Source organism: Huijunlia imazamoxiresistens, from assembly GCF_037132455.1.
Lineage (GTDB): Bacteria > Bacteroidota > Bacteroidia > Chitinophagales > Chitinophagaceae > Flavisolibacter > Flavisolibacter imazamoxiresistens.
The window spans coordinates 1-42435 of sequence record NZ_JBBBEI010000038.1; the positions used below are offsets into that span (position 1 = coordinate 1).

General features: G+C 57.4%; 25 protein-coding genes. 9 read left to right on the top strand and 16 right to left on the bottom strand.

All coding sequences use genetic code 11. The annotated features are described in order from the left end of the window. Together V9K67_RS24765 and V9K67_RS24770 are read right to left on the bottom strand one after the other, a co-directional pair. The coding region (locus V9K67_RS24765; protein WP_336727416.1) for an MBG domain-containing protein at window positions 1-8063 on the bottom strand (8063 nt) is incomplete at its 3' end. Between the two features lie 233 nt (window positions 8064-8296). Next, entirely contained in the window at window positions 8297-9352 is a 1056-nt protein-coding gene (locus V9K67_RS24770; protein ID WP_336727419.1) for a hypothetical protein, read from the bottom strand. A 334-nt stretch (window positions 9353-9686) separates the two neighbouring features. On the opposite strand from V9K67_RS24770, the gene V9K67_RS24775 reads away from it, so the two are divergent. Then, window positions 9687-10433: a response regulator transcription factor gene (locus V9K67_RS24775; RefSeq protein WP_336727420.1), complete on the top strand. Its 747-nt coding sequence runs from the start codon at window positions 9687-9689 to the stop codon at window positions 10431-10433. A 218-nt stretch (window positions 10434-10651) separates the two neighbouring features. On the opposite strand, the gene carB is transcribed toward V9K67_RS24775, so the two are convergent. Both carB and V9K67_RS24785 read right to left on the bottom strand, forming a co-directional pair. Then, a complete protein-coding gene (carB, locus tag V9K67_RS24780; protein ID WP_336727421.1) occupies window positions 10652-13474 on the bottom strand; it encodes a carbamoyl-phosphate synthase large subunit in 2823 nt (940 codons plus the stop codon). A gap of 338 nt (window positions 13475-13812) precedes the next feature. Next, complete coding sequence (locus tag V9K67_RS24785; protein ID WP_336727424.1) at window positions 13813-14046, bottom strand: hypothetical protein; 234 nt, start codon at window positions 14044-14046, stop codon at window positions 13813-13815. A gap of 178 nt (window positions 14047-14224) precedes the next feature. Here V9K67_RS24785 and V9K67_RS24790 point away from each other — a divergent pair, with 178 nt between their 5' ends. Continuing rightward, entirely contained in the window at window positions 14225-15931 is a 1707-nt protein-coding gene (locus V9K67_RS24790) for a M23 family metallopeptidase (protein WP_336727426.1), read from the top strand. Between the two features lie 56 nt (window positions 15932-15987). Then, window positions 15988-16443, top strand: coding sequence for a thioredoxin-dependent thiol peroxidase (bcp, locus tag V9K67_RS24795; RefSeq protein WP_336727428.1), 456 nt, complete (start codon window positions 15988-15990; stop codon window positions 16441-16443). Between the two features lie 93 nt (window positions 16444-16536). Here the strand turns inward: bcp and V9K67_RS24800 are convergent, their stop codons facing one another. From V9K67_RS24800 to recO, 4 genes are all read right to left on the bottom strand, one after another. Then, window positions 16537-17037, bottom strand: a complete 501-nt coding sequence (locus tag V9K67_RS24800; RefSeq protein WP_336727431.1) for a hypothetical protein — start codon at window positions 17035-17037, stop codon at window positions 16537-16539. Window positions 17038-17065: 28 nt separating this feature from the next. Beyond that, window positions 17066-18511, bottom strand: a complete 1446-nt coding sequence (locus V9K67_RS24805) for a SusD/RagB family nutrient-binding outer membrane lipoprotein (RefSeq protein ID WP_336727433.1) — start codon at window positions 18509-18511, stop codon at window positions 17066-17068. Window positions 18512-18531: 20 nt separating this feature from the next. Further along, window positions 18532-21657 carry a SusC/RagA family TonB-linked outer membrane protein gene (locus V9K67_RS24810; RefSeq protein WP_336727435.1) on the bottom strand — a complete coding sequence of 1042 codons (3126 nt, stop codon included), beginning with the start codon at window positions 21655-21657 and terminating at the stop codon, window positions 18532-18534. A gap of 322 nt (window positions 21658-21979) precedes the next feature. After that, window positions 21980-22717, bottom strand: coding sequence for a DNA repair protein RecO (gene recO / locus V9K67_RS24815; RefSeq protein WP_336727438.1), 738 nt, complete (start codon window positions 22715-22717; stop codon window positions 21980-21982). Between the two features lie 215 nt (window positions 22718-22932). Here recO and V9K67_RS24820 point away from each other — a divergent pair, with 215 nt between their 5' ends. Next, window positions 22933-25290, top strand: coding sequence for an efflux RND transporter permease subunit (locus V9K67_RS24820; RefSeq protein WP_336727441.1), 2358 nt, complete (start codon window positions 22933-22935; stop codon window positions 25288-25290). A gap of 482 nt (window positions 25291-25772) precedes the next feature. On the opposite strand, the gene V9K67_RS24825 is transcribed toward V9K67_RS24820, so the two are convergent. The 4 genes from V9K67_RS24825 to alaS all read right to left on the bottom strand — a co-directional run bounded on the left by V9K67_RS24825 (window position 25773) and on the right by alaS (window position 32438). Beyond that, complete coding sequence (locus V9K67_RS24825; protein ID WP_336727443.1) at window positions 25773-26945, bottom strand: redoxin domain-containing protein; 1173 nt, start codon at window positions 26943-26945, stop codon at window positions 25773-25775. Window positions 26946-26953: 8 nt separating this feature from the next. Continuing rightward, window positions 26954-28402 (bottom strand): Asp-tRNA(Asn)/Glu-tRNA(Gln) amidotransferase subunit GatB, encoded by a 1449-nt coding sequence (gene gatB, locus V9K67_RS24830; RefSeq protein ID WP_336727445.1) that lies wholly within the window; start codon window positions 28400-28402, stop codon window positions 26954-26956. A gap of 141 nt (window positions 28403-28543) precedes the next feature. Next, window positions 28544-29545, bottom strand: coding sequence for a PDZ domain-containing protein (locus V9K67_RS24835; protein WP_336727446.1), 1002 nt, complete (start codon window positions 29543-29545; stop codon window positions 28544-28546). Window positions 29546-29792: 247 nt separating this feature from the next. Then, on the bottom strand, window positions 29793-32438 hold the full coding sequence (gene alaS / locus V9K67_RS24840; protein WP_336727447.1) for an alanine--tRNA ligase: 2646 nt from the start codon (window positions 32436-32438) through the stop codon (window positions 29793-29795). Window positions 32439-32586: 148 nt separating this feature from the next. On the opposite strand from alaS, the gene V9K67_RS24845 reads away from it, so the two are divergent. Next, window positions 32587-33555, top strand: coding sequence for a M23 family metallopeptidase (locus V9K67_RS24845; protein ID WP_336727448.1), 969 nt, complete (start codon window positions 32587-32589; stop codon window positions 33553-33555). A 62-nt stretch (window positions 33556-33617) separates the two neighbouring features. Here the strand turns inward: V9K67_RS24845 and V9K67_RS24850 are convergent, their stop codons facing one another. Beyond that, on the bottom strand, window positions 33618-34694 hold the full coding sequence (locus V9K67_RS24850) for a PKD domain-containing protein (protein WP_336727449.1): 1077 nt from the start codon (window positions 34692-34694) through the stop codon (window positions 33618-33620). A 92-nt stretch (window positions 34695-34786) separates the two neighbouring features. Here V9K67_RS24850 and V9K67_RS24855 point away from each other — a divergent pair, with 92 nt between their 5' ends. Both V9K67_RS24855 and V9K67_RS24860 read left to right on the top strand, forming a co-directional pair. Further along, entirely contained in the window at window positions 34787-35305 is a 519-nt protein-coding gene (locus V9K67_RS24855; RefSeq protein ID WP_336727450.1) for a MerR family transcriptional regulator, read from the top strand. A gap of 96 nt (window positions 35306-35401) precedes the next feature. Next, entirely contained in the window at window positions 35402-35929 is a 528-nt protein-coding gene (locus tag V9K67_RS24860) for a thioredoxin family protein (protein WP_336727453.1), read from the top strand. Between the two features lie 125 nt (window positions 35930-36054). Here V9K67_RS24860 and V9K67_RS24865 read toward each other — a convergent pair whose 3' ends face one another. The 3 genes from V9K67_RS24865 to msrB all read right to left on the bottom strand — a co-directional run bounded on the left by V9K67_RS24865 (window position 36055) and on the right by msrB (window position 40768). Beyond that, the gene (locus V9K67_RS24865) at window positions 36055-37122 is read right to left on the bottom strand and encodes a mechanosensitive ion channel family protein (protein WP_336727455.1); all 1068 of its coding nucleotides are present in this window, start codon (window positions 37120-37122) and stop codon (window positions 36055-36057) included. Between the two features lie 152 nt (window positions 37123-37274). Further along, on the bottom strand, window positions 37275-40124 hold the full coding sequence (locus tag V9K67_RS24870; protein ID WP_336727457.1) for a M16 family metallopeptidase: 2850 nt from the start codon (window positions 40122-40124) through the stop codon (window positions 37275-37277). 173 nt (window positions 40125-40297) lie between these two features. Next, window positions 40298-40768 carry a peptide-methionine (R)-S-oxide reductase MsrB gene (gene msrB / locus V9K67_RS24875; protein ID WP_336727459.1) on the bottom strand — a complete coding sequence of 157 codons (471 nt, stop codon included), beginning with the start codon at window positions 40766-40768 and terminating at the stop codon, window positions 40298-40300. 208 nt (window positions 40769-40976) lie between these two features. Here msrB and V9K67_RS24880 point away from each other — a divergent pair, with 208 nt between their 5' ends. Next, entirely contained in the window at window positions 40977-41576 is a 600-nt protein-coding gene (locus tag V9K67_RS24880) for an adenylate kinase (RefSeq protein WP_336727462.1), read from the top strand. 192 nt (window positions 41577-41768) lie between these two features. Next, window positions 41769-42278, top strand: coding sequence for a hypothetical protein (locus V9K67_RS24885; protein ID WP_336727464.1), 510 nt, complete (start codon window positions 41769-41771; stop codon window positions 42276-42278). The last annotated feature ends 157 nt before the right edge of the window (window positions 42279-42435 follow it).

Below are 42435 nucleotides of genomic sequence, written 5' to 3' on the forward strand. Positions count from 1 at the left end.
GAAGCGAGCATACCGGTACCGGTCACATCGCCCAGGTTGGTCAGGCTCTTGGTATTGATCTGGAACAGGCCGTTGGAGGGAACACCGTTGGCATCGGTGATCTGTATATGTACGCTCAGCGAATCCATGGCTTCGGTGGGGTGGCCGTTACCGATCTCCAGGGTACCCTCGAAGGCTTCGCGGGTCATGGTCAGCCGCTGGCTGAACTGCACCTTCACCGTAGCGCACACGGCATCCTTCTCTTTACCCAGCAGCGAATCCAGCTGGTTGTAGGTCCGCTCGTGCAGGTCGTCTACCGATGTAAAGCCTTTGGCAACAGCCCTGGCGGTTGCCTGGGCAATGGAATCCATCAGCAGGCCCACCCGGTTCCAATTAACAATGTCCGGGTACTGGGCATTCGGTGCCAGCACACCCTGGCTGCGGGCATAGACAGAGGTATTCCAGCGGGTAAAGAACGACTGGATCGCCGACGGCTGGATCTCGTAGCCGGCCATGGCATTCAGCACGGAAGTTTGCGCTGCCGGCTGGATGGAATCGGGCACGCTGGTATACAGGCGCACCAGGGAATCCAGGTCGGCAAAGGCTTCGCTTTGCGCAATAGCGTCGCCGAAGTATTCTTTCGCCAGGCTTTCCTGGGCCCCGTAACCGTCCACCGCGATCTGCAGGGTAGCAGCGATCTCCTGGAACACCGCTCCCAGTTCATCTTCAGAAGCATTCTGGATAAACTGCGCGTTAACGCCTGCCGGAAGCGCCATGGCCATCGGCATATCGGCGGTTTCGGTATTGGCGCATACCCAGATGGCGTTGACAATGGCGCCCACACAGGCCAGCTTCTTCGGCCCGATGCACTTGGTCACCACCTTGATGAGTTTTTTGATACACTCCTTGCAGCTCTTCTTCTCCGTCTCGTACTGCGGAGTGGCGCCGCCACTTCCCTGGGGAATGGTGGGGCAAATAGCACAGTCGGGGAAGCCGCCGCCACCGCCAATACCGCCGCCACCGATCAGGATGGGATCGCCACCCCCGGTACCCGGGTCACCGGTACAGGAACGGCCGGAATAGCTGAACAGCACACCGCCTTTCTGCCAGAGGCCGCTGGTGAGGTTACATTTATACCAGTATACCACTCCGGCAAAGTCCTGGCAGTTGCCGCCGCCGGTGGTCAGGGCGCTTACCTGGGGCGTCTCGATGCCCAGGAACTGCGATACGGCCATTACAGAAGCGGAGCCGGTCACCAGGGAGGCGGCCACCGCCATGCGGCGGCGCATCAGCACCGGTACCTGTATGCTTTGCTGGGCCAGCAGGCGCGTGGGCACATAGTTGGTCACGAACTCGTATTCGGGATCGTTCTGGGGCAGGTTCAGGGCCACGTCCTCGGCCGCGATCAGGCCGTGGTTGGTCAGCGTGGCCTGGAAGACATAGGTTTCGCTTCCCGACAGCTGCGGCATGGACTTCGGCATTTCGATGGTCACCACCGGCATGGGCACGTGGGTCTCGAACTTGGTGGTCAGGGTAATGTCATACACATCCTGAATGGCGGTGGGCACCACGTTCCAGTTGAAGGTAATGGCCTGGTAGTTCAGGAACACCGAAGCCTCGGTGGTATCGGCCGGGTTGATGGTCACCGTGCCGCTGTACGACTCGTGTTTTTCCTTATCCACCAGGATGCGGTGCTTGCCTTCCGGGATGCCGGCCGCCACAAACAGGCCGGTGGCATCGGTGTAGCCGTCGGCATAAAGGGCGCCGGTGAAGTAGTTTTTCACCTGCACGCGGGCGCCGGCTACTTTCGGGCTGCCTTCGGTATAATAAGTAAACTGGTCGGTGACCTCTACTTTCACCACCCCGTTGCTTTCGGCTTTCTTTTCAAAAGTGAACGGAATGCTGAAGGAATTGCCGTTCGCAACGCCGATACCGATGTTGCCGGAGATCGGGTAGTTGAAGGGCACTTCGTCCAGGGCCAGGAATTTCACTACCACCACGGCCGTATCGCCGCTGCCCAGCGAGGGCAGGACGGTGGGGGTAACGCTCTTCAGCCAGGCCGCCTGCGGCAGGTTGACCGACAGGTTGCCGGTGGCGCCCACGCCTTTGTTCACCAGGCGGAATTCCATCTGGCGTTCGCCCTTGCTTTGCGAGGCCGCTACGTCCAGGCGGGTCACGTCCGCTACCACGTAGGCGTTGGGCGCCTGGCAGAAGTAGAAGACATCAGCCGTTTGCAAGCTGCCTTCTGTCGCTACGGCTGCCAGCTGGGCCACCTCGAATTTCGTTCCGGGCGACAGGGCGGTACCGCGGACGCTATAACCCAGGTTGACGGATGTATTACCGGCAAAGGAGGCCAGGGTATCGAACCGGATCACAGCGCCGTTGGGCAGGACCGTCGGTTGCAGGGTAAAGCGGGTCAGGGTTCTGCTGCTGAGGTTCTGCACGCTCAGCGTTCCTTTCAGGGTATCACCCAACACCACGCGGAACTGGGGCACCTGGCCGTTGTGAATGCGCACACCCAGGAGGTCGAAGGCATCCTGTTCGGCGGTGGCGCCGATGCCGGGGAAGGAAGCGCCCACGCTGTAGTGACCGGCTTCGTTGGCCAGCGGAATGAACTGGGTCGTATAAGTGCCGGCGGCATTAGTAGTTGCCGTAACCGTACGGCGCAGGCCGTTGGTAATAATATATACCTCCACCTTCTCGTTGGCGGCGGCACTGCCGTCGCTTTTCACGGCCGCACCGGTTACCGGAACGGGCGTACCCTTCAGGTAATAGGGAGCCGCCACGCTGGCGGTAGCCGTGTAATCCGGAAGGATTTCCAGGCTTACCGGCGTGGATTTATTGTTGGTCACCAGCAGCTCGGTCAGCAGCAGGTCGGGGTTCACCCAGAACAGCAGCTTGTACTGGCCGGGCAGGTTGGGCGCCTTCGCGGCGTTCAGCACCGGCAGGGTTTGACCGGCCGGGAGGGCAGTCGCCAGCACGTCTTCCGAGATCAGGCTGTCGTCATCGCTGAGGACATCGTCCTTCGACAGGTAGCCGCGCACCACCACACCCGTGGGAGCGGTAGCGGCGCCGGTATTCTTCACGGAGAACCCGTAATTAAAGATGCTCATGGCCTGCACACGGGTCTTGCCCAGGGTGACCGAAGGCAGTTGCAGGTCGGGTTTGTTCAGGTCCGACACCATCAGCCAGAGCGAACCGGTGGAGAAGCCGCCGGCAGTGGCGTGGAAATACACCTGCTGGTTGCCGTCGGTAATGCCGTCGTTGATGGTGGTCACCGGCACGTCCACGAAGGACTTGCCCGCGGGGATCACGGCCGTAACCGGAACGGTCGCCTCCGTTGTATCCGAAGAAGTGAGGCTTACGGTCAGGGCCCCGGTGGTGGCGGTGTTGCGGGCAACACGGATGGAGCCGGCATTGGCGCTGCCTTCGGGCAGGGTCAGTTGGGCAGCCGTTACCTGCAGGGAGGGGCCGTCGTTATCGCTGATGCGCAGCGGGGCCGATACCCAGCCCGAAGAAGCCGGGGGCGCGCTGCAGCCGCAGGAGTTTACGAACAGGGCCGCGGTGATGGATACGTCGCGCTGGCCGTCGACCAGGTTGTTGTCCACCACGCCGATGGTAAAGGTTTTTTCGTTCTCGCCTTCCTCCAGCGAAATGGAAGTGGGCAGCAGCAGGGTGTTCGCCCAGTCGGCCGACAGGTTAGCCGTAAAAGCCGTGTTGTTGCTGCCCGCTTTGCGGCGCAGGGTCGCCTGGGTGGCAAAGGCGCCACCCGACTCGGACACCACCGGTGTCTGAACGATCAGCTCCAGGCCGGGCAGGTCGTCGTCTTTCACCTGCACCAGGCCACTGGCGGCATGGTGGTTGGCCGCCCCTGCTACCAGGTTTACGGACAGGTCCACTTCGGGCGTATTGTCCGCTTCCAGGGCTACCGTCACATCGGTGTACAGGGAGCCGGCCGGGATGGTCACTGAAGCCGGTACCGGGAAGCGGGCCTGGCTGCCGGAGGTCAGGAACACCTGCAGTGGCTGGGCCGGCAACAGGTTGGTGCTCACCCGGAAGGTCACGGAGGAGCCTTCCATCGCTTCGGCCGGCAGGTTGCTGATGGTTAACGTAGGTTTGTCGTTGTCCAGCAGCGACAGCGGGGCCTTCGCCGCGGTAAAGCCGGCGGCGGACAGGCGCAGAGTGTCGTTGAGGGTTCCTTCCACCGCACTGTTGTCGGGAGCGGAAAGGTTAAAGGAAACGCCTGCCTGCCCGGCCGGGATGGTCGCGGAGGCCGGGACGGAGAAGTGGCCGCTGTTGGCCAGGCTGATGGCGACGGTCAGCGGGGCGGAAAGCGATCCACTGCGTTTCACCAGGACCGATACGGCCCCGGTGCCTTCGGTGAGCTGGGCCGAAGACAATTCCACCGCCAGCTGCCTGCTGATGGTCCAGGCGGTTTGCTGCACGGCGGTGTTGTTGGCCGCGCCGCCGGGCACTTCCTGGACGCCGGCGCCGGGCACCACTTCCACCACGAATACGGCCTCGTCGCCGATGTTCAGTTGCGCCGGCAGCACTACCGCGGCACGGCGGGGCAGGTCGGCGCCCACGGACAGCGCATTGTCGTTGGCATAAACGCTTTGCTGCAGCAGGGTGCGGCTGCCGCCGGCGGGGGTCTGCATGTAAATACGTTCCGTCCAGTTGGTCGCGGAGGCGGCCGACCCGGTATTGGAGATGGTCCAGAATACGTTTACGGAATCAGCCGGGGCCACTACGGGCTTGGCGGAGGTTACATTTTTCACCACCAGGTCCGGGCTGGCCACCACGTTAAAGGTATCGGCCACGTCCGGTGCCGCCAGGTAATTGCCATTCCCTCCCTGGGAGGCACGTACCACGATGGTTCCCGCCGCCGATACGGCGATGCTGTCCCCGACAAGGGTGGCAATGCCCGAAGGAGCCGTCACCAGGCTGTAGGCAAGGGGCAGGCCCGAAGAGGCAGCTCCCGTGACCTTTACTTTGAACGGGGCGTTTCCAAAAAGCTTATCCGGGATGGACGTCAGCGAAATGGTTTGCGACGCCTTATATATATGGAAGCTGTCGGTAACCGTACCGCTGTAGTTGCCACTGCTGATGGTGGCCACCACCTGGTAGTCGCCCACGTTGACCGGTGCGGCGCTGCTGCCGTTGAAGGTAAAGCTTACCGGCTGGCCGGCAGGCGTGGTAGTGGCGGTCGGCACGCGGCCCGACCCGTTATACGGTACCGACAGGTTGCCCAGGGCCACCGTTGCGGAAGCCCTGGCCACGGTTACGGTGATATCGGAAGTGGCCGGGTTGTAATAATCATTACCAGCCTGGCTGGCCCGTACCGTTATGGTGCCCGCACCATTTATATATAAGGTATCGTTGCGCACCTGTCCGGGTCCGCCGATGACGGCATAGGTTACCGGCAGGGACGTATTGACGGTAGCCGACAACAGTACGGGGTCGTTCCCGTACACCTTGGGTGCCACGGGGGTAAAGGTGATCACCTGGTCCTGTTTGGTGATGACGTTCACCGGCGAGGCCGTCGGGCCGTCACCGCAGGGGTTGGTGTAGCGGACGGTATAGGTGCCGTCTTCCATCGCCGTGAAATAGTAGTTGGTAGCGCCGCTGATGGCCGACCCGTTTTTCAGCCACTGGCAGGCCAGCACTTTGTCGCCGGGTGCCGGGGAGGAAGCGTACAGGGTCCTTCCGCTCATCGAAATGGTCGGTGTCGCCACCGGCTGGCTGTTGAAGGGCCGCACCTGGATGGTTTGGGAATTGCCGGCCCCGCAAGCGTTCGCGGTTTGCAGGGTCAGGGCATATTGTCCTGCCGCGGTCCAGTTTACCGTTGCGGTAGCGCCGGTGGTATCGATGGTACCGCCACCGGACAACGTCCAGGTATAAACGGTACCGGCATCGGTAACGCTGGCGGAATAGACTTCGGTACCCAGGCACAGCTCTTTCTTACCGTTGATGGTAAAATACTGCTCGGGCTTCCGGCTGATGGTCAGCGGCGTATCGTTAAAGTCGGTAGTGTCGTTGGGCTCCGTGGAAATGATCCGGATCCGGTAGCCGGTTCCAGCAGGCGTACCGGCCGGGATGGTGGCATGGATGGTATCGGAGCTATTACCGGTGAGGGTACCAATGGTAACGGGGTTGGCAAACGAGCCGTAGATATTGGAAAGCTGGGCGGTGAAGACGTTGCCCGCGCCGAAGGCGGCATTGACGGTAAAGGGAACGGCTACAGTTCCGCCGGCGCACAGGTTGCCCTTGATGGTGCCTATTTCGGCGCCCAGGGGTGCCAGCGAATCCACGCGGAAGGCCCACTGGTTGGTCATGCTCCAACTGCCGGCCGAATCCTTCGCCCGTACATACACTTTATGGTCGCCCAGGGTCAGGCGGCGCACGGTCAGGGGGATGACCAGCTCACTGATGTCGGTGCCGGGGGCAATGCTCACCGCCGTACCTTTTCCGTATCCCGGGTCGGTATCGATGTAGTATTCCAGCAGTGCGATGTTGCCGGCAGCGGCCGGGGGCGGCACGCTGGTGGTAGTATACGGCTTGTAGAACAGCAGGGTGTTGCCCATGCCCCAGTGGCCGGCGGCCGTACGGGCACGGGTGTGCATCCGGTGTACGCCCTGGCCCAGGTTGGTGGGGTCGATGGAAATGACCAGGTCGGACAGGTCCGTACCGGGCGTAATGGGCACGGCGGTAGGGTTGCCGTAGCCGGGGTCGGTATCGATATAATACTCCAGCCGGGTGATCTCCGGGGCGGGGGCGGGCGGGGGCACCGCATCGCCTGCGTAGGGCTTGTAAAAAAGCAGTGTATTGGTCAGGCTCCACTGTCCGGCAGCATTGCGGGCACGCGTATACAGGCGGTGCACGCCCGAGCCCAGGCCTGCAGGATCGATGGAGACCACCAGGTTGGAAAGGTCGGTGCCGGCAGTGATGGGTACTGCCGTGGCATTGCCGTAGCCGGGATCGGCATCGATATAATATTCCAGGCGCTGGATGCTGGCCGCAGCGGCCGGCGGCGGCGGCACGTCCAGGTTACCGTAAGGTTTGTAAAACAGCAGCGACTCGGTAAAGCTCCAGTTGCCCGCTGCATTTTTGGCGCGGGCATACAGGCGGTGCACACCGGCACCGATGGCGGCGGGATCAATGGAAATGACCAGGTTGGACAGGTCGGTGCCGGCCGTAGCGGCCACCGCGGTACCATTGCCGTAGCCGGGGTCCTTGTCCAGGAAATATTCTACCCGTTCAATCGTGGAGGGGGCCGAAACGCCGGTGCCGCCGGTAACCGGCGGCGCGGAAGGAAGAAAAGCAGGGCCGTTGATCAGCGTTCCCGTCTTCCCGTTGCCCGAAGCATCGCTGAGGGTGGTGGCGCCCGAACTTTCGTTCATCTGGTAGCGGGCCAACAGGCCGGTGGAGGTGCCTCCGGCCATGCCTGCCTGTACCTGGGCTTCCGTCAGTGCGGTATTGTAGATCTTTACCTCGTCCAGGGCGCCATTCCAGAACCGGCCGCCACCGCCCCAGTTGGCCAGGCGCAGGAACTCTGTACCGTCATACGTAATATTGGTGGGACCGCCGGTTTTGGAATCCACCAGCACCCCGTTCACGTATACGCCCATGTAGGTGGGGGTGGCTACCAGCGCCAGGTGCTGCCAGGTGTTGGCCGCCAAAGTAAAGCTGACACCGCCGAAACCCGATTTTCCAAAACCATACTGGTTGGTGTTCCAGCCATTCTGCTGCACCACCCAGGAGCGGGAATCGGTGTGGTTGTTGTCGATGATATCGGCATAGCCTGTCTGCGTGCTGCCGGGCCTTACCCACATTTCCAGGGTAAAATTCTGGTAGTTGAACCAGGTGCCGAGGTCGGCCTGCTGGCTGCTGCCGTTGAAGTCGATGTAGTTGCCGGTAACGCCGGCAAACCGCCCGGCGCCCCGCTCCTTGCGGACCGCTGCGGCAGGGCCGGCTTTCTTTCCGGGATCCCCAGCTGTAGCTGAAAGACCCAGGATCAGCACCAACATCAGGAAACATATCTTTCTCACTGTTACCAGGCAACTGCCGGCAGTAGCTGTTTTCATCATCCGATAGTTTTGGATAAAGCAAATTGAGCCGCATCTTCCCGGCAGGCACTGCCGGCAAAGACGTCCATTTGTTTAGTAAGGGGAAAGGGCAGGCAGGTTTCCGGAAACACCGTTTCCCTGCCTGCTCCCGTTTCAGGTGCAGCCGCACCTGGCAGGGTTCGCCGGTGAAGCGCCTTTACTGCCGTTGCCGGCAGCCCATCGCATTCGCCGGCACCTTAGGGCGTTAATTATTAATTATTGCTGCGAACGCTTATGGTAATGTTATAAGGGTTGGAGCTGGCGGAAGAACCCGGGGCCGTCAGTTTGTACACGGCAGGCACCGGCGGAACGCCGCTGATCTTGTAGCGGTAGGCTGCTTCGCCGCCAAAGATGCCGCAGTCGGTGGGGTTGTTGCTGCCATCGAAGCCGCCATTCAGCGCCGGGGAAGTAGCACTCAGCAGGAAGTAATTTTCATCGAATTCGCCGTAGCCATACCAGCTGGGGTTATCGCTGGTACCGTCCAGGCGTTTGAAAAGGTCGGAGAAGGACACGCCCCAACGGTTGTTGCTGCCCTGGGGCAGGGGATTGGGAGCCGCCTGCATGAAGTAGTTGTTGTCGTAAACCGTGTTGATATTGCCGGTATTGTGGTACCCGAGGATGCAGTTTTTTACCAGGAAGGCTGCGTTGTTGAGGCTTAAGGGACTGGCGCCGTAAATATTGGGGCTGCCCGATACGCAGTTGACGAAAGCGCCGCTGCTTTCGGGTAAATAAAAACCGATGCCGTACTGAAGGATACAGTTGTACGCCTGGAAGTTGGTGACGGGGTTGTAACCGTTATACGCCATACCGCCACCGGTGATCACGCTGCTGATGACTTTAACATTGTTGATCACCCGCTGGTCATTGTACAGGGTGACATTGCCGAAGCACCTGCGTACGGTAATATTGGAAGTATAGATATATGCGTCCATGTTGCAGCCTTCGAGGATGGAGTTTTCGGAACCGGCCTGGAAATAAATGTATCCGTCGCTGGGCGCATCGGTGCCGATCACCTGCAGGCCCGGGTGAACGTCGAAATTATAACCAAAGCCCTGGACCACGAGCTGTTTGCTGATGGAACCGCCCTGGTAGCCGTAGATCTGGATCGTATCGCCGGCATTGGCCGCATTATTGGCATTATCGATACTGGAATAATCCACACCTGCCAGTGCCGCACCATTGTACCCTACACGGAGAATTTTTGCATCCGCAACAAAACTGGAAGCAAGAAGCACTGCCAGTACCAGACAAGAGTAAAATTTTCCCATAAGTAACGTTTAAATTGAGTTGGTTTTTTTATTTCGAACAGCATTGCTGCCGTGTCATCCGGGTTTGTAGGGGCAACGGGTACGCTGGCTTTAGGTCAGGATAATGGAGGAAGACGTGATTGTACCGGCAGAACAGGAGACCATATGGCAATCGGTAACTGCGGCAAGCCGAACACGATGACAAATGTATCCCGGCCCAAACTCTGCAGCAATACTCAAATTGAGTATTTTTTGGAAGGAAAGGGATTTTACGTAGGTACGTAATTTTACGCGGGAATATAAATTCCTATACGTATATTTACGAGACCTATTTTTAACCGAAACGCCTAACTGCATGTTTACCAGCTTTCTCTGGCACTACCGCCAGGACCCTGCCGCTGTGGAAACACCTCTTGCCTCCTGGGAACACCCCTACCAGCAAAAGTGGATCAGCCATGCCACGCTTTTGAACCAGGTGTCGGGCCACCAGCATGATGCCTTGTATCTGTGGGACGCCCTTTACGGTCATTCTATTTTTGTCGGCAACCGCACCAAGGCGCCGGCCTGGGCGGCTTTTTCGGAAAGCAGGGTGCACCCGCTGCACCTCGAGGCCGCCCAGACCCTGCAGCAGGCCGGCATCCGGCACTGCCTGCAAAGCCCCGCCCACCTGAAACAAACCCTGATCAGCGTGAACTTCCTGTACCGGACGGGGGAGCATGCCTATGCGCAACTGCTGCAGCAGTCCATGGTAGTGGAAACCGACGCGGCCGGCCGTCCCCTGCTGCTGCTGGTCTACCTGCACGACGTTACCCACCTGAAGAAGGAACAGTCGGCCGACCTGGTGATTACCGGTCCCGGCCAGCCGCGGGTATGGAAATACGATTTCGAGCACCGGAAGCCGGCGCAGGCAAAGCCGTTATCGGAACAGGAAAAGCGGGTGCTTTTCTATTTAAGCCAGGGCCGGGACAGCAAGGAGCTGGCCGCCCTGCTGAATATCAGTCCCCATACGGCTGATACCCACCGGCGCAACCTGCTGCAAAAGACCAACTGCACCGATACCACGGCCCTGGTGACCTATGCCCGCATGACGGGACTGGCCTAGGCAGCCTCACCCCCGGCCCCTCTCCACATGGAGAGGGGTGCCCAAACTACAGTCATTTCCTACTGGTTTAAGACAATAAACAGCCTAAAAACAGAAAAGCCTTTTCCAAATTGGAAAAGGCTTTTCTATTATAGTTAAGCTCTACTCCTCCCCTACCCGTAGGAAATCTTTCTGGTTAGGGCACCCCTCTCCATGTGGAGAGGGGCCGGGGGTGAGGCCTATTTGCTCAGGTACATGCTGCGGTCTTTATACAGCTGGCGGAAGTAAGGATCGCGAAGGTCCTTGATGAAGCGGATGGCCTCACCGGTGGACTTCATTTCGGGGCCTAACTCCTTGTTCACACCCGGGAACTTGTTGAAGCTGAATACCGGCTCCTTGATGGCAAAGCCATTGAGCTTCTTCTCGAAGGAGAAGTCTTTCAGCTTGTTGGCTTCGAGCATCACCTTGGTGGCCACGTTCAGGTACGGGATACCGTAAGCCTTGGCGATGAACGGGGTGGTACGCGAAGCGCGGGGGTTGGCTTCGATCACGTACACCTTGCCGTCCTTGATGGCGAACTGGATGTTGATCAGGCCTTTGATGTTCAGGGCACGGGCGATCTTCTCGGCATAGTACTCCATGGTGGTTACCACCAGGGGGGCCAGGTTGAAGGCCGGCAGTACCGCGTTGCTGTCGCCGCTGTGGATACCGGCAGGCTCGATGTGCTCCATCACGCCCATTACATGGAAATCTTCGCCGTCGAAGATGGCGTCGATCTCGGCCTCCTGGCAGCGATCCAGGAAGTGGTCGATCAGGATCTTGTTGCCGGGGATGTGTTTCAGCAGGCTTACCACCGCTTTTTCCACTTCCTCGTCGTTGATTACGATCCGCATGCGTTGGCCACCCAGCACGTAGCTCGGGCGCACCAGCACGGGATAACCCACGCGGTTGGCTACTTCTACCGCTTCGTCCACGGTGTAGGCGGTGCCGTAGTCGGGGTACGGGATGTTCAGCTCTTTCAGCATGTCGCTGAAGCGGCCGCGGTCCTCGGCAATGTCCATGCTGTCGTAGGAGGTACCCAGGATGCGTACGCCTTTATTGTGCAGGCGCTCGGCCAGCTTCAGGGCCGTTTGACCGCCCAGCTGCACGATCACGCCTTCGGGTTTTTCGTGTTCTACAATCTCCCACAGGTGCTCCCAGTATACCGGCTCGAAGTACAGCTTATCGGCGATGTCGAAGTCGGTGGAAACGGTTTCGGGGTTGCAGTTGACCATGATGGCTTCGTAGCCGGCCTCTTTGATGGCCAGCAGGCCGTGCACGCAGCAGTAGTCGAACTCGATGCCCTGGCCGATGCGGTTGGGGCCGCTGCCCAGCACGATCACCTTCTTTTTATCGGTCACCTTGCTTTCGTTGGCATGGCCTTCCTCAAACGTAGAGTAGAAATAAGGAGTTTTCGCCTCGAACTCGGCGCTGCAGGTATCCACCATCTTGTAGACGCGGGTGATGCCGGCGGCCTTTCTTTTTTCGTACAGCTCGTCTTCGGTGCCGTCGTTCATGATGCGGCAGATCTGCTCGTCGCTGAAGCCGTGGATCTTGGCGTCGCGCAGCAGGTCGGCGGGCAGGGTGGCCAGCTTGTACTTGGCGATGCGGTTCTCGATGTTGCAGATCTTTTGAATTTCGTAGATGAACCAGCGGTCGATACCGGTAGCCTTGGCAATGGTATTGACGCTGACACCCAGCATCAGGGCGTCCTTGATGCGGAAGATGCGGTCCCATTTCGGAACCTTGATGTATTCGATCAGCTCTTCGGCGTGCATCTGGCTTTTGCCGTAGTAGCCCAGGCCGATGGCGTTGTTTTCCAGGCTCTGGCAGGCTTTCTGGATGGCTTCGGTAAAGCTGCGGCCGATGCTCATCACCTCGCCTACGCTCTTCATCTGCAGGCCCAGGGTGTCGTCGGCGCCCTTGAATTTATCGAAGTTCCAGCGGGGGATCTTTACGATCACGTAGTCCAGGGCGGGCTCGAAGTAAGCCGAAGTGGTTTTGGTGATCTGGTTTTCCAGTTCGTCCAGCGAGTAGCCGATGGCCAGCTTGGCGGCGATCTTGGCAATGGGGTAACCGGTTGCCTTGGACGCCAGGGCCGAGGAGCGGCTTACGCGGGGGTTGATTTCGATGGCGATGATCTCTTCGGTGGCGGGGTTCAGCGAGAACTGCACGTTACAGCCGCCGGCGAAGTTGCCCAGGTCACGCATGATCATGATGGCGGTGTTGCGCATCAGCTGGAAGGCGCTATCGCTCAGGGTCATGGCCGGGGCCACGGTAATGGAGTCGCCGGTATGCACGCCCATGGGGTCGAAGTTCTCCACGGTACAGATGATCACGACGTTGTCGTTGGCATCGCGCAGCAGTTCCAGCTCAAACTCTTTCCAGCCCAGCACGGCCTTTTCCACCAGCACTTCGTGGATGGGAGAAGCCTGCAGGCCGCGGGTGAGGGCCTCGTCCAGGTCGTCCTTGCCGTGAACAAAGCCGCCGCCGGTACCGCCCAGGGTAAAGGAGGGACGGATCACCAGGGGAAAGCCGATCTCCTGGGCAAACTCTTTTCCTTCGAGGAAGGAGTTGGCGGTTTTGGCAGGAGCTACGGGCACACCCAGGCGGATCATCCACTGGCGGAACAGCTCGCGGTCTTCCGCCTTGTCGATGGCTTTGATGTCCACACCGATCAGGCGTACGTTGTGCCGCTCCCAAACGCCCAGGTCCTCGGCTTCCTTGGCCAGGTTGAGGGCGGTTTGTCCGCCCATGGTGGGCAGCACGGCATCGATATTATTTTCTTCGAGAATCTGTTCAATGCTTTCCACGGTCAAGGGCAGCAGGTACACCTTGTCGGCCATCATGGGGTCCGTCATGATGGTGGCGGGGTTGCTGTTAATGAGGATGACCTCGATGCCCTCTTCGCGCAAGCTTCGGGCAGCTTGGGTTCCGGAATAGTCAAACTCGCAGGCCTGACCGATAACTATTGGTCCTGAACCAATAATAAGTACTGATTTAATTGAAGGATCCTTTGGCATATTTTTTCAGAAGAAAATTTTTAATATCCGGCCTTTCGGATAAGAGGGAGCTCACTCAGGGCGAGGCGCTTCACAGCTGTAGGAACATCTTCAACCCTTCATTCGCGTTCTTACACAAAAAACCCGGACGTCTTTTTGTCCGGGGTGCAAAAGTAGTGTAAAATAAGGCTCCATATGTGAAAGGTTTTTTAAGGAATGAAAAAAAACGGCCGCCGGGCACGAAGTACAGGGCTTGAAGGAGGGCGGAAGGGAGGAACCCGTTGTAAAAATTACTTATATATAAAGAAATAAAAAGGAGGCGACCGTTGGTGCCTCCTTTTTATTATTACAAAAAATACCTATGCCTGGGAATGGGTATAGCCATTCATGGCCGGTGCTTTTTTGTGGAACATGTTCTTGAGGCTGCTAGGCACTTTTTCGTCGTAGAACTTCTTGCCTTTTTCCTTCAGGTCGCCGAGCATCTTGTCTTTTTGCTCGTCGCTCATTTTGGAGTATTTGTAATAGGCGAAGGCAGCGGCTCCGGCCAAAAGAAGGCTGCTCAGTCCCATACCTGTTTTGTTTCGGGTCATCATAACTTTGATTTTATGGGTGAATGAATAGTTTTAACTGGTTATCACTACTTAACCTCAATAAAATATCATACCGCAAACAAGGGCTGCCATAACTTTCTTAAAAACACGGCAGCGGAAAAAGGGTTTCCTGTTTGTTCCCGTATTTTGCAGCATCCCAGCACGAAACCCTTAACGATACATGAACCGGAAAAGAACCTTGTTTTTGGCCTGCCTGGCCGTCAGCCGTATTTTTTGCGCGGCCCAGTCAGATAAATATACACAGAACTATCCGCAAAACTATTTCCGCCACCCCTTAAATATTCCGATGGAGCTGGTGGCCAATTTTGGCGAGATCCGCAACAACCACTGGCACATGGGACTGGATATCCGCACCCAGCAGCGCGTCAACCTGCCGGTCTATGCCGCCGCCGACGGCTACATCGCCAAGGTGTCCATCGAGCCGGGCGGCTTCGGCCAGGCCATCTACATCAACCACCCCAACGGCCTCACCACCCTCTACGCCCACCTCAATGCCTTTGCCCCCATGCTGGCCGAATACGTAAGGGCCCAGCAATACAAGCTGCAGCGCTGGGAAGCCGACATCGACATTCCCGCCGGCCTGTTTACGGTAAAACAGGGCGATTATATTGCCCTGAGCGGCAGCACCGGCGCTTCGCAGGGACCGCACGTGCATTTCGAGATCCGGGAAACCGCCACCCAGAAGTGCCTCAACCCCCTGCTGTTTGGCTTTCCCATACCCGACGCCGTACCGCCCACCGTTACCCGCCTGGCGCTGTACGACCGCGGCCGCAGTACCTACCTGCAGTCGCCCCAGCTCTTCGCCCTGCGCAAGACGGGCGCCTCCTACACACCGGCCACGGTGGTCCGGACCGGTGCGCGCCGCGTGAGCTTTGCCATCAGCGCCACCGACCGCTTTACCAACTCGGCCAACCCCAACGGCATTTATGCGGCCAGCACCTGGCTCGACAACCGGCTGCAGTCGGAATTCTTCCTGGACCGCATCTCGTATAAAGAAACCCGCTACATCAACGCCCAGGTGGACTACCGCCTGAAAACGGCCGGCGGCGCCACGGTGCAGCACCTCTGCCCCATGCCCGGCGACACCAGCGAGGTATATCTTGAAAACACCCCCTACGGCATCATCGACCTGCCCGACGAGGAGCCGCACCAGGTGCGCGTAGCCGTCAAGGACGCGGCGGGCAACGTGTCCACCATCGAATTCACGCTGCAGTACGCCCCGGCCCTCGCCCGCCCCTACGAGAACACGGCCCTGTACCAGCTGGTGCCGCGGCAGGTGAACGTCTTCGAAACCGAACGCTTCGAGCTGTCCACCTCCGAATACACCGTTTACGATACGGTGAACGTCACCTACAACCTGAAGGAGCTGCCCGCGCCGGGAGCCGTATCGCCCCTGCATACCTTTATCGGCGCCTCCATCCCGACGCACGATTCGGTGCGGGTGCGCCTGCTGCCCTCCGTCGACATCAGCGGCGAGGACCGCAACCGGGTGGTGATCAAAAGCACGTCGGGCAGCCGCACGGTGGTGGAGAAAGCCCAGTGGCAGGGTCCCTGGCTGGCGGCGAAGTTCCGGCAGTTCGGCACCTTCCAGGCCTTCATCGACAACCAGCCGCCTTCGGTCAACGCGCCCCTGCCCGACCTGAGCCGGGCAACGCGGCTGGTGTTCACGCCCACCGACAACTTCCACACCATCAAAAGCTTCCGGGCCGAGATCGACGGCCAGTGGCTGCTGTGCAGCAACGACAAGGGCCGCTCCTGGATCTACCGCTTCGACGAACACTTCCCCGCCGGCACCCACGAACTGAAGGTGACCATCGAAGACGAAGCGGGCAATGTGACCACGAAGAGCTGGACCGTGCGGAGATAGGGATTGGGATATTGGTTCATTCGTTAATTGGAAACAATAAATAACAAACTATAAATATGGCAACAGAATTAAAAGCCGGCGATCAAGCGCCGGAATTTTCCGGCAAGGACCAGAACGGCAACGAGGTTTCGTTAAAGGATTTCAAGGGAAAGAAAGTGGTGCTTTATTTCTATCCCAAGGACGATACGCCGGGATGCACCGCCCAGGCCTGCAACCTGCGGGATAATTTTTCAACCCTGAAGGCACAGGGCTTCGAGATCCTGGGCGTCAGCCCCGACGATGCGGGCAGCCACCAGGCGTTCCGTGAAAAATACCAGCTGCCCTTCCCGCTGCTGGCCGACCCCGAGCGCCAGATCATTGAGCAGTACGGCGTCTGGGGCGAAAAGAATTCCTACGGCAAGGTCACCATCGGCCTGCTGCGGACCACCTTCGTCATCGACGAGGAAGGCACCATCCAAAAGGTATTCAAACGGCCGAACACAAAGGAACATGCGGAGGAGATCCTCAAATAAGTTTACGAGTTCGGTTGACACCTGACAGGTTTTCTTATAAAAAAGCCAGGCATCTGTAGCAGAGCCTGGCTTTTTTAATGAAGGGAAGTTTTCTTAATCAACGACCCATACCCGTACGGATTCGGGATAGATGATGTCGCCGTTGTCCAGCGTCAGCCGGAAGTAAAAATCGCGGGCCAGCAAAGCATTGGAAGCAGGATCGGCGGTTGCCGCCACTTTGGCTTTGTAGTCGGTAAACGTGGTGGAAAAGCTCACCTTCGTTCCGTTGCCGGCAATCGGCGTCAGGGAATACAGGCCCGTGCTCTTCACCGTGGCGCTGTCGCGGATGGGGGCGAAATTGCCGCCGGCCGCCGCGGCCACCCGGGTGATCTCCTTGATGGTACGCCCGCTGGTAGCAGGGATCTCCAGGTCGATCTTGATGAGGTTTGCGGCTTTGGACGCCTGCACCGTAGGCCGGGGACGGTAATCAAATACATTGCTTACGGTAACCGGTATGGCAGCCGGGCTGTCGCTCAGGGGACCGAAGCCTTCCTTTTCACATGAACTGAGCGCCAGCACGCCCAGCAAAAGGGCGATGAAGAAATTATTTTTCAAACGCATAGGTTTCATTTATCAGATTTTATTAAAGGCCCCACCACACTTTCTCGTTGGTGCGGGGACGGGGGTTGGGTTGATGGGGATTTTTCAGGGCTTCACCTTCGTCATACGGGAAGCGCTTGGGCAGCGTGGTGGGATCGTCGCCGGTTACGTTCAGCGATAAGGACAGCCGGGGATAACCCGTTCTGCGGTAATCGTTATAGGCCTCGATGCCGTTGCCCACCCAGGCAATGTACTTCTGGGTCAGGATCTGCTCCCTTTTCTGTTCGGCAGTGCCGGACAGGGTAACCACGGTAGGATTGTTGGTGAAAAAGGTGTCGATCGCCCCGGTAGTCAGGCCGACCTTGCTCATGGAAGCGCGGATACCTGCTTTATACAGGGAGTCGGCATTGCCGGGGGTGCCAAAGACCACTGCCGATTCGGCCAGGATAAAGGCCGTCTGGAAGTTGGTCAGCATGCGCACGGGGGCTTCGCCTTTCTCGCCCACCACGTAGGTGCCGTAGCGCGACCGGGTGGCCGCTGCCGGCGCCGTAACGTTGTCGCCGTTGTTGTAGCCGCGGAAACCGGTGGCCGGCTTCGTATAATACTTCGCCAGGCGCAAGGTGTCGTTCAGTCCTTTCATGAGGTTCAGGAAGCGCGAGCTCAGCATCTCCTCGTCGGGACGGTTGGCGTAGTCGAAAGCATACATCGGGTTCTGGTTGTTGGAGCTTGCTTTGAACGCCACCTGGTAATCCAGGGAGTTGTTGTTGATGTAGTTGTTGCCGGCAATCACGCTGTTGATCACGGACCGGGTGGTATCGGGCGCTACATTGCTTACCTGCATGGCCAGCTTCAGCAGCATGGTATTGCCCATTTTTTTCCATTTGGCCAAGTCGCCGGCATAGGCCAGGTCGTCGTTGGCGTTCGGCTTGAACACGCTGGGCTTGTCCAGGTCGGCGATGCCTTCCCGCACCAGGTTGAACAGGCTTTGGATGCCCTGGGCCTCGTTGCCTAAGTAAATGTCGCGCTGCTTGTCGTAACGCGGCTGCAGGATCTCCAGTCCGTATCCTGCCTGGGAGTACGGCACATCGCCAAACAGGTCGGTGGCAATGGAAAAGATATAGGCCAGCTGCAGCTTGGCTACCCCGGCATAGGCGGGATCGCTTGCCTGCGACTGTTGGATAATGGTGCGCAGGTTGGTGACCGATACGGTATAAATTTCCGAGTTCCACTGGTTGGAAAAGGAGCCCTCCAGCTTATAGGCGTCGAAGTTGTCGGGATCCCCGGCCAGCCCGGCGTTGTACTGCACCAGGATGGAGGCGGCCCTTCCCAGGGCATTGCCGTTGGCCCAGGCGTTTGCCAGGGTGGTAGTGGGCAGCAGCAGGCGGGCGGGAACCTCCGTGGGGTTATTGGGGTTATCGTTAACGTCCAGGTATTTTTGGCAGGAGCTTAAAGAAAGCGCACACAAACTATATAATAAGAGTTTCTTCATTTGGAGTAGTTGATTTTAAATTATAACGTAAGACGTAAGCTCGCGCCGTAGCTGCGGGCAGCAGGCGTACTTTGCAGCTCCAGGCCTCTCTGGTTGCCGGCACCCTGGGTGTTCACTTCGGGATCGAAGGGGGCATTGGGTGCATAATACAGCAGGTTCCTTCCGTATACCACCAGGCGGGCATTGGAGAACACCTTGGTTTTATGGAAGCTGCCCGGGATGTCGACCCCTACGGACACTTCACGCAAACGCAGGGTGGTGGCGTCGAAAATACCCAGCTCGGCGGCACCGGTAGCGGAGCCCATGGAGTTCCAGTAGGTTTGCGCCGGGATCTGGATGTTGTTGGGAATATACTTGCCGTCGGATGTCTGGATCACACCGGGAAATACGCGGGGCAGTTCCCTGTCCACCGCGGTTTCCTTCAGAGCGCCCAGGGCGCGGAAGGAGGTGATACCCCACGACATGATGTCGCCGCCCTGCTTGTAGTCGACCAGGAAGGACAGGCTTACCTTTTTGTACTTCAGGCTGTTGGTCAGGCCTGCCTGGAAGTCGCGGTTGGGATCGGCAATGATCTGGCCGGCAATGGTGCCGAAAGGCGTACCGGTCTGGCCGTTGATCAGGATCTGCCCGTCGGGGCTGCGCTGAAACTTGTTGCCCACGATCACGCCGTAAGGTTGCCCTTCGTAAATGGTGGGAACGGCGCCGGTAAAGCGGTTGCCGGGGATGAAGAAGGACGTAATGCCGTTGCCGATGGATTCCACTTTGTTGCGGATGCGGGTAAAGTTGGCGGTAACGTCCCAGGTAAAGTTCTTGCCCGAAACGGGGGTGGCATTCAGCAGCAGTTCCACGCCCTTGTTGGTCATTTCACCCACGTTGCTGGTCAGGGACATAAAGCCGGTAGATGCCGGGATGCCCACGTCCACGATCTGGTCGGTGCTGGAGGTATAGAAATAGGTGGCGTCCAGGTTGATCCGGTTTCTCAGGAAGCCGATATTAAAGCCGGCTTCGTACGAAGTGGTAAACTCCGGGGTCAGCCCCTTGTTGCCGATACGGGTTTCGAGGCTTCTGCCCGGCGTGGTGCCGAAAGGAAACAGCAGCTGGGCCACGTTGTTGCCGAAAGCGGCCACTTCATAAACGCTTTCCAGCTTGTAGGGAGCAGCGTCCTTACCTACCCGGGCTACGTTGGCCTTGATCTTTCCATAGCTCAGCACACCCCAGTTGACATTCTTCACCGCATCGGTGAACACGAAGGAGGCCGCCGCTGCGGGATAGAAGAAGGTGTTGTTGCCTTTCGGAAGCGTAGAGGTCTGGTCTACCCTGCCGGTCAGTTCCAGGAACAGGTAGTTGTTGTATGCCAGCGACATTTGCCCGTAATATCCCAGCAGCCGTTGCCGGGTAGTGGTTTCGCCGGAAGAGCTGAAGCGGGCGGCGTTGGCCACATTGTAAAAGCCGGGGATGCTCAGGCTGTCGCCCTGCACGTAGGTGTTCTGGTATTTGCGGTCGTTGATGTTCTGACCCAGCAGCACGTTGGCATTCAGGCCTTTGATGAAGATATTGTCTTTCTTGGCGGTGATCAGCAGGTCGCCGTTCAGCTCGCTTCTGAAAAAGTTATCCTCCAGCACCCGGCCTTCGCCGTTGGTGGTGGCAAAAGAACCTACGGCCGACACTTTCTTCCGGCGGTCGGTATAGGCGTCCATGCCGAGGCGGTACGCCACGTTCAGCCAGCTCAGCACGTTGTAATCCAGCTTCACGTTGCCCATGGTCCGGTTCAGGTTGCTGGTCACCGGGTTTTCATAGGCGGCAAAATACGGGTTGTCGCGGGTAGTGCTCAGGGGCCAGTTGTTGGTGCCGTTGGCCTTTTTGTAATTGTTCTTGTAATATTCCAGGTCCAGGCTACGGGGAACGGAAAACAGCTGGAACATAGCACTGGTAGCGCCGTTGCCCTGGGTGATGCCGTTTTGCTGGGAAACAATGTAGTTTACCGATCCGCCAAAGGACAGCTTCTCGGTCAGCGGGGTATTGAACTTGAAGCCCACGTTGGTACGATTGAGCTTGGAGTTGGGCAGAATACCTTTGGTATTGGTATTGGCCACCGACAGGTTGTAGTTCTGTTTGGCATCGCCGCCGTTCACGTTCACGCTGTTATCGAAGGTAGAGCCGGTTTCGAAAAAGCTGGCAATGTTGTCGGGGTAGGCCTTAAAATTCACGGTCTGGCCGTTGGACAGGATGAGGCCATTGCTCAACGTGGGCGTAGAACCGAATTTGGGACCCCAGGAGAACGTGCTGGTAGAATCGTACAGGCCGTTGGAGCCGCCACCGTACTCATTCTGGAACTCGGGCAACCCGCTTACCTGCTGCTGCGAGTAGGAAGAAGCCACGGTTACTCTCGCTTTGCCTTTGCCGGCCGTGCCTTTTTTAGTAGTGATCATGATGGCACCGGAAGCGGCCCGCAAGCCATACAGGGCGGCGGCGGCAGGTCCCTTCAGTACGTTCACGGATTCAATATCGTTGAGGTTGAGGTCCAGGGCCCGGTTGGCCGGCTGGGCGTCCATCAGCGTGTTGCCGGTACGGTCCACGTCGTTGCTGATGGGAACGCCATCCACCACAAACAGGGGCTGGTTGTTGCCGGTAAACGACTGGATACCGCGGATGTTGATGTTGGCGGAAGCGCCGGCAGCGCCGCTGGCGCCGGTAATGTCCAGGCCGGCTACCTTACCCTGCAGCACATTCACCAGGTTTACCTCGCCTTTATCGGCCAGGTCCTCGCCTTTCAGGTTGTGGGTAGTATAGCCCAGCGAACGTTTGTCCTTGGTGATGCCCAGGGCGGTCACCACCACTTCCTGCAGGTTTTTTTCATTGGGCTGCAGCGCAGTATTTATAGTAGATTGGTCGTCCACCTGCACTTCGTTGGCCTTCATGTCGATGCTGGAAAATACCAGCACCCGGGCATTGGCCGGAAGCGCGATTGTGTAGCGGCCGTCCGGACCGGTGGTAGTTCCCACTTTCGCACCCTTCACCAGCACCGACACGTTGGGCAGCGGGTTGCCCTTGCTGTCGGTCACCGTACCGGAAACCGTACGGTTCTGTGCCAGGGCCTGGTTGCAGAGCAAAGCCACTCCCAGCGTTAAACTAAGCAATTTCCTCATATATGTTTGTTTAGCAATTACAATTGATTAGGCAGGCACCCTCCCGGGAAAGAAAACAAGGGGAGTTCTACAGACAAGATAAGCAGTCTCTTCCGATACGGGGCAGGATGCAGGAAGTTTCGTTTCATGACAATAGTTTTCACCTTCACTTCTCAGGTAAATGGGGTACCAGGCGTTAATTAAAGTATAAAACAATCGATTATACGTAATATTAACGGCATACCTCCGGTCAAGCCGCCATTTTTATAGCCGGAACCCCAAAATAGTTCGTTAAACAACTATTTTTTCCTGGGCTATATTTATATACAAAAGGCTTTGAAAATCAACTCATCATGTCGCGTAAAACCGGCAGGGTCTTCAGGGAACCGAAGTCGGGGATGTGCAGGGCATAGTAGTTTTCATAACCGTTCAAAAGCAGGCGGCGGAACTCCTGATTCAGCGAAAGGCCTTCCAGCTCCCCCGGCTGCCGCATCTGCAGGATCAGCGCCGTCACTTCCGCCGCCACATCCTGCAGGTAAAAAGGATGCGCTGGCCGGTCGGGGGTAAAAATGCCTTCCTGGAGGTCCAGGAAAGGTTTGTCGGGCGTATACTCGTCCGAAATGCGAAAGCCAAAGAATATCGCCAGGTGCAGGGCAAAATACAAGGGAAAGTTGGCGGTAACGCCAGTAGAGGCCTCATCGAGCTGCACCAGGGACGCTTCCAGGAAATAATAGAGCTCGGAATTGGTTTCCGGCTCCTTCAGGCACTTGTACAGCAGCTCCACGATAAAAAGGGCCACGGCGTTTTTGCGCACATCCGACAGCAGGTCCCCATAGAGGTGCGCCCATTTGTACTCCTTGATCCGCTGCAGGTTCTTGAACTCGTTCTTATACACCACCAGGTCCAGCTGGGAGCCCGGCTGGAAAAAAGCCGCCCGGGCCACCCCGTGCTTGGAGGCTACCCGCACGCCATTGACCAGGTACGACTGCAAGCCGAACAACTCGGTAAAGGCGGTCACGACCAAACTGGTCTCGCCAAACTTTACCGTCCGCAGCACGATGCCTTTTGTTTTGTGAAGCATGAGGCAATTTAGTACAAGTTCCAGAGTTCCAAAGTTCCAGAGTTGGCATAATTCCGGGAGGAAGCCGACTGGAGGAGGGCCAAACTACAAAAGTCTTGAAGACTTTTGTAGTTTCTCCCCAACGGCCGAACCCGAAAAAACTTTGGAACGCTGGAACTTTGGAACTCTGGAACTTATTAGTTATTCTTCTTTTCTTTGCGCCAAATGGATGCTCAATGTGGAAGACCTTAGGTAAAAGTGTTTTGCGGTATCGCGTATGGTTGCTGGCCCTGCTGCTGGTGGCAACCGCCTTCATGGGCTGGAAGGCCAGCCAGGTAAAGTTAAGCTATGAGTTCGCCGGCGCTATCCCCCGCGACAACCCCAAATACCTGGCCTACCAGGAGTTCCGGAAAAAGTTCGGCGAGGACGGCAACCTGCTGGTCATCGGCGTGCAAACCAAGGATATTTTCCGGCAGGACCTGTTCAACGCCTACACCCAGCTGCACCACGACCTGAAACAGCTGCCCGGCGTGGACGACGTGCTGGCCATGCCCGCCGCCATCAACCTCACAAAGAATTACGAGACCGAAAAGCTGCAGGCCGTCCCCATTTTTCCCAAAGGTCCGCTGTCACAGGCCCAGATCGATAGCGGCAAGGCCACATTCCTGAACCTGCCCTTTTACCGGGGCCTGCTCTACAACCCGCAGAGCGGCGCCTGGCTGATGGGCGTCCGCATCAACCGCGAAATACTGAACTCGGCCAAAAGGACCGGCGTGGTCAATGACATTACCCGCCTGACCGACGCCTTCGGCGCCAAACACCAGCTGAACCTGCACCTGAGCGGCCTTCCGCTGATCCGGACCGTAATGGCCACCCGCGTCTCCAATGAAGCCCGGTGGTTTACCGGCATGTCCATCCTGCTGTCGGCGGTGATCCTGCTGCTGTTCTTCCGCTCGGTCAGCGCTACCCTGCTGTCGCTGGCGGTGGTGATCATCGGCGTGATCTGGAGCTTCGGCACCGTCGAACTAATGGGCTATAAGATCACCCTGCTCACCGCCCTCATCTCGCCGCTGGTGGTGGTGATCGGCATTCCCAACTGCATTTACTTTTTGAACAAATACCATACGGCCTATAACGAAACGGGCGACAAGCGTGAGGCGATCGTACAGATGATCGCCAAGATGGGCGTGGTGACCCTGTTCTGCAACATTGCCGCCGCTATCGGCTTCGCCGTGTTCGGCCTGACGGAAAGCGCCGTGCTGAAGGAATTCGGCGTGGTGGCGGGCATCAACATCATGATGCTGTTCTTTATTTCGCTGGTCCTGATCCCGGCGGTGCTGAGCATGCTGCCGGCGCCCAAGCCCCGCCACGTAAAATACCTGCACAATCCCCGCCTGCAGCGCTGGCTGGCCCGCCTGGAGCGCTGGGCCCTGAACCACCGCAAGGCCATCTACGTGGTTACCGCCGCCGTGCTGGTAGTGGCCCTGGCCGGCATTTTCCAGCTGAAGAGCGTGGGCTATATCGTCGACGACCTGCCCAGGACCGACAAGATCTACACCGACCTGAAATTTTTTGAAAAGAACTTCGAAGGGGTGATGCCGCTGGAGATTTTAGTGGATACCAAAAAGAAGTACGGCGTTACCCGCAACCTGGGCAACCTGCAGCGCATCGACTCGCTGGCGCAGTTCCTGGAAGCGCAGCCCTATATCGGCAAGCCGCTGAGCCTTACCGAGGGGTTGAAATTTGCCAAGCAGGCCTTCTTTGAAGGCGACAGCACCAACTACTCCATGCCGGCCGAATACGACCTGCCGGCCCTGGCCCAGTACCTGAACATGCGCCCCGGTGCCTCCGGTACCGCCGCAGGCAGCACCAACTCGTTCACCAAGCTGGTGGCCACGTTCATGGACAGCAACCGCCAGCAAGCCCGCATCAGCGTAAACATGCAGGACATCGGCAGCGCCCGCCTCCCCTTTGTGCTCGACAGCATCCAGCAACGGGCCGACGCCCTCTTCGACAAGGACAAATACAATGTACAGCTTACCGGCACCAGCGTAACCTTCCTGGAAGGCACCCGCTTTATCATCAACGGCCTGCGGGAAAGCATCTTCTGGGCCTTCCTGCTGATCGCCCTGTGTATGCTGTACCTGTTCCGCTCCCTGCGCATCCTGTTGTGTTCGCTGATCCCCAATATCATCCCGCTGGTGATCACCGCCGGTGTGATGGGCTGGGCCGGTGTGCCGCTGAAACCCTCTACCGTGCTGGTGTTCAGCGTGGCCCTGGGGATCGCCATCGACATCACCATCCGCTTCCTGGTCAACTACAAGCAGGACAGCAAGAAGGCGGCACAGGACCCTGCCGGCATGGTCATCAAAACCATCCACTCTACCGGCCTGAGTATTATTTATACCTCCATTGTGCTGGTAGCAGGCTTCGTGATCTTTTGCTTCAGCGGCTTTGGCGGCACCCAGGCCCTGGGATGGCTCACCTCGCTGACGCTGGTAACGGCCACCATCACCAACCTGGTATTCCTGCCCGCCCTGCTGATCTCCCTGACAAAGAAGGCTAAGATGAAGAAGACGGTGGAGCAGGTTTAATAGAAATTATATTTCAAAATATAAAAGCCGGGACGTGGTTCCCGGCTTTTTTTATGAAGAAGAGCGGGGGAGGCGCCTGCCGCCTTTGACGATGTGCAAAAATGGTAATTGGTCGCGCGATGGGAAGCCCGCAGGGCTTTACTGTGAATAGCCCCGGGTGCAACCCGGGGAACAGGCGCCCATAAAAGACACAACCCCGAATGGGGTTGATTGTGGGACCCGCCAAAGAGGATAATTCCCTATCAGGCAGGCTTTCCGAAGCATCCTTCGAAATGGGACACTGCTGAAAATCGGCGAGGACACAATCAACCCCTTCAGGGTTGTCTTGACGAACTAATGCTGACCCCGGGTTGCACCCGGGGCTATTCACAGTAAAGCCCTGCGGGCTTCCCATCGCGCGACCAATTATGCTCCATCGTACCCGACGGCTATCAAAAAAAAATGCCGCCCGGGGGCGGCATTCGAAATGCTTTATTAAAACCTTAATGCAGTACTTCGCTGAGCTTGCGTTCCAGGTCTTCGCCGCGGAGGCTTTCGGCAATAACCACGCCTTTGGGATCGACCAGCACGTTGTAGGGAATACCGTCGAAGCCGTACAGGCCCACCACCTGGCTGTCCCAGAACTTCAGGTCGCTCACCTGGGTCCAGGCCAGGCCGTCTTCCTTGATGGCCTCGATCCATTTGTCCTTGCCGTCCGGGCGGTCGAGGGAAACACCCAGCACGGTGAAGTTCTTGTTCTTGAACTTATTGTACGCCTTTACCACGTTGGGGTTCTCAGCCCGGCAGGGCGGACACCAGGAGGCCCAGAAATCCACCAGCACGTACTTGCCCTTGAACGAGCTGAGCGCTACCGGCTTGCCGTTCACATCGGGAAAGGTAAAATCCGGCGCCGGCTTGTTGAGCAGGGCGCTGGCGGCAGGCGTTTCGGGCCCGGCGGTGGCCCGCGCCTGCATATCCTTGTTGAGGGAGGCAATGGCGGTATGCGAAGGGAACTTTTTGGCAGCCTGGGCCACGATGTTGTTCACCTCCTGCTGGCTAAAGCCTTCCAGGCCGTAATTAGGGTTGGAAGCCATGCTCTGGTAGCTACCCAGCGCAAAAAGGGTGAGGGCCGGGCTCTTGCTCTGGTTGATGACGCTCAGCGTGTAGGTCTTCAGGGCCTGTACAGCCGTCATCCGTTGCTCGGCCTTGCGGTTGAGGAGGCTGTCCGATACTTTCTGGCGGCGCAGGCTGTCGATGTCCTTATCCTTTAAATACAGGGCCTGCATTTTCCGGCTGTTTTCTTCCAGGTAAGCTTTCAGCTCCTGCGAGGCCGGGGAGCCTTTTATGGTGTACAGCTCGGCGGACTTCAGGTCGGCGTTGATGGTCACTTCCTTTTCATCGTTGATGAACGACACCAGCGGGAACCGCTCTTCGTCCAGGCGCAGGCTGAAGATCGCCTCCTCTTTGGTGAGGGTTTCCAGGTGAAAATTGCCGTCTTTGTCCAGCCGGGCCGAATCCACGATCACCGGCTGCAGGTTGGCCAGCGAGGATTCTTCGAGGTAAACGGTGCGGTCGCCTGCATTTTTAAGGGCGCCTTTTACGTCCAGCGTGTTTTGCTCGGATTGTTTGCAACCCACCGCCAGCAGGAAGAGGGAGCTATAAAGAAGTTTGCGCATGCTGCAGATCAGGATTTAAGCTTTTCGTTGAATTTTTCGGTGATCACTTTGGCATCGGCCTTGCCCCTGGCCAGCTTCATGGCTTCGCCCACGAAGAAGCCGATCAGGCCCTTTTTACCCTTGCGGAACTCGGTCACCTTCTGGGGATACTTTTCCAGCACGGCCGTGATCCAGCCGTCCACGTCGCTGCTGCTTTCGCTCAGCAGCAGGTCATTTTGCTGCGCATAAGCGGCCACGTCCAGGTTGCCGTCGGCGGTCAGGGCCGGGAAGATCTTCTGCACGGCAATGCCGTAGGTGAGCTTGCCCTCGTCGATCAGCCCGATCAGGGCGGCCAGGGAGGCAGGAGAAATCTGGAGGTCTTCGGCCGCCAGCTCTTTTTCCGCCAGCCAGTTCTTTACCGGGTTCAGTACCCAGTTGGCAGCGGCCTTGTTATTTTTCGTGTGCTCCAGCACTTTTTTGAAAAAGGCTTCCAGCTCGGGATCGGCGGCCAGCATGGCCGCATCGTACTGGGTCAGGCCCAGGCCGTCGATCAGCGCCTGCACCCGTTGCTTTTGCGAGGGCGGCATCTGGCTGCGGATGGCCTCGATCATTTCACCGGTGATGAGGAAGGGCGGCAGATCGGGGTCGGCGAAGTAGCGGTAGTCGTCGGCGTCTTCCTTGGTGCGGATGGCGTAGGTGGTGCCGGTGGCTTCGTCGTAGCCGCGGGTTTGCTGCAGCACCTCTTCGCCCCTTTCCACCAGGTTCACCAGGCGCTCGTATTCCGACTCGATGGCTTTTTTAATGAAGCGGATGGAGTTGAGGTTCTTGATCTCCACCTTGGTGCCCAGCTTTTCGTCGCCTCTTTTGCGAACGGAGATGTTCACGTCGCAGCGCAGGCGGCCCTGCTCCATGTTGCCGTCGCAGACGTTCAGGTAGCGCAGCAGGTTGCGCAGTTCGGTCACGTAGGCGTAGGCCTCGTCGCTGCTGCGGATGTCGGGTTCGGTCACGATCTCCAGCAGGGGGATGCCGGCACGGTTAAAGTCCACACCGGTAAAGGCGGGGTCGATGTCGTGCACGCTTTTGCCGGCGTCCTCTTCCATGTGGATGCGGTTGAGGCGCACCTTTTTCAGCTCTTTACCTACGGTCACCTCCAGGTAGCCGCCACGGCAGACCGGGGCGGTATGCTGCGAGATCTGGTAGGCCTTGGGAAGGTCGGGGTAAAAGTAGTTTTTACGGGCGAAGTAGTTGTTGGCGACAATTTCGCAATTGCAGGCCAGGCCCAGCCGGATGGCCAGCTCGATGGCTTCCTTGTTCATTTTGGGCAGGGTGCCGGGATGGGCCAGCGAAATAACGCTTACCTGCGTATTGGGCTCCTGTCCGAACAGGGTGCCGTCGCTGCAGAACAGCTTGCTCTGCGTGGTCAGCTGGGCATGTACCTCCAGCCCTACCACCACCTCGTATTGATTTTGTGCGCTCATTCGGGCAAAAGTAGTGAAAGCACAAGGAATTGGTTAATTGGGAATTTGTTAATTGGGCAGGGGTCGTTGCCGGTGCCAAATAAAAAGCCCGGGCAATTTGTTTACCCGGGCTTTGACCCATATAAAATTCCCGTTGCTGGTTTATAAATCAGCAGTTTTCAGCTTTTTCGGGGTCTTGACCTCGATGGTCTGGGACTTGCCGTTGCGGAGGACCTTCAGGGTTACCGAAGGCTTGTTGCGGGAGGCCCGCACCTGGCTGGAGACTTCGTCCACGCTGTTGACGGCCACATCGCCCACATGGGTAATGACGTCGTTTTCCTTCACGCCGGCCCTGGCGGCATTGCCTTCCTCATCCAGGTCAATCACCTTTACGCCCTTGCCGTCTTCGGTATCCTTGATGGACAGGCCCAGCTTGGGGGCACCGCCGCCAACGTTGCCGCGGAAATCAAAGTCCATGTTGGGCAAATTCGGCAGGTTCGGCATGCCGCGGAACATTTCAGGGTCCAGGATGCGGAAGTTCCGCTCCATCGGCACGCCTTTCCAGCGGCCCAGCTCGGCCGTCACCTGTTGCTCCTTGCCGTCGCGCAGCAGGGTAATAGTGATCTTTTCGCCGGGCTTATGCTTGCGCACCTCGGTGGCCAGGCCCTCGGCATCTTCTATTTTGGCCTCGTTCACTTTTTTAATGATATCGCCTTCTTTAATGCCGGCCTTTGCGGCTGCGCTCTCTTCGCTCACCGACTTTACCTGGGCGCCGCCTTCCACTTTCTCCGTCATGACCCCCAGCATGGCGCGGTTCGAGTCGGGCTGCAGCAGGTTATCGCCTTCGGGGCCAAAGCCGCGGAAAGTACGGCTGCCCGACCGGGGCTGGCCGCCCTGCTGCTGCAACGCTTCCATGTCGCGGTATTTTTTGATCGTTACCGATATATCGCCGGTCTTGCCGGTCAGTTCCTTACCGTTCACTTTTACCTTGTCGCCATTGATCTCGATCACGGTCTTTTCGTTGCCGGCGGCGCCTTTGCGGTCAATGATGATCTGCTGTACCCCGCCTTTGTCTGTATCCTTTTCCTTTTGCGCAAATACGGCCGAAACCGACAATACTGCGATACCTGCTATAAAAGCCTTCTTGATGAAATATTGCTTCATAAGTATTTCGTTTTTGTCTACGTTGAATTTCGTAGACCAAATATACAACATCCTCCCATATTACGAAACCCTTCGGAGATGTTAAAATAACCGGAAGCGGACAAGAGGAAAACGACCGGGATAAACGGAAAAACCAACCAACGTCCATAAAAATCAACCACCCAAAAACAAAAAAACTACAAAAGTCTTAGAGACTTTTGTAGTTTATCGTATGCAAACGAACTCGTAAACTTGTAAACTCGTAAACTTATCCGAGCAGTCCCTTCACCGCCTCGATCGCCTGCTGCAGCCCGTCGGGGTTTTGTCCGCCGGCAGTGGCAAGGGTTTTCTGGCCGCCGCCGCCGCCTTTGATCAGCGGGGCGATCTTTTGCTTGATGGCCGCCGAAGCATCCAGGCTTTTCTGGGCAGTCACCTGCTCGTCGAACAGCAGCACCACGGAGGCTTTGCCGTCGATAGCGGCGCCGAGGGCAATCACGTGCTGGGGCACCACCTGCTTCAGCTCGAAGGCCAGCTTTTTGAGGGCATCAGCGCTGCTCACTTCCACGATCTCGCCGATGAAGCTAGCGCCGTTGATGCCTTCTGCTTTTGTTACCAGCTGGTCGCGGAGGGCTTTCAGCTGGACGGCCTCAAATTTCTCAAGCTGCTTTTTCAGGGCGGCGGTTTCCTCGTTCAGGGCCGTCAGGGCCTTTACCAGGTCCTTGGGGTTTTTGAGGGCTTCCTTCACCTGCTGCAGCTGGGACAGCTGGCCGTTCAGGTATTCCTCGGCAGCAGCGCCGCAGATGGCTTCCACCCGGCGCACACCGGCAGCGACGGCGCCCTCGGAAGTGATTTTAAAGAAGCCCAGCTCACCGGTAGCACCCACGTGGGTACCGCCGCAAAGCTCTACGGAGTAGGCAGGGTCCATGGTCACTACGCGGACCACGTCGCCGTATTTCTCACCGAACAGGGCCATGGCGCCCAGCTTCATCGCCTCTTCCTTGGGCAACTGGCGGATCACCACCGGCACATTGGCGCGGATCTTTTCGTTCACGATCTTTTCCACGGCGGCGATCTCCTCGGCGGTCATCTTGCTGAAGTGCGAGAAGTCGAAGCGCAGGTAGTCGGCATTCACCAGCGAACCCTTCTGGGCCACGTGGGTACCCAGCACCTGGCGCAGGGCGGCGTGCAGCAGGTGGGTGGCGCTATGGTGCAGGGCGGTTTTTTTCCGCTTTTCCACATCTACGGTGGCAGTCACCGGGCCGGACAGGTCGTCGGGCAGGCTTTCGGCGAAATGAACGATCAGGTCCATCTCTTTCTTGGTATCGATAATGGTCAATTGCTTATTGCCGATTGCCAGTTTCCCCGTATCGCCTACCTGGCCGCCGCTTTCGGCATAAAAGGGCGTACGGTCGAGCACGAGCTGTACCAGCTCCTTGCCCTTGGTTTTTACCTTGCGGTAGCGCAGGATGTTGGCCTGGGCTTCCAGGGAGTCGTAGCCTACGAACTCGCTGCCGCCTTCGCCTTCCTGGCTCACCAGGATCCAGTCGCCGGTATCGATGGCCGAAGCGGCACGGGAGCGTTCTTTCTGCTTTTGCATTTCGCCGTTGAAGGCTTCTTCGTCCACCGACAGGCCTCTTTCCGAAGCGATCAGGCGGGTAAGGTCGAAGGGGAAGCCATAAGTGTCGTACAGCTCGAAGGCGTCCTTGCCCGAAATGGACTGCTGGGCCGAGCCGATAATGTCTTCAATGCGCTTGAGGCCTTTTTCCAGGGTACGCAGGAAGGCTTCTTCCTCTTCGCGGATCACCTTGGTGACGAAGGCTTCCTGCTGTTTCAGCTCGGGGAACACGTCGGCAAACTGGTCGGCCAGCACCGGCACCAGCTGGTACAACAGGGGCTGCTGGTAGTCGAGGTTCGAATAATAGTAGCGTACGGCCCGGCGCAGGATGCGGCGGATGACGTAGCCGGCGCCGGTGTTGGAGGGCAGCTGCCCGTCGGCGATGGTAAAGGAAATGGCGCGGATGTGGTCGGTATTCACCCGCATGGCCACGGCCTCGCCCCAGGCCTTGCCCGATTCGGGGGTGGCGGTGCGGTCGTAGGTTTTGCCGGTAATGGCTTCAATTTTTTTGATGGTGCCGCTGAAAACGTCGGTATCGTAGTTGGAGTCCTTCTGTTGCAGCACGCGTACCAGGCGCTCGTAACCCATGCCGGTGTCCACGTGTTTGGCGGGCAGTTGCTCCAGGGTGCCGTTCTTCAGGCGGTTGAACTGGATGAATACGTTGTTCCAGATCTCGATCACCTGCGGGTGGTCGGCATTCACCAGGGTGCTGCCGTCGATGGCGCTGCGCTCGTGGTCGGGGCGGCAGTCCACGTGGATCTCGGTACAGGGGCCGCAGGGGCCGGTATCGCCCATTTCCCAGAAATTGTCTTTCTTCTTTCCCAGCAGGATGCGGTCTTCGGCCGTCCACTTTTTCCATTCCGAAAAGGCTTCCTCGTCGCGGGGCAGGGCTTCCTTTTCGTCGCCTTCAAAGATGGTCACATACAGGCGGTCGACAGGGATCTGCAGCACTTTGGTCAGCAGCTCCCAGCTCCACTCGATGGCCTCTTTTTTGAAATAGTCGCCAAAGCTCCAGTTGCCCAGCATTTCGAACATGGTGTGGTGGTAGGTGTCCACGCCCACCTCTTCCAGGTCGTTGTGCTTGCCGCTCACCCGCAGGCACTTCTGCGTGTCGGCGATGCGGGGGGAGGGCGCCGGCTTGTTGCCCAGGAAGTAGTCCTTGAACTGGTTCATCCCGGCATTGGTGAACATCAGGGTGGGATCGTTTTTCACCACGATGGGGGCCGAGGGAACGATCTGGTGCTGCTTCGACTGGAAGAATTCCAGAAAGCGGCTGCGTATTTCTTTTGCGGTCATCATGCTACAATAAATAGATTGTTTTTGCTTTTTATGCCAGTATATTTGTCCGTCTCTCCCGCCCCTGGCGGAAAAGAAGAAGCGCAAAGGTAACGATTAGAGTTGCTTGCAAAAGCCCCGGAACTGAACAGACCCCTTATGAAGGTATTGAATGAAGAAGATCAAATATTATTATAATACCCATACGCTTCGCTACGAAAAGCTGATCACGCCGCTCCGGGTGAAGCTCCTGCGCATTTTCGGCTTTATCGCCGCCGCCCTGGTCACCTCGGTCATTATTTCTTACCTGGCCTTCCGCTTCGTGGGCTCGCCCAGCGAAAAGCTGCTGCGTACCCAGCACGAGCTGCTCCTGAACCACTACGACGACCTGGAAACCCAGGTAAAGACCCTGCAGGCCGAAGTGCAGGAACTGGAAAAAAGGGACAACAACGTCTACCGCAGCATCTTCGAGGCCAATCCCATCCCCGACAGCATCCGGGCCATCGAGCTGGAAAAGAAACGCCAGGCCCAGGTGGAGCGGATGGGCGAGCCGCAACTGGTACGCGCCATCCAGCGCAACATCGACACGCTCAATAATCGCATTGCCGCCCAGAAAAAATCCTATACCGAGCTGACGCGGCTGATGAACAACAAGGAAGCCATCCTGGCCCATACGCCGGCCATCCAGCCGGTGAGCAACAAGGAGCTCACCCGCATCGCCTCGGGCTTCGGCTACCGCATCGACCCCATCTACAAAACCGTGAAGATGCATGCCGGCCTGGACTTTACCGCTCCGCAGGGCACGCCCATCTACGCCACCGCCGACGGCCGCGTAAAGGTGGCGGGCCACAGCGACGGCGGCTACGGCAACCACGTGGTGCTGAGCCATGGCTACGGCTACGAAACCCTTTACGGCCACATGGTGCGCATCAAGGCCCGCCCGGGCCAGCAGGTGAAGCGGGGCGAGATCATCGGCTACGTGGGCACCACCGGCAAAAGCACCGGCCCGCACTGTCACTACGAGGTACACAAGAACAACCAGAAGCTCGACCCGGTCTACTTTTTCTACAACGACCTCACCCCCAAGGAATTCGACGCCCTCTTAAAGCAGGCCCAGGCCTCCAACCAGAGTTTGGATTAACCTCACCCCCGGCCCCTCTCCATCTGGAGAGGGGCCGGGGGTGAGGTGTGCCGGGGGTGAGGTTACTTCACCGCCACGTCCCACACCTTCGACATCCTCGCTTTGCCGGCGGGGCCTTCCACGTAGAGCGTAACGATGTAGTGGTCGGGCTTTTCGTACACGTGGGTGGGGTGCTGCTGGGTGGAGGTGGTGCCGTCGCCGAAATCCCACTTCCAGGAAGTGATCTTTCCTTCCGACTCGTCGATGAAGGACACCAGGCGGCGCTGCATGTCGACGACTTTAAAGGACCATTGGGCGTCGATGGGCTTTTTAAAACGGCTTTCCAGGGGCATGAGGCGGAAGGGCAGCAGGTAAGAAGCCTGGCCGTACATGGTATGCTCCTTCGACAGGTTCCAGAAACCGTTGTGGGAGGGGGCTTTCACGTCGTCGTAGTCGATGATGGCCCAGGAAAGGCCGATGTTCTTGTTTTCGGAAAGAATCGATTCCACGGCGCGGGCCGGGCCTTCCGGTCCGGCATAGTCGAAGGGTGTGATCCAGAATTCGAGCGTCAGGCGGCCGGAATCGCCCGGCTTGAAGTTGAAGTTATAAGCGGCATTGGCGTAGGGCAGGCTTTTGATCCAGGGCTGGCTGCCCCAGGCCAGGGCCCAGTCCTTGCCCACGGCCGGCGTGAAGATGTGGTAGTTCTGGGCATGCACCCCATGGAAGGAAAAGTAGGCATCCATGGGGCTAAGGGTTTTGTTGGGGTGGAAGCGGTCGATGAGCGGGCCGCCCGACTGGTCGCCGTCGACCACTACCTCGAAGATGTCGTTGTGCAGGTCGGTCAGCGAAAAATCCCAGTAGTTGTCATAGGCTTCGTAGAGGAAATACAGGCGGTTCATCCCTTTTACCCAGCCCACCTTCACCTTCACGTCCAGGTTTTTGGGGTCGGCCTTCGGCTGCTTTTTGCTGTCGTCCCACAGCTGGTCCAGGCCCACCACGTAGTCGCCGGGCACCAGGTTCCAGTCGTCGGCCTTGCCGTCGATGGTAGGGATCTTATTGGCGGGGAACTGGAAAATTTTGTAGCTGCGGTTGTCCTGGGCCCGGGAGGAGAAGGTACCCAGGAGGAGGGCCAGGAAGCAGAGAAGGCGGAATCGTTTCATGGGATGAAATTAGGGCTAATAAAATTTTAAGTCCTTCATGAGAAAAGAAATCGTGCGGAAGTCCGGAACTTTGCAACCCGTTGACATTCACAATGGCAAAAAAAATTCCTTCTATCACTTTCGACTTTGAGGACGACCCGGAGCCCGACGACCAGGCCCCTGCCTTTCAGCCGACCGAGTTTCTCTCGGGCAACCCCGTGCCGCCCCCTCCCCCGAAAAAGGAAAAGAGCACCCGTGGCCGCAAGTCGCTGAAGGAGCCGATGCCGGACCAGGTAATGGTTCCAGAAGATGGGGTGCTGTTCCAGAAGCAGTACTATTCCATCGGCGAAGTGGCGGGCTGGTTTGGCGTGAACACCTCCCTGATCCGCTACTGGGAGAATGAGTTCGACATGGTGGAGCCGCGCAAGAACCGCAAGGGCGACCGCCTGTTCAAGCCCGAGGACGTCAAGACCCTGCAGCTGATCTACGACCTCATCCGTCGCCGGAAGTTCACCCTCGAAGGGGCCAAGGAATATTTGAAAAGAAACCAGCAGGCCGAAGAACGCTACGAGCTGATTCACTCACTGCAACGCATCAAAGACTTTTTGCTGGAACTCAAAGCGGGGCTCTGAGGAGTTTACAAGTTTACGTGTTTACGAGTTCGGTGGGGTATTTAGAGGTTTAGTTTTGGCAAGTTAGTTATGAGCCATTGCTGTATTTTTGCTATTATGAGTTTTTTCCATTTGAAAAAGATAGCGTTCCTGCTGGTGGCCGGCTTTTTTTTGCAGGCGGTGCAGGCACAATCCATAGAAATAGGTAAGGACAAGGAGGGACATAAAATGCTGAAGGGCCTGGTAACGAAGCAGGACCTGGCCGGCGATACCGCCTTTGGCTGGTTCACTAAAAACGCCGCGGACTACAAGCCGTATGCGGCGGCCCTGCAAAACATTAAAAAGAACAAGGACTCCGTGGATTATATCGTCTTCGGCGGTACCTGGTGCCATGATACCCACTTCGTGCTGCCCCGGTTCTTTTCCCTGCTCGACTCGGCCGGCGTCGCCCCCAGCCACATCACCTTCTTCGCCGTGGACGAGAGCAAAAAGGCCAACAACAACCTGCCCCAGGCTTTTAATATCACCAATGTTCCTACCATCATCGTCCTGAAAAGAGGAAAAGAGGTTGGAAGAGTGATCGAATACGGCAAGCAGGGCATGTTCGATAAAGAACTGGGCGAGATCGTCAAGCAGGAATTTTAAGTCCTGCTTTAGTACACTTCATCCTAAGAAAAAATAGGTCGTAGTGTCTTTACCCGGAATACAATTCCGGGGTACGTGGTTAGACTTTTATCGGTAAACAGGGAAGGGGCTAAGGCCTATTCATCCTAGGCGGTTTTGCCTGCAATTTCTATTTCCATTTCTTCCATGGTGCGGAGGGCGAACAGGTTCACCCGCTGGCGGATGCTGTTGAACTGCGACAGGTAGGCCGCGGGAACGAACAGCTCCACCTGGATGGTATAAGCCTGCAACTGGATGTCCTGGAACCATACGTTGTGCACTTCCACCTCCTTGATACCGGCCAGGAAGGATTTCAGGGCGGCCATCAGGGCCTCGATCTTTTCGGAAGGCGTTTCCAGGTCCAGGTGCAGGATGAGCTCGTTGCGCTGCGAAATGCGCTGCGAATGGTTGTCCAGCACGGTATCCACCATCTGCTTGTTGGGCACCGACACGCAGGTTTTCTGCTCGCTGCGGATGCGCGTGCTGCGCAGCCCCACCTTTTCCACCTTGCCCACGATGTTCTGCACCTTCACGTTGTCGCCCACCGTAAACGGCTTGTCGAAAAAGATCACGAAGGAAGCGATCAGGTTCTCCAGGCTTTCCCGCAGGGCCAGGGCCACGGCGGCACCCACGATACTCAGGCCGGTGAGCAGGTTGCCCACGTCGTAATTGAAGGCGAAGCGCAGGATCAGCAACAGCCCCACGATGCCGATGATCACCTTCAGCAGATCGCGGAAGAACACTACCAGCTGGTCGTCGGTCTGGCCGGGGGTGAGCGCCGCTTTCTTTTCCAGCACCGAGGCCAGGAAATCGATAATGCGCAGCATCAGCCAGGTGAGGAACAGCAGCTGTATGATGATGCCGACGGACAGCACGACGCGCTGCAGCGGGTACCTGTAAATATTGACCTTCAGCACCGAGGGGAAATTCAGGCGGTAAAAAGCGATGATGGTGACGGTGACGATCAGGAAGGCGCTCAGCGGATGCACGACCATCTGGGTAAAGGTGCGCTCGTCGAAGGCGGGCCAGAGCCGCTTGCAGCCCTTGCCCAGCAGGCGGGCCAGGTAGCGCGAGATGAGGCGGTTGAGCACCAGCACCAGCAAGATCAGGGCGACGGTCCACAAATAATCGCCCAGGGTATTATCGAAAAAGATTTTTTGAAAAAAGTCGTTCATGCCTTGACAGATAAGTTACGGCCGCGAAATAAGGGAAGAATTTATGATTGGAGGTTCCTGGAAAGCATTTTAACAAACAGAAATGAGGGGAAAATGAAAAAGCCCCGGAAGGCTGTCCGGGGCTTTTTCGGTAAAACGGGCCTTTTTAAATATTAATTGGAGGCGGGCTTGATGTCGGCACCTTCGGGATACAGAACAACGCTGATGTAGTTGTTCATATCGAAGTATTTCTGGGCAGCCTTTTGCAGGTCGGCGGTGGTGATGGCTTCCACCCGCTTGTCGTATTGCAGGATCTCTTCGGGGTCTTCGCGCTCGATAAAGGCATTCGACAGCGACTGCAGCCAGAAATCGTTGGTTTGCAGGCCTACGAGGTGCTGCTTGCGCCAGGTTTCCCTGATCTTGTCCAGGTCCTTCTGCTCTATGCCTTTCTGCTGCACGTCGCGCACCAGGTCCATCAGGGCGGCCGTCAGCTTGTTCACGTTCTCGGGACCGCAGGGCAGCGAGGCCGTGATGGCGTAGCGCTGGTAGGGCCGCTTGCTGAGGGCGCCGTTGAAGCCGCCGCCATAAATGCCGCCCATTTCCTCGCGCAGCTTTTCAATCACCTTCAGGTTCAGCACTTCCACCAGGGCCCGCAGGCGCATGGCTTCTTCGGTGGAGTAAGGCGCTTCGCCGCCCCAGCGCACGGTAATGACGCTTTGCGCCTCCTTGCCTTTTTGCACATTGGCTTTTACGATGCCTTTTACCGGGCGAACGCCGTTGTCCTTGAACCGGTTCTGCATTTCTTTGGCCGGCAGCGACCCCAGGTACTTTTCCAGCAGCGGCTTGATGATGTTGGAATCGATATTGCCCACGAAGGTAAAATGCATGCCGTAGGCATTGCTGTAAATGCTGTTGTAGATCGAGAACGCCTTATCCAGGTTGAGGTTGTTGAACTCCTTTTCCGTTGGCAGGTAGCTGGCCCAGGGGTTGTTATTGAAAACGATCTTCGTCAGCGTATCCTGGTAAAAGGCCCGCGGGTTCTGGCGCATGAACTGGATGGAGCTTTTCTGCTTGGTAACGAACGAGCGGAACAGCGCCTCGTCCTTGCGGGGCTGCGTGAAGTACAGGTGGGTGAGCTGCAGGAAGGTTTCCAGGTCCTTGACGCTGCTGCTGCCTTCAATGCCGTCCTCGTGGTCGTTCACGTAGGGCATCACCGAAACGCTTTTGCCCGAAAGGAACTTTTTCAGGTCGGTCGGCGACATATCTTTTACGCCCATCTGCGTTACCAGGGTGGCGGCGTATTTCGCATTGTCCTTGTCGGCCAGGTCGAAGCGCTGGAAGCCGCCCCAACGCCAGGCGTCCATCAGGATCTGGTCGTTCTTAAAGGCCGTGGGCTTCAGGGTAACGGTAACGCCGTTGCTCAGGGTCAGATCGGTGGTTCCGAGCTTCGGGTTTTTCGTTTCGCTGACGGTGGAACCCGGCACCGGCTCCTTGTCGAGCAGTTGGGCCGCAACGGCTTTTTCCTGGTAAGGGGTGACGGGCTGTCGGGCGGCCGCTACCAGTTCCTTCAGCACGGCGTTGCCGGCCGGCAGCTTGCCCTTGAGGCTGGCGGGGGCCGTCACCAGGGCAAAGGCCTTGTCGGTGGCGGGGATCTTCTTCGCCAGGTCGTTGATCTCCTGCAGCTTTATGGTAGGCAGCACCTGCTTGATAAACTGGAAGCGGTATTCGGGACCGGGGATGGGTTCGTGCTCCAGGAAGTGGCTGACGTATTCCCAGGCCAGGTTGTCCGACTCCACTTTGTCGCGTTCGTTATAGGCTTTCTCGGTAGCGTTGTACAGGTCGGCCTTGGCACGTTCCAGCTCGCTGGCCAGGAAGCCGTAGCGGCGGGCCCTTTCGGTTTCGGCCACCAGGGCGTCCAGGGCTTCCTTTACGGGATTGTCGCCTACAACGGCATACGATACAAACGCTTCATACCCTCTCAGGAACTGCGACAGGCCGGTATAGCCGTAGTTGAAGGGCGGGTTTTCCTTGCGGGTCAGCTCCTGCAGGCGCTCGTTGATCAAAGAGGTCATCAGCTCTTTTACCACCGCCTCGCGGTAGTCGGCCCAGGTAACGGCTTTCTTGGCCGGCTTGATGTAGGTAAAGATCTGCAGGGCGGTATTGGTGGCTTCTTCATCGGTGAGCACCATGGCCTCGGGCTTGGTACGCACCGGTATGGAGGTGATGGCCGGCCGCGGCCGGGCACCCACAGGATTGGTGAACTTGCCGAAGTGGGCTTTGATCTTTTTCTCGGCTTCGGCCGGGTCGATATCGCCTACGACGATCACCGCCATCAGGTTGGGCCGGTACCATTGTTTGTAAAATTCCTTCAGGGCCTGGTGGCGAAAGGTTTTCAGCACGGAGTCCTTACCGATGGGCAGGCGATCGGCATACTTCGAGCCATTGAACATTCTTGGGAAATACTTGCGGCGCATGCGCTCCTGGGCGCCCTTGCTCAGGCGCGATTCTTCGAGCACCACGCCCCTTTCCTTTTCGATCTCGGCAGAGTCCATAAGGTTGTTGAACGCCCAGTCCTCCAGCACGGTAAAGCCTTTTTCCACGATCTCGGGGTCGTCGCTGGAGATGGGCAGGATATAGACGGTTTCATCAAAAGAGGTATAGGCGTTGAGGTCGGCGCCGAACTCCACGCCTACCTTTTGCAGGTAGTTCACCAGCTCGTTCTTGGGAAAGTTTTTCGAGCCGTTGAAGCCCATATGCTCCATGAAGTGGGCCAGGCCCTGCTGGCTGGGGTCTTCGAGAATGGAGCCGGCATTCACGGCCAGGCGCAGCTCCACTTTATTTTTCGGCTTGGCGTTTTTTTCGATATAGTAGGTCAGCCCGTTGGGCAGCTTGCCCACTTTTACATTGGGGTCAACGGGGAGGGGCTGGCTGAGTTTGATTTGTGCAAAAACATTCAGGCTGAATACGTGCAGCAGCAGGAGCACGATCCAGCGAACGGGCTTAAGGTTCATTCGTTGTTCCATGAAATGATTGATTAGTGAAAGAAAGATAAAAAAAGTTTGTGGTTTGTAGTTGGTGGTTTGTGGTTGGGCGTAAAAAGCAGCGATTGTCCTTTCCAAAATAAAAAAGGTTTCCTTCAGCGAAAGAAACCTTCCAATAGCACGACAACTACAAACCACGAACTACAAACCACGAACTATTTCTTCTCGTCATACTTCTCCGCTGCGGCCTGTGCTTTTTTGAAGTCGAGCACGACGCCGTTGATGCAGTAGCGGAGGCCGGTGGGCGGCGGGCCGTCTTCAAAAACGTGGCCCAGGTGGGCTTTGCAGCGGCCACACTGCACTTCGGTGCGGCTCATGCCGTGGCTGTGATCCGGCGTATAGATAATGCTGCTTTTGCTGACGGGCTGGTAAAAGCTGGGCCAGCCGCAGCCGCTTTCAAACTTCGTATCGCTGACAAAGAGGGCGTTGCCGCAGGCGGCGCAGTAGTAGGTGCCCTTATCGTTCAGGGTTTCGAAGGGGCTGCTCCAGGGCCGTTCGGTACCCTTCTGGCGGGCAATCTGGTAGACCTCTTTGGGCAGGATCTTCTTCCATTCGTCCTCGCTGATATTCACGGCCGATGTATCCGTGTTGGAATAATACGGGTTGTTTTTGTTGGCTTCTTCCATCTTGTTGTTTTTTGTTGATTGGGAATAGGTGCACCCCAGCAAGCTCAGTGCCAGCAGTACTAACAAAGAAATGTGTTTCATTGAATGGTTCCTCCTGCCAAATGTACGATACCTGGCCTGGCGGCGGTTTTAAAAGAAATGTGAAGACATCCTGCCCGATCCGGGTTCGGAAAATGAACTATATTTGTTACCCTTAGCTATAAATATTATGTTTAATTTAATTCTTTTTGGCCCTCCCGGCAGCGGAAAAGGCACACAATCGGAAAATATTGTAAAAAAGTTTGGCTTAACCCATCTTTCCACCGGCGACCTGCTGCGCCGTGAGATCGGCTCACAAACGCCCCTGGGCCTGGAAGCCAAAAAGTTCATTGATAAAGGTCAGCTGGTACCCAACGAAGTGGTGATCGGCATGATCGATTCCTGCCTGCAGCAGAATTCCGAAGCCAAGGGCTTCCTGTTCGACGGCTTTCCCCGTACGGTCGCCCAGGCCCAGGCGCTGGACAAGCTGCTGGCCCTGCGCAAATCTTCCATCTCCAAAGTGCTGGCCCTGGAAGTAAGCGAAGAAGAGCTGATCAAACGCCTGCTGAAACGCGGCGAAACTTCCGGCCGCACCGACGACACCAACGAAGAGGTGATCCGCAAGCGCCTGGGCGTATACAAGGCGGAGACCGAGGCGGTAGGCACCCACTACGCCGAAAAAGGAAAATTCCAGTCCATCCAGGGCGAAGGCTCCATTGACGACATCTTTGCCGCCCTCAGCAACGCCATCGAAGCCGAAATGACGGCCCAGCAATCGGTAGCCGAGTAGTCCGAAAGTCCGAAAGCATTTTTCCTGATCCTGAAAAGGCGCTACAGTTTGGAACAAGGAGGTTTCAGGCTGTAGCGCCTTTTTCTTTCAACGGCAGGTTCTTCCGCACTGTTCTCCCCGGCTTTTCTCCTTCCAGACTTTACTTCCATTTCTTATATATTTAAGGTAAACTTGTAGTCCTAATTTACCGTTATGGATACAAGTAAAGAAAGCTTCCTGCGGCATCAGTTCCTCCCCCTTTTAGAACGGGTGCCTTCCGATACTCCGCCTGCCTGGGGCAAGATGACCCTGCAGCAAATGATCGAGCATTTTTCCGACAGCGTCCGCATCGCCTCGGGCCGCTCCCAGCACCAGAAGGTGCTTACCCCCGAAGAAAAGCTGCCGAAGATGCAGGAGTTCCTGATGAGCAACAAGCCCTTCCGGGAAAACACCATGAACCCGCTGGTGCCCGAAGTGCCCGCCCCCGTACGCAACGCCTCGGAAGAGGACGCCCTGGCCGAACTGCAGGAGGAACTGCACCACTTCTTCGACGTATTCGAAGCCAACGAACACCTGCTCACCATCAACCCCCTCTTCGGCCCTCTCAACTTCCAGATGAACATCCAGTTGCTGTACAAACATGCCCGGCACCACTTGCGACAATTCGGCGTCGACCTCCAGGATGACCGGCCCCAAAAGGCAACCATCTCCCATAAACAATAAGGCGTCCCGGAATTAGTTAATGGGTTAATGGGGTATAGGGGCGGAACGGCCCCTGGTTATCAACCTTAAACGAACCATGCTATACTTTACAAGGGATAAATTAGTGAGTTCTGGTTATCAAAGAATTGGAACTTTAATGGCATTAATGTTTTAAGTT

What these genes read in the sequence shown, in the direction of transcription:
- V9K67_RS24770 (WP_336727419.1), bottom strand. Translation starts at nt 9,352, where the DNA reads ATGGGAAAATTTTACTCTTGTCTGGTACTGGCAGTGCTTCTTGCTTCC.
- V9K67_RS24775 (WP_336727420.1), top strand. Translation starts at nt 9,687, where the DNA reads ATGTTTACCAGCTTTCTCTGGCACTACCGCCAGGACCCTGCCGCTGTG.
- carB (WP_336727421.1), bottom strand. Translation starts at nt 13,474, where the DNA reads ATGCCAAAGGATCCTTCAATTAAATCAGTACTTATTATTGGTTCAGGA.
- V9K67_RS24785 (WP_336727424.1), bottom strand. Translation starts at nt 14,046, where the DNA reads ATGATGACCCGAAACAAAACAGGTATGGGACTGAGCAGCCTTCTTTTG.
- V9K67_RS24790 (WP_336727426.1), top strand. Translation starts at nt 14,225, where the DNA reads ATGAACCGGAAAAGAACCTTGTTTTTGGCCTGCCTGGCCGTCAGCCGT.
- bcp (WP_336727428.1), top strand. Translation starts at nt 15,988, where the DNA reads ATGGCAACAGAATTAAAAGCCGGCGATCAAGCGCCGGAATTTTCCGGC.
- V9K67_RS24805 (WP_336727433.1), bottom strand. Translation starts at nt 18,511, where the DNA reads ATGAAGAAACTCTTATTATATAGTTTGTGTGCGCTTTCTTTAAGCTCC.
- V9K67_RS24810 (WP_336727435.1), bottom strand. Translation starts at nt 21,657, where the DNA reads ATGAGGAAATTGCTTAGTTTAACGCTGGGAGTGGCTTTGCTCTGCAAC.
- recO (WP_336727438.1), bottom strand. Translation starts at nt 22,717, where the DNA reads ATGCTTCACAAAACAAAAGGCATCGTGCTGCGGACGGTAAAGTTTGGC.
- V9K67_RS24820 (WP_336727441.1), top strand. Translation starts at nt 22,933, where the DNA reads ATGTGGAAGACCTTAGGTAAAAGTGTTTTGCGGTATCGCGTATGGTTG.
- V9K67_RS24825 (WP_336727443.1), bottom strand. Translation starts at nt 26,945, where the DNA reads ATGCGCAAACTTCTTTATAGCTCCCTCTTCCTGCTGGCGGTGGGTTGC.
- gatB (WP_336727445.1), bottom strand. Translation starts at nt 28,402, where the DNA reads ATGAGCGCACAAAATCAATACGAGGTGGTGGTAGGGCTGGAGGTACAT.
- V9K67_RS24835 (WP_336727446.1), bottom strand. Translation starts at nt 29,545, where the DNA reads ATGAAGCAATATTTCATCAAGAAGGCTTTTATAGCAGGTATCGCAGTA.
- alaS (WP_336727447.1), bottom strand. Translation starts at nt 32,438, where the DNA reads ATGATGACCGCAAAAGAAATACGCAGCCGCTTTCTGGAATTCTTCCAG.
- V9K67_RS24845 (WP_336727448.1), top strand. Translation starts at nt 32,587, where the DNA reads ATGAAGAAGATCAAATATTATTATAATACCCATACGCTTCGCTACGAA.
- V9K67_RS24850 (WP_336727449.1), bottom strand. Translation starts at nt 34,694, where the DNA reads ATGAAACGATTCCGCCTTCTCTGCTTCCTGGCCCTCCTCCTGGGTACC.
- V9K67_RS24855 (WP_336727450.1), top strand. Translation starts at nt 34,787, where the DNA reads ATGGCAAAAAAAATTCCTTCTATCACTTTCGACTTTGAGGACGACCCG.
- V9K67_RS24860 (WP_336727453.1), top strand. Translation starts at nt 35,402, where the DNA reads ATGAGTTTTTTCCATTTGAAAAAGATAGCGTTCCTGCTGGTGGCCGGC.
- V9K67_RS24865 (WP_336727455.1), bottom strand. Translation starts at nt 37,122, where the DNA reads ATGAACGACTTTTTTCAAAAAATCTTTTTCGATAATACCCTGGGCGAT.
- V9K67_RS24870 (WP_336727457.1), bottom strand. Translation starts at nt 40,124, where the DNA reads ATGGAACAACGAATGAACCTTAAGCCCGTTCGCTGGATCGTGCTCCTG.
- msrB (WP_336727459.1), bottom strand. Translation starts at nt 40,768, where the DNA reads ATGGAAGAAGCCAACAAAAACAACCCGTATTATTCCAACACGGATACA.
- V9K67_RS24880 (WP_336727462.1), top strand. Translation starts at nt 40,977, where the DNA reads ATGTTTAATTTAATTCTTTTTGGCCCTCCCGGCAGCGGAAAAGGCACA.
- V9K67_RS24885 (WP_336727464.1), top strand. Translation starts at nt 41,769, where the DNA reads ATGGATACAAGTAAAGAAAGCTTCCTGCGGCATCAGTTCCTCCCCCTT.